42 protein-coding genes and 1 other RNA gene are annotated in these 48,224 nt (G+C 66.5%); 9 read left to right on the forward strand and 34 right to left on the reverse strand.

Translation table 11 applies throughout. The features are described 5' to 3' along the window. From AUL38_RS06350 to AUL38_RS06380, 7 genes are all read right to left on the reverse strand, one after another. Window positions 1–2,458, reverse strand: a 2,458-nt coding sequence (locus AUL38_RS06350; protein WP_235590630.1) for a DNA polymerase III subunit gamma and tau, incomplete at its 3' end; no start/stop codon positions are given. Window positions 2,459–2,539: 81 nt separating this feature from the next. Beyond that, window positions 2,540–5,005: an RCC1 domain-containing protein gene (locus tag AUL38_RS06355; RefSeq protein WP_059060238.1), complete on the reverse strand. Its 2,466-nt coding sequence runs from the start codon at window positions 5,003–5,005 to the stop codon at window positions 2,540–2,542. Between the two features lie 133 nt (window positions 5,006–5,138). Then, a complete protein-coding gene (locus AUL38_RS06360; RefSeq protein WP_059060240.1) occupies window positions 5,139–7,691 on the reverse strand; it encodes a LuxR C-terminal-related transcriptional regulator in 2,553 nt (850 codons plus the stop codon). A 103-nt stretch (window positions 7,692–7,794) separates the two neighbouring features. After that, entirely contained in the window at window positions 7,795–8,448 is a 654-nt protein-coding gene (locus tag AUL38_RS06365; RefSeq protein ID WP_059060242.1) for a hypothetical protein, read from the reverse strand. Further along, a complete protein-coding gene (locus tag AUL38_RS06370; RefSeq protein ID WP_161937412.1) occupies window positions 8,445–9,023 on the reverse strand; it encodes a S26 family signal peptidase in 579 nt (192 codons plus the stop codon). Before AUL38_RS06370 ends, AUL38_RS06365 begins: the two co-directional genes overlap by 4 nt. Before the next feature lie 103 nt (window positions 9,024–9,126). Continuing rightward, window positions 9,127–9,681, reverse strand: coding sequence for a hypothetical protein (locus AUL38_RS06375; RefSeq protein WP_059060246.1), 555 nt, complete (start codon window positions 9,679–9,681; stop codon window positions 9,127–9,129). A gap of 272 nt (window positions 9,682–9,953) precedes the next feature. Further along, window positions 9,954–10,781 (reverse strand): nitrilase-related carbon-nitrogen hydrolase, encoded by an 828-nt coding sequence (locus AUL38_RS06380; RefSeq protein ID WP_059060248.1) that lies wholly within the window; start codon window positions 10,779–10,781, stop codon window positions 9,954–9,956. An 89-nt stretch (window positions 10,782–10,870) separates the two neighbouring features. Here AUL38_RS06380 and AUL38_RS06385 point away from each other — a divergent pair, with 89 nt between their 5' ends. Then, complete coding sequence (locus AUL38_RS06385) at window positions 10,871–11,398, forward strand: Lrp/AsnC family transcriptional regulator (protein ID WP_059060250.1); 528 nt, start codon at window positions 10,871–10,873, stop codon at window positions 11,396–11,398. Window positions 11,399–11,404: 6 nt separating this feature from the next. Here the strand turns inward: AUL38_RS06385 and AUL38_RS06390 are convergent, their stop codons facing one another. From AUL38_RS06390 to AUL38_RS17535, 12 genes are all read right to left on the reverse strand, one after another. After that, complete coding sequence (locus AUL38_RS06390) at window positions 11,405–11,881, reverse strand: Lrp/AsnC family transcriptional regulator (protein ID WP_059060253.1); 477 nt, start codon at window positions 11,879–11,881, stop codon at window positions 11,405–11,407. 77 nt (window positions 11,882–11,958) lie between these two features. Continuing rightward, the gene (locus tag AUL38_RS06395; protein ID WP_059060255.1) at window positions 11,959–12,684 is read right to left on the reverse strand and encodes a 3-keto-5-aminohexanoate cleavage protein; all 726 of its coding nucleotides are present in this window, start codon (window positions 12,682–12,684) and stop codon (window positions 11,959–11,961) included. Window positions 12,685–12,788: 104 nt separating this feature from the next. Then, entirely contained in the window at window positions 12,789–13,475 is a 687-nt protein-coding gene (locus tag AUL38_RS06400) for an RraA family protein (protein WP_059060256.1), read from the reverse strand. Window positions 13,476–13,498: 23 nt separating this feature from the next. Next, window positions 13,499–14,299: a carbon-nitrogen hydrolase family protein gene (locus tag AUL38_RS06405; protein ID WP_059060258.1), complete on the reverse strand. Its 801-nt coding sequence runs from the start codon at window positions 14,297–14,299 to the stop codon at window positions 13,499–13,501. 45 nt (window positions 14,300–14,344) lie between these two features. Then, a complete protein-coding gene (locus AUL38_RS06410; RefSeq protein ID WP_059060261.1) occupies window positions 14,345–15,439 on the reverse strand; it encodes an ABC transporter ATP-binding protein in 1,095 nt (364 codons plus the stop codon). 45 nt (window positions 15,440–15,484) lie between these two features. Next, window positions 15,485–15,676, reverse strand: a complete 192-nt coding sequence (locus AUL38_RS17700; protein WP_235590631.1) for a hypothetical protein — start codon at window positions 15,674–15,676, stop codon at window positions 15,485–15,487. A 10-nt stretch (window positions 15,677–15,686) separates the two neighbouring features. After that, window positions 15,687–16,541: a PotD/PotF family extracellular solute-binding protein gene (locus tag AUL38_RS06415; protein WP_235590632.1), complete on the reverse strand. Its 855-nt coding sequence runs from the start codon at window positions 16,539–16,541 to the stop codon at window positions 15,687–15,689. Between the two features lie 49 nt (window positions 16,542–16,590). Continuing rightward, on the reverse strand, window positions 16,591–17,373 hold the full coding sequence (locus tag AUL38_RS06420; RefSeq protein WP_059060263.1) for an ABC transporter permease: 783 nt from the start codon (window positions 17,371–17,373) through the stop codon (window positions 16,591–16,593). A 3-nt stretch (window positions 17,374–17,376) separates the two neighbouring features. Next, window positions 17,377–18,264: an ABC transporter permease gene (locus AUL38_RS06425; protein ID WP_235590633.1), complete on the reverse strand. Its 888-nt coding sequence runs from the start codon at window positions 18,262–18,264 to the stop codon at window positions 17,377–17,379. A 274-nt stretch (window positions 18,265–18,538) separates the two neighbouring features. Beyond that, a complete protein-coding gene (locus AUL38_RS06435) occupies window positions 18,539–19,738 on the reverse strand; it encodes an acetate/propionate family kinase (protein WP_059060272.1) in 1,200 nt (399 codons plus the stop codon). Beyond that, entirely contained in the window at window positions 19,735–21,840 is a 2,106-nt protein-coding gene (gene pta / locus AUL38_RS06440; RefSeq protein WP_059060274.1) for a phosphate acetyltransferase, read from the reverse strand. The genes AUL38_RS06435 and pta overlap by 4 nt, the downstream gene beginning before the upstream one ends. Before the next feature lie 129 nt (window positions 21,841–21,969). Further along, a complete protein-coding gene (locus AUL38_RS17535; RefSeq protein WP_059060277.1) occupies window positions 21,970–22,797 on the reverse strand; it encodes a hypothetical protein in 828 nt (275 codons plus the stop codon). A 141-nt stretch (window positions 22,798–22,938) separates the two neighbouring features. Here AUL38_RS17535 and AUL38_RS16800 point away from each other — a divergent pair, with 141 nt between their 5' ends. Continuing rightward, entirely contained in the window at window positions 22,939–23,580 is a 642-nt protein-coding gene (locus tag AUL38_RS16800) for a MarR family winged helix-turn-helix transcriptional regulator (protein WP_083506655.1), read from the forward strand. Window positions 23,581–23,777: 197 nt separating this feature from the next. Here the strand turns inward: AUL38_RS16800 and ffs are convergent. From ffs to AUL38_RS06460, 3 genes are all read right to left on the reverse strand, one after another. Next, window positions 23,778–23,874, reverse strand: an RNA gene (gene ffs, locus AUL38_RS16805) — signal recognition particle sRNA small type. 13 nt (window positions 23,875–23,887) lie between these two features. Further along, entirely contained in the window at window positions 23,888–26,008 is a 2,121-nt protein-coding gene (locus AUL38_RS06455) for an ABC transporter ATP-binding protein (RefSeq protein WP_083506656.1), read from the reverse strand. After that, window positions 26,008–27,744 carry an ABC transporter ATP-binding protein gene (locus tag AUL38_RS06460; protein WP_059060279.1) on the reverse strand — a complete coding sequence of 579 codons (1,737 nt, stop codon included), beginning with the start codon at window positions 27,742–27,744 and terminating at the stop codon, window positions 26,008–26,010. Before AUL38_RS06460 ends, AUL38_RS06455 begins: the two co-directional genes overlap by 1 nt. Window positions 27,745–28,299: 555 nt before the next feature. On the opposite strand from AUL38_RS06460, the gene AUL38_RS06465 reads away from it, so the two are divergent. From AUL38_RS06465 to AUL38_RS06470, 3 genes are all read left to right on the forward strand, one after another. Further along, window positions 28,300–30,033 carry a sodium:solute symporter family protein gene (locus AUL38_RS06465; RefSeq protein ID WP_059060281.1) on the forward strand — a complete coding sequence of 578 codons (1,734 nt, stop codon included), beginning with the start codon at window positions 28,300–28,302 and terminating at the stop codon, window positions 30,031–30,033. Window positions 30,034–30,042: 9 nt separating this feature from the next. After that, window positions 30,043–30,180 carry a putative transporter small subunit gene (locus AUL38_RS17540; RefSeq protein ID WP_201023698.1) on the forward strand — a complete coding sequence of 46 codons (138 nt, stop codon included), beginning with the start codon at window positions 30,043–30,045 and terminating at the stop codon, window positions 30,178–30,180. 302 nt (window positions 30,181–30,482) lie between these two features. Beyond that, the gene (locus tag AUL38_RS06470; protein WP_059060283.1) at window positions 30,483–31,592 is read left to right on the forward strand and encodes a hypothetical protein; all 1,110 of its coding nucleotides are present in this window, start codon (window positions 30,483–30,485) and stop codon (window positions 31,590–31,592) included. 78 nt (window positions 31,593–31,670) lie between these two features. Here the strand turns inward: AUL38_RS06470 and AUL38_RS06475 are convergent, their stop codons facing one another. Next, window positions 31,671–32,846 carry a serine hydrolase gene (locus AUL38_RS06475; protein WP_059060286.1) on the reverse strand — a complete coding sequence of 392 codons (1,176 nt, stop codon included), beginning with the start codon at window positions 32,844–32,846 and terminating at the stop codon, window positions 31,671–31,673. A gap of 214 nt (window positions 32,847–33,060) precedes the next feature. Here AUL38_RS06475 and AUL38_RS06480 point away from each other — a divergent pair, with 214 nt between their 5' ends. After that, on the forward strand, window positions 33,061–34,035 hold the full coding sequence (locus tag AUL38_RS06480; protein ID WP_201023699.1) for an alpha/beta hydrolase: 975 nt from the start codon (window positions 33,061–33,063) through the stop codon (window positions 34,033–34,035). A 45-nt stretch (window positions 34,036–34,080) separates the two neighbouring features. Continuing rightward, window positions 34,081–35,118 carry a helix-turn-helix domain-containing protein gene (locus AUL38_RS06485; protein WP_059060287.1) on the forward strand — a complete coding sequence of 346 codons (1,038 nt, stop codon included), beginning with the start codon at window positions 34,081–34,083 and terminating at the stop codon, window positions 35,116–35,118. 68 nt (window positions 35,119–35,186) lie between these two features. Here the strand turns inward: AUL38_RS06485 and rplL are convergent, their stop codons facing one another. Further along, entirely contained in the window at window positions 35,187–35,564 is a 378-nt protein-coding gene (gene rplL / locus AUL38_RS06490) for a 50S ribosomal protein L7/L12 (RefSeq protein ID WP_059060289.1), read from the reverse strand. Between the two features lie 72 nt (window positions 35,565–35,636). Then, window positions 35,637–36,146: a 50S ribosomal protein L10 gene (rplJ, locus tag AUL38_RS06495; RefSeq protein WP_059060291.1), complete on the reverse strand. Its 510-nt coding sequence runs from the start codon at window positions 36,144–36,146 to the stop codon at window positions 35,637–35,639. 361 nt (window positions 36,147–36,507) lie between these two features. Between rplJ and AUL38_RS06500 the strand changes: the two genes are divergently transcribed. Further along, window positions 36,508–37,314: an enoyl-CoA hydratase-related protein gene (locus AUL38_RS06500; RefSeq protein ID WP_059060293.1), complete on the forward strand. Its 807-nt coding sequence runs from the start codon at window positions 36,508–36,510 to the stop codon at window positions 37,312–37,314. A gap of 20 nt (window positions 37,315–37,334) precedes the next feature. On the opposite strand, the gene AUL38_RS06505 is transcribed toward AUL38_RS06500, so the two are convergent. Next, window positions 37,335–38,057 carry a response regulator transcription factor gene (locus tag AUL38_RS06505; protein ID WP_059060295.1) on the reverse strand — a complete coding sequence of 241 codons (723 nt, stop codon included), beginning with the start codon at window positions 38,055–38,057 and terminating at the stop codon, window positions 37,335–37,337. Window positions 38,058–38,315: 258 nt separating this feature from the next. Here AUL38_RS06505 and AUL38_RS06510 point away from each other — a divergent pair, with 258 nt between their 5' ends. Next, a complete protein-coding gene (locus tag AUL38_RS06510) occupies window positions 38,316–38,837 on the forward strand; it encodes a YqaJ viral recombinase family protein (protein WP_201023701.1) in 522 nt (173 codons plus the stop codon). Window positions 38,838–38,842: 5 nt separating this feature from the next. On the opposite strand, the gene AUL38_RS06515 is transcribed toward AUL38_RS06510, so the two are convergent. The 8 genes from AUL38_RS06515 to AUL38_RS06550 all read right to left on the reverse strand — a co-directional run. Beyond that, entirely contained in the window at window positions 38,843–39,457 is a 615-nt protein-coding gene (locus tag AUL38_RS06515) for a PH domain-containing protein (protein ID WP_059060297.1), read from the reverse strand. A 51-nt stretch (window positions 39,458–39,508) separates the two neighbouring features. Next, complete coding sequence (locus AUL38_RS06520) at window positions 39,509–41,071, reverse strand: flotillin family protein (RefSeq protein ID WP_083506658.1); 1,563 nt, start codon at window positions 41,069–41,071, stop codon at window positions 39,509–39,511. A 52-nt stretch (window positions 41,072–41,123) separates the two neighbouring features. Then, window positions 41,124–41,672 carry a YqiJ family protein gene (locus tag AUL38_RS06525; protein ID WP_235590634.1) on the reverse strand — a complete coding sequence of 183 codons (549 nt, stop codon included), beginning with the start codon at window positions 41,670–41,672 and terminating at the stop codon, window positions 41,124–41,126. A 78-nt stretch (window positions 41,673–41,750) separates the two neighbouring features. Further along, complete coding sequence (locus AUL38_RS06530; RefSeq protein WP_083506659.1) at window positions 41,751–42,245, reverse strand: DUF779 domain-containing protein; 495 nt, start codon at window positions 42,243–42,245, stop codon at window positions 41,751–41,753. Window positions 42,246–42,309: 64 nt separating this feature from the next. Next, window positions 42,310–43,329 carry an alcohol dehydrogenase AdhP gene (gene adhP / locus AUL38_RS06535; RefSeq protein WP_059060318.1) on the reverse strand — a complete coding sequence of 340 codons (1,020 nt, stop codon included), beginning with the start codon at window positions 43,327–43,329 and terminating at the stop codon, window positions 42,310–42,312. Window positions 43,330–43,434: 105 nt separating this feature from the next. Beyond that, window positions 43,435–44,958, reverse strand: coding sequence for an aldehyde dehydrogenase (adh, locus tag AUL38_RS06540; RefSeq protein ID WP_059060302.1), 1,524 nt, complete (start codon window positions 44,956–44,958; stop codon window positions 43,435–43,437). Between the two features lie 125 nt (window positions 44,959–45,083). Beyond that, window positions 45,084–46,451 (reverse strand): hypothetical protein, encoded by a 1,368-nt coding sequence (locus AUL38_RS06545; RefSeq protein ID WP_059060305.1) that lies wholly within the window; start codon window positions 46,449–46,451, stop codon window positions 45,084–45,086. A gap of 44 nt (window positions 46,452–46,495) precedes the next feature. Next, window positions 46,496–48,224, reverse strand: a 1,729-nt coding sequence (locus AUL38_RS06550) for an ABC transporter ATP-binding protein (protein WP_201023700.1), incomplete at its 5' end; no start/stop codon positions are given.

The raw sequence follows: 48,224 nt of genomic DNA on the forward strand, positions 1-48,224 counted from the left end.
CCACCGCAACCGGCACGGGATCCGCGGGGGCAGGAGCGGGCTCCGCCACAACCGGAACCGGATCGGCGGGAGCGGGCTCCACCGTCACGGGCTTCGGCACCACTGCAACGGGCTCGGGCTCGGACTTCGCCGGTGCGGGGGGCACCGGATCTGCCCAGGCTGGCGCTGCGAGCTTCGGCCCGAGAGAACTCAGCCGGGCAGCAGCACGCTCAGCGAGGTCATCGACCGGGGCCTTGGGCTGCTGTTGCGGTGCTCGGTGGGGCTCCTCGGAGTCGGCCGGGGCCGCTCCCGGCTGTGGCGGGGCCTGGGTTTCGCGTGGCGCGGTCACTTGGCGAGGCGCGTAGCGCACACGGATTCCGGTTGCCTCGAGAATCGTCTCGCGCAGCGGCCCTGCACCAGCAGACTTAAACGCTTCGAGATCCGAGCGGTTCGACACGCCAACGAGCAGCAGGTCACCCTCGAGCCCCAACGGCTCAACGGGGCGAACCGCGTTCCATGCGTCACGGTTGGTTTCCAGCAGCTCTTCGAGCAGATCCGGCCACATCTCGCGCAGGTCTTCAAACCCGGGAAGCGCGTCAGGGCCGGCGTCGGCGTCGTCCTCCAGCAGAGCGGAGGTTTCCTCAGGGGCTCCGGGGATTGCGGGAGCGTTGGGAGCGGTCGGTGCCGCCATACCTGGTTCGGGGGTGCCGGGAGTACCGGGGCCCTGAGCAGCTGCCTGAGGCGCCACGGGGGGCGCAGCTGACGCAGGCGTTGGGGCTGGCGGTGCAGGTGTGGTTGGCTCGGTACCGATCGACGCGATCTGGGAAGCGCTCAGCACGTCGGAGATCGGTCGACCGAACCCGGCGGCACCCTCGTTGGGGTGCGTTGCACGAGCCGCTCCGCTGTTCGCAGCGTCTGCGGCCGGCTCCGCAGAAGGCGGCACCACGGGGGCTGAGGGCTGCGCCGCTGCAGGGGGCTGCGCTGGTGGCTGCTGCGGGGCCGCCGGTGCGGACGGTGCAGACGGAGCGGCCGGTGCGGGCGTCGCGGCAGGACTCGTGGGTGCGCTGGCACCCGAGTCCTCGTTGCGCAGGAACTCGCGAATCGATGCCGCGGTTTCCGCTGCATTTGCAACGCGCTCCGGCTGCGCGGGCGCAGGGGTCTCGGGCGCAGCAACCGGCGGCACAGTGCCGCCCTGCTGCGCACTGTGAGGCTGCGCACTGTGTGGCTGCGCGGGAGCCGGCGTCTGCGGGCGCGGCGGAGTCGACGGCGCAGGCATCGTCGCGGGCTGCGCCCCGGGAGCCTGCTGTCGCTGCGGCAGCGGAGGCAGCGAGGCGCCGGGCTGTGCCGGAGCGACCTCTTCATGCTTCGAGAGTTCAACGAGCGCCCGGGCGATCATGAGTTCGAGGTGAAGCCTCGGCGGAGTCGCGCCGGTCATCTGGTCGAGCGCTTCGCTCACCGTGTCTGCGGTGCGGGACAGCTCCTTCGCGCCGAAGCCACGCGCCTGCTCGAACATCCGGTCGAGCTGATCCTGTGGCACCCCGCGCAGCACTGCCGCAGCGCCATCGATCGACGTCGCATTCACGATGATGAGGTCGCGCAATCGCTCGAGCAGATCCTCGACGAAGCGCCGCGGGTCCTGCCCGGTCTGGATCACCCGGTCAGTCGCGGTGAACGCCGCAGCGGGATCTCCCGCTCCGAGCGCGACCACGACGTCGTCGAGCAGTTCGGTGTGGGTGAAGCCGAGCAGCCCGGCGGCGCGCTCCGCGGAGACGCTGTTGCCCTCGGAGCCTGCAATGAGCTGGTCGAGGATCGAGAGCGTGTCTCGTGCAGAGCCACCGCCAGAGCGCACAACGAGCGGCAGCACGCCAGGCTCGACGATGACGCCCTCGCTGTCACACAGCTGCTGCACGTAGTCGATGAGCGCCGCGGGCGGGATCAGCCGGAACGGGTAGTGGTGGGTACGCGAGCGGATCGTGCCGATGACTTTCTCGGGCTCCGTCGTCGCAAAGATGAACTTCACGTGGGGCGGCGGCTCCTCCACGATCTTCAGCAGGGCGTTGAAGCCGCCCGCGGTGACCATGTGGGCCTCATCGATGATGAAGATCTTGAAGCGGTCGCGGGCTGGCGCGAATACGGCTCGCTCACGCAGGTCGCGCGCGTCGTCGACGCCGCCGTGGCTCGCGGCGTCAATCTCGACGACGTCGAGTGAGCCGCCACCGGCGCGGCTGAGCTCAACGCAACTCGGGCAGGTGCCACACGGGGTATCCGTCGGGCCCTCCGCGCAGTTCAGGCAGCGCGCAAGGATACGCGCGCTCGTGGTCTTCCCGCAGCCCCTCGGACCGCTGAACAGGTACGCATGGCCGACCCGGCCGGTACGCAAGGCCGTCATGAGTGGATCGGTCACCTGAGACTGCCCAATCATCTCGGAGAATGACTCTGGCCGATACCGCCGATACAGTGCTGCTACCACGACACCCATGCTACCTGCGGGCACCGACATTTATGTGGGTGCGTCGCAGACTGGGGAGAACCCGGCGGCATTTCGCAGGACGCGCGTGAGTCACGCACCGGCGCTCGGTGCGTCTCTGGAGGCACTCGTGTCACCCGTATCGGACGGAGCATCCGCGGGATGGGCCGACGCGTCGAGGTGAGGATCCGACTCGACCGGGCTCTCGACGGCGTCGTCGTCCGAGACGAGGTCTTCGGCGTCTTCCGCGGATTCCGTTGGCTCCCCCTCCGCGGTCACGGTCTCGCCCTCGATGCGTTCCTCGGGCGCGGGCTCCTGCGCTTCAGCGGTGTTCACGTCGGCGCTCACCTCGGCGCTAACCTCGGCGCTTGCGCGCGGCGCCCGGAGTTTGATGACGATCGGTGAGAGCTGCTCGCGCTGGCTGTCATTTCCCAGCCTCCCGTCTCGCCCCGACCCCCAGCCGTACAGTGTGCCATCGGCCGCAAGCGCGAAGGCATGCAGGTCGCCGGCCGCGATGTCGGTGATGACTGCCTGAGCAGGCAGCGCCACCGGCACCGGAACCGCACTGGTCCCGGGCTTGCCCGTGCCCAGCGCCTTTGCACCCCAGGAGTACACCCGGCCGGTGTCGCTCAGGCCGAGCGAAAACTGATCGCCAGCCGCAACGTTTGCGAGTCGCAGCCCCTCGGGCAGCAGTACTTCAGTGGGGGTGAAGTACGCCCAGGAAGGTTCGCCAGTCAGTGGGAGCCCGATCTCGCCGAGGCCGTTGACGCCCCATCCCAGGAGGCCGCCGCTCTCGGTCACGGCAAGCACATGGACGTTGTTGGTCGTGCTCGCCGCTGACACCTGCACGATGCGGTCGGTCACTGGCATCGCGATGCGCTGCGGCCGTGAAATCTCGGTGACCTGCTCTCCGAGCCCGAGCATGCCGTAGTCGTTAGATCCCGTCGCCCACACCTCGCCGTCCTCGGTCACGGCAAAGGTCGAGTCGAAGCCCGCCTCAACCGCGACGAAGCGCTTGTTCGGCAGGCCCTGCATCGGCGTGGGCGTGGGAAGGGTCCCACTAGACGAGCCGTTCCCGAGCACACCCCGGTTCGCGTCGCCCCAGACGTACACCTTGCCGTCGGTGGAGAGGGCGACCGAATGCCGCCACCCGGCCGAGACCGACTGGAATCGGACAGCACCGTCTGCAGCGAGCACCGGTGCCGGTGCCGTGACCGGCTTCGAGATGCCCAGCCCGGTTCCGGTCTGGCTGAACTCGTTGTCGCCCCAGCCCCAGAGGGTGCCGTCGTCGGCGACTGCGAGTGAGTGCTCCCACCCGGCTACGACGTGCGTGAAGTGGCGGCCAGCGGGTGCCTGGGTGAGCACCGGCACGTCCGAGCTCTTCGCCTGGCCCGAACCGAGCTGCCCGCGGTTGCCGATGCCCCACGCGTACGGCGTTCCTGCACCGTTCACCGCGAGGGAGTGGCCTCGGCCGGCAGCGATGCGGGCGGGTGTGGGCGTGACGACGCCGCCGGAGACCTCGATGCCAGCCGCTGGCTGCGCGCTGACAAACCTGGCGGGAAGCGTGGCGAGGGCCCGCACCGCGAAGCCCTCGCGCCCAGCTTCGCCCGTCACGCGCACGGGGAAGCTGCCCCGCGCCGTCGGCGCGTGCGCGATGTCCGCGGTAATGCGCTCCGTGCGGGTGACGACCGTGTCTGCCCCGGCCTGCGCGACGCCCCATTCGATGGACCGGTCGGCCGTGGTCTCCGGGCCAGGCAGCGCACCCGCGGTGACACCGGCGGGCAGCGTGATTTCGGTCGTGAAGATGTCGCCGTCACGCAGGAAGAGCGTCTCGCCCTCCCCGTCTGGGTGGCTCGCGAAGGTGAGCGTGCCGTCGGACCGGGAGGATCCCCTGGCGAAGTCGAGGCCGTACACGCCAGATACCACGTTCCAGATCGCAGGCACCTCGGTGCTCCCCCCGGGGCTGGTGCTCGTGAGCCGCTCGGGCAGCTCGATCGCCGCTGTCACGGTGAGGTCCGCTGCGGGGCGGATCTCGGGGAAATCGGCGACCACGGCAAACTCGGCGTGCGGGAGGCGAACGCCTTCGTCAGTTCGCGCGAGCACCGTTGTCGTCACCCGCCACTGGCCTGCAAGCTCCTCCGCACTCCAGGTGCGCGCATACGTCGCGGCGGAGTCATCAGCCGGCAATTCCGCTGGCCGCATCCCGACTGGAAGCAGCACCGTCGCGGCCAGGGACTCGCCCGCGACGAGCGGCACCGACTGTTCGCCAGCGGGCTGCATCGCGAAGGAGACCGCGCCCGCGGTCTGCCCCGGCCCGAACCCGGCTCCGGTTTCAGGTGTCGCGGCCAGCTCGTAGATCCCCGCGTCCACGCGGAGCGCCTGCGAGAATTCGTTCCCGTGCACGGTCGATCGATCGGTGGCAATGGCGCCGACGAAGCCGGTGCTGACTCCGAGCATCACGGCGAGCACCGCGGCCCCCGCGGCCGTCCAGATCCCTGCGCGCGCGAGGGGTGATCGCTGCCCCCGCTGACCCGTGTGCTGCTGCGTGCTCCGCTTCATGGTGAAGCCCCTTCCAATTGCTTCCAGCACACCGCAGTGGCAGGGGCCCCGCAGTCTGAACCACTCGATCTACGGGGTACGCGCGGAACACCTACGCGTGCGCCGCAGCGCGTACGCGTAGGTGGCGGGCGCGCTAGCGCAGGGAGGAGTATTCGCCAATCTCGTCGCGGGCGAGCGCGCCGGACTTCCGGCGAATGTTCCGCAGGTGCGTCTCAACCGTGCGCACGGACAACGTCAGCGTTTCAGCGATCCCGGGGTTATTCATCCCCTTGGCGACGAGGTCGATGATCTCCCGTTCCCGCTGCGTGAACCCGAGCGTCGACTCAACCTGTGTCAGGGCGACCTCCGTGGCCGGATCCTCCGAGGACATGAGCGCCGCGATCTCCTCGCGGACCCGCGTCGCTTCGTCTTCGAGGCCGTCTTCCCGGAGCATCCGAGCCGCCGCGGTGAAATATTTGAGCGCGGAATCGTTCGCGTGTTCGCGGCGGAGCCACCTCGCCGCTTCGATGAGCGCCTCGGGGTCGCGCCGCTGGTGAGCGATCCGCGCATCGAGATAGGCGAGGAACACGGTCCCGCCCATCTTTTCGAGCCGCGCCCGCTGTTCGAGCGCGGCATCAAGGTCGAAGTCGATGAGCAGCGCAAGCATCGTGGATCCGGCTGCGGAGAACGCGTACCCCCGTGCCGCGAGGTCTGCGGCGAGCGCCCGGTATCTGCGCCCGGTTTCGGCGGGTTCCTCGTCGATCTCGGTGACGAGCGCCTCGGGAAAGTCGCGCGCGCCCATGGGGAGCGCATCGCTGCGGCCCGTGTAGCGGCTGCCGCGCTCGATCAGCGTGCCGACTGCGCCCGGCCTGCCACTGCGCCTGGCCGCGATGGCGAGTGCGTTCATCAGTGCCCGGTCGGGTCCGAAGAGCAGGTTCGCGGCCTGGAATTGGCCGCTCGCGACGATGCTGCCCGCGGCGGTCGCGTCCGCGTACCGGCTCATCGTCAGCAGCGCCATGACCGCAACGTATGCCTGTGCGACCATCGCGGATCGGTCGAAGCGTTCCCGCGCGACGGAGAGCTGGGAGGAGGCCCATTCGAGGGCTTCCTGGGGCCGGCCGGATGTGACGAGCGCGAGGCCCCGGAGCGGGGCCGCGAAGCGGGGCACCCATCCGGTGGCTGGCAACTGTGCAAACCGGGCGAGTGCCTCGCACGGGCGGCCTCCCAGCGCGTGCATGGCGACGTAGACGAGGCCCCCGACCTCACCGGCGAGGCCGGGGTGCTGCGCGATCTCCCCGATCCGTTCGAGAGCTGCTGGGGTGATTTCGGTTCGTTCGGCCCGGAATCCGATGAGCAGAGCCTCGATCGCGAGGGGTTCTCCGAGGTCGTGATCCCCGCGGAGTGTGTCCTCGATCGCCTCGAGCGGCAGCTCCTTGCTGGTTTCCCACCGTGCCCGCAGGTAGCGGAGATACAGCGCAATTGTCGGGTGTGCATCAGCGACGTCGGTGCGCGAGATGATCTCTTCAATTTGGCCGGCCGGGGCGTCCCCGGTCAGGCGGAGCTCGAGTGCGCGAGCTGCCTCGGCTGGCCCTTTCGCGCCTTGCCAGGCAGCCCAGGTCTGGTCGAGATCCTGCTCGAAGGCGTCGCGGAACGCTCGCGCGAGGAGCGGGATCTCGGGCTGTGGAATCACGTCGGCGAACTGACGTGGCACGGTGGGCTGCTCCGCCAGCACCACGCTGCTGTCCGTGCCGAGCGCTTCCTCGATCTGCTGTCGCAGGCGAATGCTGCGCACGGACTGCGGCAGGTGCCTGAAGTAGTCGCTGATCCCCGGTGGGTTCACCGTCACCCGCGGACCGCTGCCAGCCGTGAACAGCCGGACGAGGCCGCGCCCCTCAAGCGCTTCCAGGGTCTCCTGCCCGACGAGCGCCGTCGCCTGTTCAACGGGAAGCGGGCCCGTCGCGACGAGCATCTCCAGTGCTTCACGCGTGTCTTCCGGGTAGCGAAACAGGAGCGCCTCGAACGCGCCCTCGAGTTCGCTCGACCAGAGGTCAGGGCTGTCTTGCCAGACGAGCCCGTGCTTGCGCACCCGCCCGCGGCGTCGCGCGGCGTCGACGAACGCGACCGCGAATCCGGGAAGCCCGCCAGATTTCATGTGGATCCGACCGCTGAGCGTCGGAGACACCTGGTCTCCGAGCCGCTCCTCGAGAAGATCGTGGACCTCGTCGAGCCGGAGCTCATCGAGCGTGAGCTTCACGACCGGCTGCGCCACTTTGATGAGGAGCCGCTCGGCGGGGTCGCTCACGTTGCGCACCTCAGACGTGCCAACAATCGGAATCTGGAACGATTTGTGGAGCTGTTCGAGCAGCACCCACGAGGCTTCGTCGAGCAGGTCGATGTCGTCGATGAGCACCACAACCGGCCCCTCGGCTACCAGTTGTTTCACGAGCCGACTGAGCTCAGTGGCGAAGTCGGCGTCGGCGCCGCGCGCGGGTGCCACAGCGGGAAGCGCGGCGCGGAACGCCTCGAACGGGCGGGTGTTCTCGATCCCACGCAGCTGCAGCGTGGCGAGCCCGATCCCTCGCAGCGTCTCTGCGAGCTGCGTGAGCAGCTCGCTCCGCCCGGACCAGTGCTGACCGACGACCGATACCGATGCGCCGTCGATGACGTGCTGCACAATCCGTTGCACCTGCGCGCTCCGAGCGACCATTGTGTCCCCTCCCCCTGCCCGCGCATTCTCGCTGCGCACGGCCGGCCGCGTATCGCGGCCCCATTCAGTAGTCAGAATACGTGACTCCTTCCAAATGAAACAGTCACTCCGCGGCGCTGCGTGAGCGGCGACGCTGCGGGACAATCGTGACGCCAAGCATGATGAGCATCGCGGCGAGGAAGGTCAGGGCGCGGTGCGTGCCGTGCGACATCCCGGAGGTCTCCAGGGTCTCCGGTCCTGCGCCACCAGCCTCGGTGCCGGTGAATACCAGGTCCACCGTGGAAACTGCGGCTACCGGCGTCTCGCGATCGGCCGGGTACGTGACCAGGAGGCACAGGTCAGTAGCCTCGCCGGCGGGCAGCACCCCCAGGTCGATGCTCGAGGCTGCCGCCAGTGGCGTGCGTGGCAAGTTCGCCATCGCTGCCGCATCGCACGTGGCTCCGCGGCCGACGGCCAGCCACAGGGATTCGAGCGCGCGATCGTACCCGGCCCACGCCACCTGCTCCGGGGCAAGGCGGATCCGCAGCGCAGTGTTCGCGTCGTTGCGCAGCTGCGCTGCGGCGAGCGCCGTCTCACCGGGGTGCAGGGAGACGTCGAATAGCCGAGTGGCGGGTGTGACGGTGAGCGCTGCCTGATCTCGCTCCTCTGCGAGGATCGGCGAGGCTGGCGAGGCCGCCGCTGGATCGACCGGCCCCGCAGCCGAAGCGAGGAGGATCACGGCGGCACACGTCCAGGCGCGCAGGCGCATACCGGTCACCGCGCAAGGCTGGGCGCCGGGCGCCGCGATGCTTGCTCGGTCCCGTCGGTCCCATCGGTCCCGTCGGTCCCATCGATGGTGCTGGCCTCGGCCGTGCGCCGGGCTGCGCGGCCTCGGCTGGGCACAAACAGGGCGATGAGGAACACGGCTCCGACGATGAGCCGGACCGCCCACAGCCCCGAGAGGTGGAACAGGGTCGCCCAAGTGCCCTGGAGTGCGAGGCGGGGCGTGCCGAGGACCTGCTCCTGTGTCACGAGGAACGGGTCGTTGATCTCATTGCCGTCGCCCTTGAGGATCGCGCCCTCGTCGACGAGTTCCACGACACGGTGCACGTACTGGTCCGAGCGGTCGCCAGGCACCGGCGACACGATCACCGGTGCACCGGTGCTGCGAAGTTCGTCGCCCACGGGCCCCTGCACTACGAGGACATCGCCGACCTCGTAGGTGGGGCGCATCGATCCGCCGGTCACGGTCATGAAGTAGTCGCCCGTTACGGCCGACCAGAGAAAGGGGGCCGCGAGCGCGACGAGGAGCAGACTGGCTGCTGCCCGGATGGTGAGGATGGTGATGCGCATGCTGACCTCCATGTGGTCGTGTCGCTCGCGGCGGGTGTGATGAGAGGGGCGAGTCCGGCGGCCTGGGGATATGGGGAGGTGGCCGCCGGACTCGAAGAGGGAGTTACTTCGCGATGCTGTTGAAGAGGTAGTCAGCGGTGACCTCGGACTTATCGAGACCCGCTGCGAGGAACGCCGCGCTGTCCTTCACGTAGACGTCGATACGCACCTTCACCGAGTCACCCGGGGCGATGTCAAACGCCTCGTCCTCGGCAAGCTTCATGTTCGCCAGCTTGCCGGTGTCAATGAGCGATCCGCCGTCAATTGCGACGCGGGTGTCGAGCGCACCGGCGAGCTCGGCCGCCTGATCGCCGCCGGGCTGCAGCATCGAGCCGAGCCCAACGCTGAGCGTGGCGTTCTCCGAGGTGTTTGTCGCGGTGTAGTAGCCGGTGATTGCTTCGCCGTCCATGGCGCCCGTGAAGGTGTTCGTCATGGGTGCACCGGTGACGATGAGCTCGCCGTCAGCGCTGGTATCGGACACCTTGGTGTTAAACATGTTGTCGAAGATCGTGCTGTTCATCGTGACGAGCGCGCCACCGACGGTGACGCCGGCGATGAGGAGCAGCGAACCGCCAGCAATCGCGAGCTTCTTCTTGGTGGAGGTCTTCTGGGTAGTCATGCGGGCACGGCCTTTCTCGGTGGTGGGTGCGAGTGCGGCGCAGCTGCTGCGCCGTCCGAATCGCTGTTGTCTCAAGTACGAGTCAACTGGCGATCGCACCGCTCCCCACGGAGAGTCCCCGGATCTGCGGGGGCGAACGCCCCCATCTACGCGTGCTCCGTACGCGGCTACGTCTGAGCGCGCACGCTTCTGCTGGGTGACCACGCAGACGCGTGCAGCGCGCACCACATCCGCACCGAGCAGACCCGCTCAGCACATGCGCTGATCCCGAGTTAGTTGACGCGGTAGTCGAGCGTGATTCTGCGATTCGCGAGCGCTGGCAGCACGCCACGGGCGCGATCCACCGCGCCAGATGTGACGTCAGCGACCGCGATGCCCTCCTCGCGCGGGCCGAGACCCGCAACAACCTCACCGAGCGGATCGACGATGCGACTCAGGCCCACCGTCGCCGCGTTACGGGGCCCACCGCCGACGACCGCACTCGCGACGAGCCAGCTCACGTTCTCGAGTGCGCGGGTCTGCGTGAGCAGCGACCAGTGTGCTTCCTTCCCCGGGCCCGACGCCCAGGCGGCCACCACCACACACACGTTGGCGCCGCGGTCGACGAGGCTGCGAAACATCTCGGGAAAGCGAATGTCGTAGCAGTTCGCGAGCCCCAAGCGGAGGGTCTCCCCGTCATGTTTCACGTCAAACACTGGCGGGAGCTCCGTCCCCGCACGGGTGTGGGCCGACTCGCTCTGCGAGAAGGCCTCATAGAGGTGGAGCTTGCGGTAACGAGCGAGTTCCTCGCCCCCCGGGCCGACCGCGATCACCGTGTTAAACGGGAGCCCATCAGGCGACGGCTCGAAGCCCGCAGCGATGACAACGGCGTCGTGCTCGACCGCGAGTTCCGAAGTGAGCGCCGCGAACGCCTCCCACCATTCAGCCGCAACCTCGGAGAGCGCGTCGACCGTGACCGACTGCAGCAGCACCATCGTCTGCTCGGGGAACACCATCACCCGGGCGCCGGTGGCCGCTGCCTCCGCAGCGCGTACCCGCATCTGCGCGAGATTCTCGCGCGGGTCAGTCGTCGGCGTCAGCTGGATCGTTGCGATCTTCATAGCACCGATTCTGCCCGACCCCGCGCGCAACCGCGACCCCAGCGCCGAGCCGCGGAGGGTCGGGACGCCGCGCCGGTAGACTTGCCGGCATGGACGCATTCGCCCGCGCTGACGAGCACCTGCTCGACGACGTCGACCGAGACATCATTGACGAGCTCCGTGTCGACGGCAGGTTGTCATTCGGTGAGATCGGCCGCAGGATTGGGTTTTCAGAACCGACAGTCCGCCAACGTTACAACCGCCTGGTGTCGCTCGGGATTATTTACGTCGTCGGGATGTATGACGAAACAAAGATTGGCGGCATCGCTGCGCACGTCGGCATCAGGGTTGCCGGTGTTCCCGTCGCAAAAGTAGCCGCCGAAATAGCGGATCACCCGAACATTAAGTACGTCGCATGCGCCCTCGGGTACTACGACATCATCCTTGACGTCGTCGCCCAGGACGCGCAGGAGCTCGGGCAGATTGTGTTGCAGGATCTCCGCAGAATTCGGGGAATCTCAGATCTTGAAACGCTCACGGTACTCGAGGTTATGAAGGACACGTACCTCTGGAAGGGGTTTCGCGACCCAATTCCCGCGAACCGTGCAGGCAGACTCCTCAACCGCCCAGCTGACTGAGTCAGGCTACGTACCGGGGTCGCTGATGCTCTGCCCCGCAGTTCCGCGCAGCCCCTCCCAGGTGTAGTCCTTGGCAAGCGAGGTCACGATGATCGGCTGGATCGACGCGACACCAGGCTGGCGGCGGATCTCGTCCAGCAGGTCGATGAGCTGGTTCTGGTCCCGACAGGTCGCTTCGAGATACAGGTCGTGCGACCCCGTCACCAGGGCCACATGGTTAATCGGGTGGATGCCAAGCAGACTGTCTGCGACAGCACGCGGCGTGAGGTTGCGCACGCGCAACAGCAGCCGGACCACCTGATGTCCGAGCAACAGTCCATTGCACAGCGCGACGATCTGCAGCGTGTCGTCTTCGCGCAGCTTTGCGAGGCGCGTCCGAACGGTCGACTGGGAGACGCCCAGTTCTTCCGAGAGCGCAGCAAAGCTGCGTCGTCCGTCTCTGGCGAGCAGCTGAATGAGCTGCCGGTCTACGTCATCTAACACCCCGAATGCCCCTCTCCGCGCAAGGTACCAGGGTACCCTGCCCGCGGGGAGGGGCTGTTCGGATTCGGCGTGGTCGATCAGCGCGCCTCGAGCTCACGCACTGCGCGAATGAGGTCGGCGTTGTCGGCAGGAGCGCTGCCGTCGGGGAGGGTGATCCCGTCTTCGAAGCCGATGCGGGTCTCGCAGCCGTCTGCGATGGCAGCCTCGACTACGGGCCAGACCGTCGCGTCGTATCCGTGGTAGAGAATCGGGGCAGTCACGCCGGCCTCGCGGAGCACTGCTGCGATCTCCCGGCACTGCGCGACGGCTTCGTCGGGATCCTCTGTCTCGGGCTCGATGAGCACGCGCACGTTCTGGTGCAGCGTCGGTGATTCCAGCAGCGCAGGCACGTCAGCCATCGTCCACACGGCAGATTCGAGCACCATGCCGCGCTCAAGCACGAGCTGAGCCGCCTCTGCCGCCCCCTCCTCACAGAACGCAACCGACGCGAAGTCAGGCAACGCATCGTCGGGCCATGCGGCTACGTGCGACATCCGTTCGGTGTGATCGGTGACCGTCCACAGACCGGTTGTGGTTCCGATGACCACCGACGGATCCGCTGCACGCATCGCACGCACCCACGCACCAATGTCGTCGGGGTGGATTGTCTGCTCACCCGCTTCAGTGAGCACGTGTGCATGCACCACGTCAGCGCCGGCGGCGATTGCCGCGCGGCTCGCTGCAACGATCTCGTCGGTTGTGCGGGGCACCGCTGGGTGTTCGGCCGTGGAACGGCCTCCGTTAATCGCCGCTTTGAGAAGCATCTGCGCTGGGTCCTTTCACAGGTTTTTGGGCGCGACGGAACACCGGCAGGGTGCCGGTGTTCCGCCGCAGGGGTGGGGTTGGGGGGGTGGAGTGGTGCTCGGAGCTACTGCGGGGTATCGAGTGCGAGTAGCTCGGCGACGGTATCGCTGGCGCCAGTGAGCGTGCCGAGCGGCGCACCCGTGCGCAGTTCGGCGACGAGCTCAGGCTCCTCTGCATCATCAGCGAGGGCAATATCGACGATGCGAGCGAGCACCTCGGGCGCGACGAACAGCACGCCGTTCGCATCGGCAAGCACCACATCGCCCGGGTTCACTACTGCCCCACCGCAGGTAACAGGAACGTTCACGCCTCCGGCGTCAATCCCGTGCAGCTTCGTGGTGAGCATGCTGGTGCCGCGTGCGTGCACGCTCAATCCCAGCTCGGTGATTTCGTCGGTGTCGGTGACGACGCCGTCGACGATCGCGCCCGCTGCACCGCGGGCGACGAGCTGCGCGGCAACGACCTCGCCGAGCGGGGCGTGGCGACGATCCCCACCCGTGTCGATCACGAGAACGTCGCCGGCACCGATGAGCCCAGCGGCGTGGTGCAGCGCGGTCGAGTCAGTCGCGGTCGTGCGAACCGTGAAAGCCGAGCCAATGACACGACCACCCGCGGCGACAATGCGGCGGATCTCGGTGTCAGCGAACCCTTCTTCAAGGTAGTGTCCGAGCGTCGGGAAACTCAGCCGCTCAAGCTTCTCTCGCAGCTCTGCGGGGAGCGATGTTGGCGTGGTGCCAGTGTGGAAGAACATTGCGTTCCTTTCTGTGCGCGGGGCTAGGCCACGCGGTAGCTGAGTTCGATGCGTCGGTTGTCGAGCGCGGGGAGCATTGCGCGGGCGCTCTGGGTGCGTTCCGCATCGATTGAGGCAATCACGAGTGCTTCCGTGTGCGCGTTGGCGCTTGCGACAACGTTGCCGAGCGGGTCGATCACCCGACTGAGGCCAACCGAGTCTTCCCCGACAGTGCCGGAGGCGAGCAGCCACGCGACGTTCTCGATCGCGCGAGCCTGGGTGAGAACTTCCCAGTGCATTTCCTTGCCTTTTCCGGACACCCAAGCGGCGGAGAGCGAGATCACATCTGCTCCACGATCCGCAAGGCTTCGGAAGAGCTCGGGGAAGCGGACGTCGTAGCAGTTCGCGATGCCGACTTTGAGGCCTTCGATCTCGATCACCGGGGGCAGCTCCATGCCGCGCGTGACATACGCAGACTCCTGGTAGGCGAACGCGTCGTAGGTGTGCAGCTTGTGGTAGCGCGCGATCTCGTCACCATGTGCGTTGACTGCGAGAATCGTGTTGAAGGGCTGACCATCCTCACGCGGCTCGTAGCCCCCAGCGATGATCGAAATCGTGTGCTCGCGGGCAAGCCCGGCGAGCAGTTCTTCGAACGGTCCCCACATGCCCTGGAGAATCTCGGTGAAGTTGGGCTTGATCGATTCATCGGCCAGCAGGGCTGCTTCCTCTGGGAAGACCACAAGCTTCGCTCCCGCAGCCGCCGCCTGTGCGGTGAACTTACGGATTGTCTCGAAATTAGCCTCGACATCGATGCCGGGTGACGTTTGCGCAACTGCGACTTTCATAAAAAACCTTTCTGATGAGCGACGATGCTGGACAGCGAGTCGGTATTACCTGGTGACGATTCGAGCGTCCTCGGGACGCCAGCTCACGGTGAGTTCCTCCCCGACTGCGAGGCCAGGCAGTTCGAGTTCACGGACAAGACTCGACAGCGACACCTTCAGCATCGTTCCGCCAACGTTGAGGTGCACCTGCCATTCCTCGCCGAGGAAGGTGAGCGTCTCCACGTGGCCGACGAGGCCCTCGCCGCCGCGGCGCATCTCGATCCGCTCGGGGCGAATGAGCATCGTGCCGGCCTGCTCACGGCTGACGCTTTCTGCAAGAACACCGTTCAGCGATCCGATTCCGGTGGCAAGCGCAGCGACTCGTTCACCAGCAGCGCCCGCCGGCACTGTGACATCGATGAGGTTGCAGCTGCCGATGAATCCCGCAACGAACCTCGTCTCCGGGCGGTCGTAGATGTCTTCAGGGCTCGCGACCTGCTGGACGACCCCCTCCGACATCACCGCGATGCGGTCCGACATTGTCAGCGCTTCTTCTTGGTCGTGGGTGACGTAAATGAAGGTGATACCGACCTCGCGCTGCATCCGCTTGAGTTCGTACTGCATCTCTTTTCGCAGCTGCTGGTCGAGCGCGCCCAGTGGCTCGTCGAGGAGCACAACCTTCGGGCCGGACACGATAGCTCGTGCTAGCGCAACGCGCTGCCGCTGCCCGCCCGACAGCTGATCTGGCTTCCGCTCGCCGAGATGCGCAAGTTTGACGAGCTCCAGCGCCTCCTGCGCCCGCTGGCTCGCTTCTGCCTTCGGAACCCGCCGAACCCGAAGTTCGAATGCGACGTTTTCAAACACGGTGAGGTGCGGGAAGAGCGCGTAGCTCTGAAACAGCATGTTCAGGTCGCGGTGACGAGTCGGAACGTTGGTTACGTCCACGCCTCCGAGGTGCACGCGCCCCGAGCTTGGCGTTTCAAACCCGGTAATCATGCGCATCAGCGTTGTTTTGCCGCAGCCGGAGGGCCCGAGGATGGAGAAAAACTCGTTGTCGCCAATCTCAAGATCGAGCGGGTGAACGGCGAGGTGTTCGCCGAACTGTTTCGAGATACCAAGGATCTCGACGGCCGGGGTGGATGTGGTGGTCTGCGTGTTCATGAAACTCTTCGCTCTTCGCTCGAACTCGATATGGGGGTGAGCCGGTTAGGAGGCCTTCACCCGGGTCCAACCGTCCTGGTAGAACTTCATCGCAGGGCCGGGATCAACGATAAAGTCGGCATCGGCGACCTGCTCATCCGAAGCGTAGACGGCAGCGTTGCTGAGCAGCGCCTGGTCCTTGACGTGCTCCGCTGCGGCAGTGTTTGCGCTTGCAAGACCGGCGTCGTTTGTGGCCATCGCACTGATCTCAGGGCGCAGCAGGAAGTTGATGAACTCGTAGGCCCCAGCCTCGTTTGGAGCGCCCTTCCGCAATCGACAGACCATCAACCCAGAGGCTGCCGCCCTCTTCGGGGAGGACATAGTGCACGTGATCGTTGGCAGCGACAATCTTCGCGGTCTGCGTGCCACCCCATGCCTCAGACATGCAAACGTCGCCGTTCGCGACGAGATCCCCGTAGTTGCTCGAGTTGTAGCCCGAGAGAATCTCTTTCTGCTCGATGAGTGACTTGGTCGCTGCGGCGATTTCCTTCTCGTCCTTGCTGTTCGCGGGGAAGCCGTTCACCTGCAAGCCTGCAATGTAGGCAGCGAGCATGTTGTCGAGCATGTTCACCTTGCCCTGCCACTTCGGGTCGAACATGGATTTCCAGCTCGTGATTTCCTCGCCGCCAGTGCACTCAGCGTTGTAGAGCAAACCGGTCGTGCCCCAGACCCACGGCACCGAGTACCCAAGGTCAGGATCATACGACGGGTCACGGAACTTCTCTGCGATCTGGTCAAGACCCTCGATCTTGGACTTGTCGAGTGGCTCCAGGAGTTCTTGCCCGACGAGCTGCTGAACCGCGTACTGGCTCGGCTCGACAATGTCGTAGCCAGAGTTTCCCGCAGCGAGCTTCGAGATCATCGTCTCGTTGCTGTCGAAGTTGTCGACGTTGACCTTGATTCCGGTCTCTTCGGTGAATGCGTCGAACACCGACTGCGGAATCTCATCGGCCCATGCGTAGACGTTGAGCGTCTGCGCGCCGCCATCGCCACCTGCGCTGGAGCATCCGGTGAGGGCGAGAGCGGCGACGATGCCGACTGCTGCAACGGAAGTTTTCTTCATAATTCTGTTCCTTTCGAGAGGGTGGTAGTGCCAGGCCGCAGCAGTGCGGCTAGGACCGAGAGTCAACGAGAATGCGACGCATCTGTGACACGCCGACAGCGAGCACAATGACAAGGGTGAGCAGGATGAGCAGCGCTCCGAGCGCGTTAATGCTCGGCGTCAGGCCTGTCTTCAAGCTCGAGTAGATCTTCAGCGGAAGGGTCGTCGACCCGACGCCGCTCAAGAAGGTGGACATCACGATGTTGGAGAAGGACGTGGTGAAGCTCAGCAGCCAAGCCGCAACCACCGCCGGACGAAGCAGCGGGAAGTAGACCCGCGTGAATGTCTGCCACGGCGAGCACCCAAGGTCGGTTGCGGCCTCCGGCAGGCTGGGATCCAGCATGGCTGCGGAACTCATCAGTACGAGCGTCGCAAGCGGCAGCGAGACGATGAGGTGGCCGAGCACGAGGGTCGTGATGCCGAGCGGCACCTTCGTCGCGCTGAACACACTGAGAAGTGCCACGCCAAGCACGATCTCGGGGACGATGAGCGGCAGCGCAATGAGTGCCATGAAGCCGCCCTTGCCACGTCCGCGGTAGCGAGCTAGTCCGAGGGCGAACATGATCCCGATAGCGGTGGCCACTGTCGCAGCGAGCACCGCGACAATCGCACTCGTTCGCAATGTCTGCATGAGCGCGCCGTCCTGGAACAGCTCGACGTACCACTGCAGTGTGAGGCCTTCAAAGCGTGTGTTCGTTCCCGCAGCGTTAAAGGAGTAGACGATTACCGCGACGATCGGAATGTAGAGGAAGACGAACACGCCACGGGCGATACCGTTTACGATGCGATCCATGGCTTACGCCCCCTTCTTCTTGTTCGATACACGTCGCAGTAGGAGACCTACAAGTGCCATCGACACGACCATGAGCACGAGCAGCACCATCGAGACAGCGGCGCCCATCGGCTGGTTTCGGAACTCTGTGTACAGCGTCACGATGAGGTTTCCGACGAGCGGATCCTTGCCCCCGCCAAGCAACACGGGGATGACAAACACGCCCATCGTCGGGATGAAGGTGAGCAAAGCTGCGCCGAGAATGCCGGGGCTACTCAGCGGCAGAATGACGCGGCGGTGGACGCCCCACCAGCTGCACCCGAGATCCGTTGCTGCTTCCTTGAGGGAACCATCGATCGATCGCATGGAGGCGTAGATCGGGAAGATCGCCGTGGGGAGGAACGAATACAGCAGCCCCAAGATCACCGCGGTGTTGCTCGGAATCATCGAGAAACCCGACAGCCCAAATATCCCGAGCACGCCGGCAATCGGCCCTCCCGAGCCGAGGATCGTGATCCACGCGAACGTGCGGACGAGGAAGTCGGTCCAGAACGGAATGATCACGAGCAGCAGCAAGAACCCTTGCTTTCCTTCTGGCCGAGACACGATGTAGTACGAGGTGAGGTAGCCGATGACCACGCACACGAGGGTGTTCAGCAGCCCGAGCCCGAGCGAGAAGAACAGCGTCTTCGAATAGACGGGGTCGAGGAGCTTTGCGTAGTGCTCGAGCGTGAACCCGCCGACGATGCCGCCGTAGTCGTCGGCAACAGCAAAACTGTTTCGCGCCACAATAAAGAGCGGCAGAATGCCCAGCAGCACCACTGAGGCGACTCCTGGAATGAGAAGTAACAGCGACCCACGTTTCGGGCGCTCCTTACGACCAAGATGTATCATCCGTGTCGTCGTTGCCACGTCGCTCCTTTGCTTTTGCCAGTCATCGTTGGTGTCCTTTAAGTGTGGCCCTCCAGCGCGGCTGGTGGGGTCGATTGTGCTGCTGATTCCGTGGAAGATCGCAGCGAAGTTGGCGCAGATCGCGGATCACCTGAGCTCCGTGACCGCTCGACGGCCAGAATCGCCCGCCAGCGCTTGGCAAGGCGTGCGTGCAGGCGGCCGCGAGCGTCTGGAGCGGGTCCGAACTGGCTCGCTCGGCACCTGGCGATGGCGCCAGGGGTGAGCCGTGAGAAAACTACTCGGCTAGGGACGCTACCAGCGCAGTACTCTGCTTGGCGATCTCTGCTTCCTCGTCGGTCGGGACCACGAGGACGGTGATCTGTGAGCCCTCGGCGCTGATCACGCGCGTGCCAGAGTCGCGCGCGTCGTTCCGTGCAGGGTCGAGGCGCAGCCCGCACCACTCGAAGCCGGCGCAGATGAGCGCCCGGAGATCCGGGCCGTTCTCGCCGAGGCCCGCAGTGAAGACGATCGTATCGGCGCCCTCCAGCACCGCGAGGTACGCACCGAGGTAGTGCCTGGCGCGGTGCACGTAGACCTCGATCGCGAGCTGTGCGGCGGCATCGCCCGCTGCTGCGGCCGCGCGGACATCGCGGAAGTCGATCGTGCCCGTCATCCCGAGGAAGCCAGAGCGCTTGTTCAGCTCACGATCCACCTCGTCGACGCTCACGCCGCGTCGCAGCAGGTGGAAGATCGCGCCCGCGTCGATGTTGCCGGAACGCGTCCCCATGACGAGCCCCTCAAGCGGGGTGAGCCCCATCGAGGTGTCGACCGAGCGTCCGCCGTCGATGGCGCACATCGACGCCCCGTTGCCGAGGTGCAGCACAATTTGTTTGAGCGAGTCGAGCGGCCGCCCGAGGTGCTGCGCCGCACGGCGCGACACGATCGAGTGCGAGATTCCGTGGAAGCCATACCGGCGGATTCCGTGCTCCGCGGCGAGCTCGCGATCGATCGCGTAGGTGTATGCCTTTTCTGGCATGGTCTGGTGGAAGGCGGTATCGAACACCGCGACGTGCGGGAGTTCCGGGAAGACCGCGCGGGCCGCGATGATCGCAGCGTGGTGACCGGGGTTGTGCAGCGGAGCGAGCTCGGCGAGTTCGAGGATGCGTTCGGCGACCTCATCATCGATGAGCGTTGGCGCGATGAACTCGCTGCCCCCGTGCACCACACGGTGTCCAACGGCAACAATGCCGAGGGACTCGATCGGGGTTCCAGTCTCGGCGAAGCGTTCGACGATCGCCGCGAATCCCGCCGCGTGATCGGGGATGTCGCCGTCCACGATGGTCTCGCCGTGCGAGCCCGTGTGGACGACTCGGCCGGCGCCGCGCTCTGCGATCCGCTCGACGAGGCCCTGGGCGAGCCGGGCTCCGCTCCCCTCCTCGATCACCTGGTACTTAATCGACGACGACCCGGAGTTGACGACCAAGACGGCGTTCATCGCTCACCCGCCTGCACTGCGGTGATTGCGACGGTGTTGAGGATGTCTTGCACGGTAGCTCCTCGCGAGAGGTCGTTCACTGGTTTGTTCAGGCCCTGCAGCACCGGGCCGACCGCGATCGCACCGGCGGAGCGCTGCACGGCCTTGTAGGTGTTGTTTCCCGTATTCAGGTCTGGGAATATGAACACGGTCGCGTGGCCAGCAACCTGCGAGCCGGGGAGCTTCGAGGCGCCCGTCTCCGGGTCGATGGCCGCGTCATACTGCAACGGCCCCTCGACGAGCAGCTCGGGGTGGGCCTCGCGCACGAGCGCGGTCGCCTCGCGCACCTTGTCGACCTCGGCGCCCGAGCCTGACTCGCCGGTCGAGTACGAGAGCATCGCGATCCGCGGGTCCACGCCGAACTGCTCGGCCGTCTCGGCCGACGACGCTGCGATATCCGCGAGCTCCGCTGCATTCGGGTCAGGGTTCACAGCGCAGTCGCCGTAGACGAGCACGCGGTCAGCAAGCGCCATGAAGAACACGCTCGAGACAACCGAGACACCCGGCTTGGTCTTGATGAATTCGAGGCTCGGGCGGATCGTGTGGGCGGTCGTGTTCGCCGCACCCGACACCATGCCGTCTGCGAGCCCGAGGTGCACGAGCATGGTGCCGAAGTAGCTCACATCGGTCATTCGATCGCGCGCGTCCTCGAGGGTGATGCCCTTGTGTGCGCGTAGCTTCGCGTACTCGGCGGCGAACTGGCCCAGGAGCGGCGAGGTCTCGGGGTCAATGACCGCCGCACCCTCAATCGCGAGGCCGAGTTCGGCACCGCGCTTACGGATCGCGCTCTCCTCTCCGAGCAGCGTGAGCCTGGCCACGCCACGCGCGAGCAGCGTGCTGGTCGCGCGGAGGATCCTGTCATCGTGGCCCTCGGGCAGCACGATGTGTGCGTCTGCCTTCGCCGCGCGCGCAAACAGGTCGTACGCGAACATCGCTGGCGTGCGCACGCTCCCGCGATGCAGCCGAAGCCGTTCACGCAGATCACGCGTGTCAACGTGCTCCTCAAAGAGCGCGAGCGCCGTATCGAACTTCACCGGAGACTCCGCGGTGAGTAGCCCGCGAGCGTGCACCACGCGCTGCGCGGTCTCGAAGGTGCCATGCGGGGTGCGGATCACGGGGAGCACCGCCCCTACACCGTCGAGCAGCCGCTCCACGTCTTCGGACATCTCAAAGTCGCCGTTGAGGACGACAGCACCAAGCGTCGGGAAGCCCTCCGCCTCGTGCGCAATGGACACTGCGAGCAGTGTCTCGGCCCGATCCGCCGCGATCACCACTACTGCACCCTCGAGCAGCCGCGGCAGCACGTTCGTCATTGACATGCCAGCGATCACGATCTGCGTGACCTCGCGGCTCAGCAGCTCGGCGCTGCCGCGCACAAGGTGGCCGTCCACTGCCCGCATCACCTCGGCGACGGGCGGGGCGACGAGCTTGGGCTCCTCCGGGAGGGCCCAGACAGCGGTCCCCTCGGGAACCACGTCACTGACGGCGGCCACGATCTCATCGAGGGCTTCAGAATCAGCCCGGTTAATGAGCGTCGCCAACACGCTCGCGTGCTCCTCGTGCAGCTCAGCAACGCTCAGTTCAGCGATCTTCGCAAGCGTCGATGCATCACGTGCACTCGACTGTCCGAGTACCTCCTGCTCGGACAGATCGCGCCCGCCGACGACCAGCAGCACCGGCGAATCAAGGTTCGCTGCGATCCGCGCGTTCGTCGCAAGCTCAGTCGGCGCAGCAACGTCCGTATAGTCAGACCCCACGACCACGATCGCGTCGCACTGCTCGCGCAGCGCACGATAGCAGCTTACGATCGTTGCCATCGCCTCATCCGCATCGCGCGCGAGCTCCTCGTAGGTGACGCCAACGCACTCCTCGTAGGAGGCGGTCGCCGTTGCGCGGCCCCGCAGCAGTTCGAGCACGCGGTCGCGTTCGTCACGGGATCGAATCACCGGGCGGAAGATGCCCACGCGCGGCACGCCGGCCTTTAACGCATCGAGCACGCCGAGCGCGACGGCGCTCTTTCCCGTGCGACCCTCGGCGGATGTGAGATAGATACTGACTGCCACATCCACAGTGTATTCGGCGCGCTCACCCTGCTGCCTAGAAACTGTGGAAGTCGTAGCCCAGCGGCACGCCGAAGGGCCGGCACCCACCGGGTGCCGGCCCTTCGAACGGTGCCAGAAACTACGTATGCGTTATGCGCTGTCGCGAGATGCCGCGAAGCCGGCAACGAAGCCACGCTCGAACGCCTCACCCCGGCCGGCGTTCGGACGGTGGCCGTCCCAGGGGTTGCCACCGTGACCACGGCCGTGGCCGAAGCCGTGACCCTGCCCGTGGCCGTGACCGTAACCGTTTCCGTGCTCCTGTCGCTGGCCGTGGCCGTGGCCACGGCCGTGGCCGTCAGCCTGCCCGAAGGCCTGACCACGGTGGTGGCACTGCCCCGGGTGATGGCGCTGACCCCGGTCGTGGCCTCGCCCGCCGCCGCGGTGGCCGCGCGGCAGGCGCATGCCCTCCGTCCATCCGAATTCGGTCGCGATTGCTTCCAGCGATGCCAGGGTCGTGGCGAGATCCGCCGGCGAAACCGCCCCCTCGACCCGATCGCGCACCGACTCAGTGATGGCGGTCAAGCGCTCGCGCGCCGCCACCCCCGCGTCGGTGAGCTGCCAGGCGAGGCCTGTGGCACGCATCGCTTCTGCGTCTGCGCGTGTGATCCAGCCGCGGTCAGCGAGCGACCAGAGCCGGCCGCCGCGCCGCTCGAGTCGCGCCCGCATGTGCTCGGAAAGCTCGCGCTCCCCCGACAGCATATTGAGAACGCGCAGATCTCGGCGAGATGCACCGGCTGCGGCGAACTGCGCGTCAACCTCCCGGGCGACGAGCGCGTCAACGGTGCGCGTCCAGCGGCGGATCGAGCGAGTTGCTGCCGCCTCGATCGGCGTTGCCGGGATCTCGTGAGCGTCGTGCGCGGTTGCTGCGGCGCTCTCGTTGGCATGTTCGTTGGTGGTGAAGTCTTGAGTGTTACTCATGTGAAGTCCTTTCAGTCGGGGCGTCTCCCCCGATGTACATGCGCCCATGTGCGGGCCGGACACTTTTCCATGTCACTGTGCATGTATATGTATAGTGACATGGAAATGGATACATGTCAAGAGACATGTAAACTTTGCTGCATGACCGCATCATCTGAGGCGCACGATCCTTCATCGGCGCCCCCCTCCGCGACGCAAGCAGACGAGCTTCTCGAGGCACTCGGCAGGCTCCGCGGTCGCCGCGGTCATCGCGGGGGGCCTGGCGCTGGGCACGGCGGAGCGCACGGAGGGTTCCCTGGCGTCTCCCCTGATTCACACCACCGGCACGATCAGCGCGGTACCTTTCCCACGCATCCGGGTGCTGCCAGCGACCCCGAAGACGGCCACGACTGGGCGGCTCACGGGCAGCGGGGCCTCCGCGAGCGCTCTGGCGGACCGGCGCTGCTCAGGCTCCTCGCCACGCTCCTCAGGGAAGACACTCCCCTGTCCGTGAGTGAACTCGCGGCGCTCATCGGCGTCGATCAGCCTCGCGCCTCGCGCCTCGTGCAGCAGGCGGTGGAGCGCGGACACGCGGAACGCGAGGCCGATCCGCACGACGCACGACGCACCCGAGTGCGCATCACCGATTCAGGCAAGCAGATGGTGCACGGAATTCGCGGCCGACAGCGCGACGACGCAACCACGGCACTCCGCGCACTGGCTGAGCCCGAGCGCGAGGAACTGCTCCGACTCCTCGACAAGCTTGCGGACGCATGGCCGCAGCCCCGAGCTCCCCGCCCATAAGCAACGCACTCGCGCCCGACCCAGCGCGCACGTGCCAAGTCCGCACCCGGCCCAGCGCTCAACAGACATGCCTTCAGCGAGGTCACCCGTTTTGTACAGCTGAAACCATGGCATCTCGCTGAGGCAATGTCTTTTCAGCGCACCGGGGGGGCAGGCGCACGGGAGCGCCAGCGGCCAGGCGCCAGGGCGCCCGAAAAAGAAAGCGCCCCCCACGCACCCGATAGAGCCCGGCTACCCTTGCTTCGTTTCCGACCTGGGGGAGTTAACCAAGATATCGCCACGTGAGGGGCGGATCTAGTCTAGCGGATCACACGGGCCCGTTTTCACCACCAGCAGTTTTCGTCTCCTCGGAGCCACCGGGCGTCACGCCCTCACCTGGCAGCGGAATCGCTCCAGTCGCGGCCGCTGGCGTGCCAGACAGCAGCTCCTCGGTGTGTGCTTCGTCGGTCTCCCCGGCGAACTGCGCCTGATAGAGCGTGTAGTACGCTCCGCGACGCGCGAGGAGTTCCTCGTGCGAGCCCTGTTCGACGATGCTGCCTGATTCCATCATCAGGATGGTGTCGGCGTCACGAATCGTGGAGAGCCGGTGTGCGATCACAAACGAGGTGCGGTCGCTTCGCAGCGCCCGCATCGCCTGCTGTACGAGCACCTCGGTGCGCGTATCAACCGACGAGGTCGCCTCGTCAAGGATGAGCAGTGACGGGTTCGCGATGAATGCGCGTGCGATCGTGAGCAACTGCCGTTCGCCGGCGGACAGCGAGGAGGCGTTCTCGGAGATCACCGTGTCGTAGCCGCCAGGCAGCTGGCGCACGAAGCGATCCACCATCGTCGCCTCGGCCGCTGCGACGACCTCCTCGTCGGTTGCATCGAGTCGGCCGTAGCGAATGTTCTCGCGGATCGTGCCGTCGAAGAGCCATGCATCCTGGAGCACCATGCCGACGTGGGAACGCAGCGCGGAGCGCGAGATGTGGGTGGAGTCGACCCCGTCGAGCAGGATCCGTCCGCCATCAAGCTCGTAGAAACGCATGATGAGGTTCACCAGCGTTGTCTTGCCTGCGCCGGTCGGCCCGACGATCGCGATCGTATGGCCAGGGCGCGCCTCGAGCGAGAGATCCTCAATGAGCGGCTTCGCGGGATCATAGCTGAATGCCACGTTCTCGAAGCGCACGTGCCCTTCGGCCCGCTCGGGGAACTCGGCTTTGTCAGCGTCTGGCTCTTCCTCGTCAGCGTCAAGCAGCTCAAAGGTGCGCTCGGCCGAGGCCACACCCGACTGCAGCATGTTCGCCATGCCAGCCATCTCGCCGATGGGCTGCGCGAACTCGCGCGAGTACTGGATGAAAGCGGTCACATCGCCGAGCGTCATCGTGCCGCTTGTGACGCGCAGTGCGCCGGCGACCGCGATGAGCACGTAGATGAGCGACTGCACGCAGTTCATCGACGGCATGATCGCACCGGAGAGGGCCTGCGCCTTGAAGGAAGCGTTGAAGAGCCCCTCGTTGCGGCGGTCGAATTCCTCGGTCATCTCGGCGTCACGGTTGAAGATGCGCACGAGCTCATGGCCCGTGAACGACTCCTCGATGTGGCCGTTCAGTTCGCCGGTGTTCTTCCACTGTGCAGCGAACAGCTTCTGCGCGCGCACACCGACGAAGCCGGCGATGACGCCCGACAGCGGCAGCGCGATGAGCGCGATGAGCGCCAGCTGCCACGAGACGACGAACATCATCGCCATGATGCCGACGATCATGAGGAACGACTGTACGAGCTGCGAGAACGCCTGCTGCAGCGCCTGCTGGATGTTGTCGACGTCGTTGGTCACACGCGAGAGCACGTCGCCGCGCTGGCGGCTGTCGAAGTACGACAGCGGGAGCCGGTTGATCTTCGCTTCAAGGTCGACACGGAGCTTGTAGACGATGCGCATGACGAGCCGGTTGAGGATGAACCCCTGTAGCCACATGAGCAACGATGACACCAGATACAGTCCAATGACCACCAGAATGAGGACACCGAGCAGCCCGAAGTCGATTCCCGCGCCGGGAATGACATCCGCGTTCTGGAGCATGTCCGCGAAGCGATCATTGCCCTCATCGCGCAGCTTCTGCACGATGCTGGCGAGCGGGACACCCGCCGGGAGATCTTTACTGAGGATGCCGTTGAAGATGACGTCGGTCGCCCGGCCGAGGACCTTGGGTGCGATCACCGAGAGGACAACCGAGAGCACGACGAGCACCACTACGAGGGAGAACTTGCCTTTCTCCGGTGCGAGCAAACCGACGAGCCGCTTTGCGGATGGCCAGAAGTGTTTGGCCTTCTTGGGCGGGGCGCCCTCGCTGAACATGTCGCCGCCGCCTGGCTCGAAGGTCTCCCAGTCTTCCTCGACCTCCTCGACGGGGGCGTTCTTGGCTGCCATAGCCTTATCTCGCTTCGCCATTAGGCTGCCTCTGCTTCCTCGAGCTGAGACCTGACGATCTCCTGGTACACCTCGTTGCCGACGAGCAACTCGTCGTGGGTACCGCGCCCGATAATTTCACCGTTCTCCATGACGAGGATCTGATCTGCCTCGGTGATGGTTGAGACGCGCTGCGCGACGATGATCGTTGTCGCGCCGGCGGTCGCCTCAGGGAGCGCTGCACGCAGCCGCGCATCGGTCGCGACGTCAAGCGCCGAGAACGAATCGTCAAACAGGTAGATCCTGGGCTTCGCGACGAGCGCGCGAGCGAGCGACAGCCGCTGCCGTTGCCCGCCGGACACACTCGTCCCACCCTGGGAGATGGGCTCGTCAAGGCCGTGCTCTTTCGCGCGCACGAAATCCTCCCCCTGCGCGATCCGGAGCGCTTCCCAGAGTTCGTCATCGCTCGCATCGGCACGCCCGAAGCGCAGGTTCGAGGCTACTGTTCCGGCGAACAGGTACGGGCGTTGCGGCACCAGGCTGATGGTGTCGGCAAGCTGTGCGCGCGTGAGTTTGGAGACGGGTGCGCCGTCGATCGTGATCGATCCCGATTGCGGATCGTACAACCGCAACATGAGGTTCAGGAGCACGGTTTTGCCGGCTCCGGTCGAGCCGATGATCGCGGTCGTCTTGCCGGGCTCGGCGACGAAGCTCGCGTCCTTCACGACGGGGGCCTCGGCCCCGGGGAACCCGAAGCTGACGCCGTTGAACTCGATCCGGCCGGCCGCGGGTGTCTCGACGGATGCGCTCGTTTCAAACTTCAGTGTTGACTCGGTGTCGAGCAGCTCCTTGATGCGCTCGGCGCAGACGACAGCGCGCGGGATCATCATTGTCATGAAGACGCCCATCATGACGGCCATGAGGATCTGCATGAGGTACTGCAGGAACGCGGTGAGCGAGCCGATCTGGATCTCACCGGCGTCGACACGATGACCACCAAACCAGAGCACGGCGCCGGTTGCGAGGTGCAGCACCATCATGATGATTGGGAACATGAGCACGAAGATGTTGCCCACCTTGACCGACACGTCGGTGATGTCGCGGTTCGCGACGTCGTACCGCTTCGTCTCGAATGGTTCACGCACGAATGCGCGAACCACACGAATGCCCATGATCTGCTCGCGCAGGACACCGTTGATGGCATCGACCTTTTCCTGCATCACCCGGAAGAGCGGAAGGAGGCGCCACACGAGCAGGCTCACGATCACCGCGAGCAGCGCGACCGAAACCCACACGAGCCAGGAAAGCCCGGCGTCTTCACGGAGCGCCATGATGACGCCGCCGATCGCCATGATGGGGGCCGACACCATAAAGGTGAAGGTCATGAGCACGAGCATCTGGATCTGCTGGACGTCGTTGGTTCCGCGCGTGATGAGCGTCGCCGCACCAAACTTCGTGGCTTCGAGCGTCGACAGCGAATCCACCTTGCGGTAGACGTCGCGGCGCAGGTCGCGGCCGATGCCCATTGCCGCGCGCGCACCGAAGTACACGGCGGCTACGGCAACGATGAGTTGGCCGAGCGCAGCGAACAGCATGATGCCGCCGGTACTCCAAATAAAGTCAGTGTCGCCAACGGCGATACCCTGATCGATAATCTGCGCATTGAGGCTGGGAAGCCAGAGCGTAGCCATGGTTGACAGCAACTGGAACACCAGCACGGCTACGATGAAAATCCAGTATTTCTTCGCATGCTTGAGGGCCAGGTTTATAAGGGCCACAGGCTTCCTTTCGTCGCAGATATGCGACCGGTGTGACGGCTAGTGATCCGCGCCGAATAAGCCGAATCAGAGGGGTAAATGTAGCACCCTTCATCGCTCAACACCAGATTTATCTATCAAATTCCCCCAAGCTTCAGTATGTGGGGCCTCAGTTCTCGGTACGAGATCTGCTGCAGTTACGTGAGAACCGCTGCCGGACCACGCTAGAAGTTCGAGCCGAACTGCTGTACTACTTGAAAGGTCAGGTGTTTCGCACGCGCCGTTCTGAACGAACAGATCCGAGTGCTGCCTCCCACCAGACGTTCGCCGTGACTCATCGTTTTCCAAAGCGATGGTTCACCCGCGGTAGCGCACCCTGAATGCGCCGCGGTGACCCGAAAGGACCAGCCCTATCTCCCCCGCCCGAGTTATCAGCCCGGCGCCGAGCCGCCAGCATTCCGCCGACATCTGCCAACCACTGTCTCCGCCTCACACGGGCAGCTTCCCCACTTAGCTTCGTTTCCTTCACTTCGGTCCTTCGGCATCTGCCGATCCGCAATCTGAAAGGAAACACCCATGCAAGAGCAGCTTCAGCAGCTCTCGGGCCCCATCGTCGTCGCCCTCTTCCTTGCATTCTTCGGGACAAGTCTCGTCATCTCACTCCGCATCAGCCAGAAGCGTGAGAACGCCGACGGCTACATGACCGGCGGCGGTCGTGTCGGTTTCGGCATCTCTGCCGCGTCCATGACCGCAACATGGATCTGGGCCGCGTCGATGTACGCCTCCGCCACCTCCGGCTACACCTACGGTCTATCCGGCCCCATCCATTACGGACTCTGGGGCGCACTGATGATCCTGCTCATCTATCCCTTCGGGCGCAGGATCCGCCAGGTCGCGCCACGCGCGCACACCATCGCCGAGGTGATGTTCGCCAGGCACGGCCGCTCGAGCCAGCTCATGCTGGCGGGTTCCAACGTGCTCGGGTCGATCATCAGCCTCACGTCGAACCTCATCGCAGGCGGCGCGCTCATCTCGATGCTCTCGCCGTTCACCTTCGGTCAGGGCGTGATCGCGATCGGTGCGGGCGTGCTGCTCTACACGCTGTGGTCGGGCTTCCGCGCATCGGTCCTCACCGATTTCATGCAGGTCCTGTTCATGCTCGGCGCCGTCATCATCATCATCCCGGTCGTGTTCTTCGCGGCCGGCGGCCCCGATCTCTTCGTGACGGGCGCGAACAACCTCACCCCGCAGCAGTCGAACTTCTTCTCGTCCGACGCGTTCTTCAACCAGGGCGCACCGTATATCGCTGCGGTGCTCGCCTACGCGATCGGCAACCAGACGATCGCACAGCGGCTCTTCGCCGTCCGTGAAGACCTCATCAAGAAGACGTTTGTCACCGCCACCTTCGGGTACGGCGCGACGATCATCGGCATCGGCATGCTCGGCGTTATCGCGCTGTACGCGGGCATCGAGCCCACCGGCGGCGACGTGAACAACCTCATCCCGCAGATGGCCGCAACATATCTGCCGCCCGCGCTACTCGCCCTGTTCTTCATTATGATCATCGGCTCGCTGTCTTCGACGGCAGACGCGGATCTCACCGCCCTGTCGTCGATCGTGATGGCAGATATTTATGGCCAGAACATCGCGAAGGGCAAGCCGAACCCGCGCACCATGGTGCTCATCGGCCGCATCACGATGGTCATTGCGATGACGGCCGGGATGTACTTCGCTGGCTCCCAGTTGAACATTCTCGACCTGCTGGTGTTCGTCGGCGCGCTCTGGGGCGCGCTCGTCTTCCCGGTGATCGCGAGCTTCTACTGGAACCGCGTGACGAACGCCGCGTTCAGTATCTCCGTGGTCGTCGCCCTCGCCACCTTCATCCCGGTGCGCTTCGAGTGGATCGAGATGACGGGCTGGGTGGCAATCGCCTTCGATGTGCTCGCCACGATCGGCATCGGCGTCGTCCTCGGGCTCATGGCCTTCGGGTTCTTTGGGAAGCGTGTTGCGTTCTGGGTCGCAGGAATCTCGATCGTCGCCTCCGCGCCGTTCGCCATCGGGTTCCTGCACACCTACCCGGTGCTCTCGGGCTCACTCGTTGCCTACTCGGTGAGCACGATCCTGTGCACGCTCATCACGCTCGCGTCCAAGAAGCCGCCGTTCGATTTCGATCTCATCAAACAGCGCACGGGTGACTTTGACCCGGTCGAAGAGATCGTCGCGCGAGCCGCCACTGGGCCGCTCGAAACGGTGCCTGCCAGTGCAGTAGAGACCCCGCAGTCGGACGCTGTTCCGACCGGACAGAAGTAAGGAGTTTTCATGAACTGGGAAGTCATTCTGCTCACCGCCTACGTGCTGGTGTGGCCGGTCATCGTTATTGGTGCACTCTTCGTGATCGTGCGTGCGTTCGTCAAGGACTGGCGCGAAGCAAAGCGCGAGGGTCGCCAGATTATTTAGGTGGGATTCGCGGCGGGAAGCAGGCCGTGCACGTGTTTGTTTCCCGCCGTACCCCGGCGGTCCATGCCAGCCACAGTCGCTCCAACAGTTGCGCTGCGCAACAGGCGTCTCAGACTACTCACAAAGCTGTGTGATACAATAGAGATACCAACATACCCGCAGGGAACAGGCTTTAACCATTCCTTTTTTCACCTAGATCGGGCATTGTAGGGATATGGCCCCTCCGGGAGACCCCGTCAGGGCGTCATACGAGATGGGTCGCGAGCCCGCGACCCCACGGTATTTCTCAAGGGGGATCGCCCATGCATACTGATATTCCGCTCCGCTCAGAGATCGAGCAGCTCGCGCAGACCGAGCGCCCGAACCTCATCACCATCGTGCTCCGCACATCTCCGGTCACGGCTGAAGCCGAGGCAAACCGGATTAGCTTCGGCAACCTCGTGAGCGAGGCCGTCGCCGAGCACACCGCGCACGGTGGCGACGCCGCGGAGATCGCCGAGACCGAGGCAGGCCTTCGCGCACTCCTCGACGACACCCAGCTGTGGCGCTATCTGTCGCACAGCCTCGTCGTGTTCGCGAGCCCGGAGCGCACCATCGCTTACCGCCTCCCGAATGAGCTCGAGTCGGAGTATTTCTCGGGCAACCACTTCCGCGTTGTTCCGCTGCTGCGCACGATCACCTTCGCGCACGATGCAACGGTGCTCGCGCTCAGCCAGAACGCAGTCCGACTCATCGCGATCGGGCCCGACCACCGTGGCAACGAGCTGCCGGTGCCCGAGCTGCCGAGCGACCTGCTTGACGCGTTTAACGTCGAGGATCCCGGCGTGGAGTCGCACCGCCGCCGCCTGCACGGCCCCGAGGGCCAGGACGCGCGCCTGCTCGGCTTCGTCCGCGCCGTCGACCGGGCGATCGCACCGGTGCTCCGCGGCACGCGCGGCCCGCTGATCCTCGCGGCAGCCCAGCCGATCGAGAGCCTCTTCCGCTCGGTGACGCGCAACGCGAAGCTCCTGGCGGATGGCATCTCCGGTAACCCGGATAACCGCAGCGCGGGCGAACTCGACGCTGCGGCACGCGAGATCCTCGACGCCTACTATGCGGCAGAGCTTGCCGAGCGCCAGGAGCAGTTCGGCAACCTGCGCGCGGCAGGCCGCGCGGTGACTGACCTCACGGACATCGCCCGAGCAGCCGTCGCAGGCGCGATCTCAACACTGTACGTCGACATGGACGCGCACCCCGAGGGCACGCTCGACGACCAGGCGGGCGGGCTCGTCGCGGAGAGCACCCCGGGCTACAGCCTCGTCGACCAGCTCGCCTCGAAGGTCCTCGCCAGCGGGGGCCGCGTGCTCGCGCTCCGCGGCGAGGAGGTCCCCGGCGGGGAGCAGCTCGGCGCCGAGGTTCGCTTCAGCGTCTAACTCGCTCCGGTCACTGCATGACACAGCCCCGGTGGCGAACGGACATCGTTCACCACCGGGGCTGTGTCATGCGAAGCCTTACCGGACGCCGTAGATCGCTCGTTCGAAGTCCTGGAACATCGCCCAGGCCCCCTCACTCTCCACGAACGGCAGGGTGTTCGAGTAGATCGAGGCGCAGAGCCCCGACGCCCGGTCAATGAAGAAGTGCGTGTTACACAACCCCGCCCACGCCCCTGACCCGGCGCGGCGCCCGACGGGCGAGTCCTCCGTGTTGATGAGCAGTCCGAAGCCCCACGTGTTGTTCGGCCCGACGCGCAGCGTGTCGCTCGCCGACGGGTCGGCCGTCGGCAGCTCCGCGGGAAACTCGAGGGATCCGGCCTGCGGCTGGAACGCTTCGTTCACCGTCGCCTCGGCGAGGATCCGCACCCCGTCGAGTTCGCCACCGCGGAGCAGTGCGCGCTCGAACCGGGTGTAGTCCCTCGGCGTGGAGAACATGCCGTGCCCTCCGGCAATCCACTCCGGATCTGGCCCGACGATGTCGCCAACATTCACCCAGGCGCCGTCCTCACCGCGGACGTGGATCGTCGCCGCGTCGCTGCGGTTCGCGGCGGTCATTTCGAACCCGGTGTGCTCCATGCCGAGCGGCCCGGTGATGCGGGTGCGCACGATCTCGTCGAGCGGCTGCCCCGCCGCCTGCTCCATCACGCGGCCGAGCCAGTCCGTGTTGATCCCGTATTCGATGGCCTCTCCGGGGTGGTGAACAAGGGGCGCGGCAAGGGCCTCGCTCTTCCCGGTGACCACGTTCGGCGTGCCGGTGAGCTGCTCGTAGCGAGCGAGGTTCGCGTTCCAGAACCAGTACGAGAATCCTGCGGTGTGCGTGACGAGGTGGTGCACGGTTGCCTGGGTCTCGGGTGCGACGAGCACGGGCTCGTCGCCGGCAAAGCCGGTGAGCACGCGCTGCTCGGCAAACTCTGGGAGGTACGCGCTCACCGGGGCGGTGAAGTCGAGTATGCCCTCGTCGCGCATCTGCAGCGCTGCCGCGGTCACGATCATTTTCGTCATCGACATGAGTCGAAAGGTCGTGTTCGCAGACACGGGCCCTTCGTCTCCGCCGACGGTGCGCACACCGAAGCCCCCCTCGTAGAGCACGCCGTCGGCGTCAGCGACGACGGCCGCGACGTGGGGAACAGCGCCGCGCGCCACTGCGGCGGACAGGACGGCGTCGATGGCTGCGCGATCGAGCTGGTGGGTCATGGAAACTCCTCGTTGAGTTGCGGCTCCGCCCCGTGCGGAACAGGTGCCCCCAGTCTGCCGAGCCCCGGCGCTGGTCGCAGCCGTCAGGGCGACGCAGTTTCCGCTCACCGCTCCGCCGTCTGGCGGAGCGCATTCATCTGCCCGCGTGAAGAGCCCGGCCCCACTACACTGGGGTATCGCATCGCACGCGTCGCACTTCGAGGAGGAAGCCGACATGACCGCACCCCGGACGGGAACCCCTCGGCCTGAATTCGATCCTGAGCTGCGCGCGAGCCTCGCCGTCGTCGGCGGCATGTTCCCGCCAACGATCACCCCGGATCTGCTCGGGTTCATGCGAGAGTCGTACGCGTCTCCCCCGATCGCAGACACGCTCGCCGCGCGCGGCATCGAGCGCCGCGACGTCACGGTGCCCGGTCACGAGGGCGACCCGATCGTACTGAGCGTGCTCACGACCGGGGATCGCGCTGAGCCGCGGGTTGCGGTGCTCTTCGCCCACTCGGGCGGCCTCATGTTCGGCGACCGTTTCAGCGGCATCGATCTCGCGCTCGACTGGGTAACCGAGTTCGGGGCGGCGCTCATCACCGTCGAATACCGGCTCGCGCCCGAGTACCCCGATCCGGTCCCCCGTGAAGACGTCTACGCAGCGCTGTGCTGGGTGCACGATCACGCGGCAGAGCTCGGCGTGCGCGATGACGGGATCCTGCTGGCTGGCGCGAGCGCTGGTGGGAGTCTCGTCGCAGGGGCCGCTCTGGCGGCCCGCGACCGCGGCGGCCCGCCCCTGCTCGGGCAGGTGCTCGACTACCCGATGCTCGACGACCGCGACACCGGGCACTCCCTCACGCAGTTCGACGGCGTGGGCGTGTGGGATCGGGTGAGCAACGACACCGGCTGGCATGCGCTACTCGGCGCGGCCCGCGGCGGCAGCGATGTCTCACCGTACGCCGCCCCGGCTCGCGCGGCGGATCTCGGTGGGCTCCCGCCCACCTTCCTCACCGTGGGATCCGCGGAGATCTTCCGCACCGAGACCACCGCATTCGCGGAGCGGATCTGGCAAGCGGGCGGCAATGCTGAACTGCATGTCTGGCCGGGCGCTTTCCACGCCGCCGACATCTTCGCACCACACACCCGCGTCGGCCGCGCCATGATCCAGACCCGCAACGCCTGGGTCGAACACCTGCTCGTCGGCTGACAACCGCTCCCCGACTTCAATTCGCCACCCGAGAGGAACACCGCGATGCAAGAACTCCTCGGAAGCATCTCCCGCCTGGATCCCGGCGCGACGCTCGGCCTGCGGGTCATCGCATGTTTTGACGAGCTCATCCTCGGCAACGTGAACACCCGCGCGCTGCTCGCCGCGGCCGCGGCCCTTGCCGGCTGCCCCGCCGGCGTAGTTCGCTCGGGCGGGGGCGAGCCGATTGTCGTTTCACCGCGAGGCGAGATCCTCCCGCCCCCGCCCGACGGCTGCCCGGAGCCCGATCCCGAGCTCGGCCACGCGGTGTGGCTGCAGCGCGCCGGCGCCGCTGGCCCCAACGATGGCCTCATCCTTGAACGGCTCTCAATCGCCCTGTGTGCGCGCCACGGCGTCGCCCGCGAACAGGGGCGGCGGGGGCTCGGCCTCCTCCTCGACGCCTCGGTCCCGCTCACCGAGCGCACCGCTACCGCCGACGCGCTCGGCCTGCGGGGCGGCGACCACTACCGGGTGGTGCTCGCGCCGCTGTTCGCGGTGTGGGATCGCCACCCCGCGGGCCCGGAAGATGTCATCAGCACCCGCTTCGGCCCCTTGCACGCCGTCCTCACTCCTGAGCGCTACGAGCCGTTTCAGGCGAACCCCTGCGGTATCGGCTCCGCACACCAGATCGCGGGCTTGCCACGCTCACTGCGCAGCGCACTCACCGCGCTCCGGTTGAGCGAGCCGGGCTCCCCGCCGGTGTGCGCCGACGCATACGGCGGACTCCTCGACGCGATCCCCGCAGAGGAAGACGATGCGCCACACGCAGACGTGGCAGCCGTTGCACGCATCGCCGGTCGGCCGTGGGGCCTGGACACCGTCGCCGCACTCGTCGAGTTCCAGACGGTCAGGGAGACCGCGCGCGCCCTCGGCGTGCACCACAGCACGCTGCAACACCGACTCACCGCGATCATCGACGAGCTCGGCTTCGCCGCAACCGAGGGGCTCGGCCGGGCCCGACTTGCGACCGCGTACCTCACGCACCGCGTCCGCACCTCCCGTGTCATGGAGGCGCCCCCGCCCGAACACCAACGCCGGACCTAACTCCTCCAACGCAAAAGGTGGGCCGCCCCGTACGGGACGACCCACCTTCAGTTCGCTAGAGCGAGAACTTACGCAAGCTTTACGCCAGCGCCAGCTTCCTCGAGCTTAGCCTTTGCCTCTTCAGCTGCGTCCTTCTTTGCAGCCTCGAGAACGGTCTTCGGTGCCTCTTCGACGAGTGCCTTAGCCTCGCCGAGGCCCAGGCCGGTGAGCTCGCGCACAACCTTGATGACCTGGATCTTCTTGTCGCCAGCCGACTCGAGAACGACGTCAAACTCGTCCTTCTCTTCGACAGCCTCAGCAGCAGGAGCTGCAGCAGCAGCAACTGCGACGGGAGCAGCAGCCGAAACGTCGAACTCCTCCTCGAACGCCTTAACGAAGTCCGAGAGCTCGATGAGGGTCAGGCCCTTGAACTGCTCAAGCAGTTCTTCAGTCGAAAGCTTAGCCATGGTGATTCTCCTTGATGTTTGCCCTGCACATCGCGCAGGAACAGTGTGTTTCAGGTCGGCGGATGCCGATCCTTAAGCGTCCTGCTTCTCCTGCAGCGCGCCGAAGCCGCGAGCGGCCTTAGCGGGCAGAGCGTTGAACAGCTGTGCAGCGCCGATCAGCGAAGCCTTCATGGCGCCAGCGGCCTTAGCCAACAGCACCTCACGGCTCTCGAGATCGGCAAGCTTGCCTACCTCAGCGGCGGTCAAGGGCTTGCCATCGAAGTAGCCAGCCTTGATCACCAAAAGAGGGTTTGCCTTGGCGAAGTCACGCAGTGCCTTCGCGACGGTGACAGTGTCACCGTGCACGAACGCGAGTGCCGACGGGCCAGCGAGCTCGTCGTCAAACGCGGTGATTCCAGCCTTGTTGGCTGCAATCTTGGTCAGCGTGTTCTTCGCCACAGCGTATGTCGCGTGCTCGCGGATGCTGTTGCGGAGATCCCGCAACTGAGCAACCGTGAGACCGCGGTACTCAGTCAGCAGAACGGCGCCCGACTCTTCAAACTGCTTCTGAAGATCGGCGACCGTAGCGTCCTTCGTTGCCATGGCGCTCCCTTAGTTGTCGTATCCGGGGCGGCGAATGCCTCCCGGCGGCCGTGCCGCACGAAGCAACTCCTGGAAAAGGAAAAAGCTCCGGCGCGCACGCACGGAGCTTCGAGATTCACGGAATTTGCATTCACGCTTCAAGGAGTTCGTACCTGCGCTGGTCCCCACGTCTCCATCACTGGATCGGCGAGCGTTCCGAAGTTCTTGCGAACTTTACCGGCGGTCTTGGGCCACAGAGAACACTACCACACCGGCGCTAGCAGAGAAAACCGGCCGGCGCCGCCGTGCACATTCTCAGGTTCCGCGGGCACGCTGGGGGTGGGCCGCCGGGCCACCCCATCTGACGCAAAGGAGCTTCACCATGGAAGAGCAGACCATCCACGCCGTCACCCTCGAGGTCGACGGCGCCGTCGCAACCCTCACGTTCAATCGCCCCGAGCAGCGCAACTCGCTGAGCGACGCGCTCGTCGCCCAGTCGCTCGAAGCGATCGAGCAGCTCATCGACACACCTGAGGTGCGCGTACTCGTGCTCACCGGCGCCGGCACACACTTCAGCGTTGGCGGCGACCTCGACAAGTTCTCGGCGGGTGAATTCACGAGCGAGGGCATGCCACTCGAGGCGAGTGTGCGTGAACTCGTCGGCGCAACTCAACTCTCGGTGCAGCTGCGCGAAAGCAGACTGCTCACGATTGCGGCCGTGCGCGGCGCATGCGCTGGCGCCGGCCTCTCGATCGCCGCGGCGTGCGACCTTCGGGTCGCCTCGGACACGTCCGTATTCCGTACGGCGTTCCTCGACGCGGGCCTCTCAGGCGACTTCGGCGGAACCTGGCTGCTCACGCGACTGCTCGGAGAGGCCAAGGCAAAGGAGCTCTTCTTACTGAACGAGAAGTTCGATGCTGCCGAGGCGCTTCGGATCGGGCTCGTGACCCGGGTATTCACCGACGACGAGCTCATGGCAGGGGCGCTCATCCTCGCCGAGCAGCTCGCGGCGAAACCACCGATTGCGCTGCGCCACGTGAAGCAGAACCTCACCGACACGACACCAGACTTTTCGCTCGCCATCGGCCGCGAGGCCTACCGCAACATCGTCAGCGGGCGAACAGCGGACGCCGTTGAAGCCGCGACCGCGTTCCTCGAGAAGCGTGCGCCGGTGTTCACCGGGAAGTAGCGAGCAGCTGCGACCCGCCGCTAGTCGGCGGGCTTCAGCATGTAGCCCGCGCCACGCACCGTGTGGATCATCGCGGGTCGGCCCGCGTCGATCTTGCGGCGGAGGTACGAGATGTACAGCTCAACCACGGTCGGCTTGCCGTCAAAGTCGTAGCTCCAGACCCGGTCGAGGATCTGCGCCTTGGACAGCACGCGGCCGGAGTTGCGCATGAGGTAGCGCAACAGCTCGAACTCGGTGTTGGTCAGCTGGATAATCTCGCCGGAGCGTGACACCTCGTAGCTGTCCTCGTTGAGCTCGAGGTCGCCGACGCGAAGAATGGGGTTGGGCTGCGATGCGAGGCGAAGCTGCGAGCGGCGCACGAGCCCGCGCAGCCGAGCAAGCAGCTCCTCAAGGCTGAACGGCTTAACGACGTAGTCGTCGCCGCCGGCGGTGAGGCCAGCAACGCGCTCCTCGACAGAGTCGAGAGCGGTCAAGAACAGCACGGGGAATACTTCTCCCTTCGCGCGCACTTTCGACAACAGCTGCATCCCGTCGAAGTCGGGGAGCATGATGTCGAATACCGCAACATCGGGCTGGAACTCAGCAATCGCCTCGAGCGCCTCAGCACCCGTTGCGGCAGACCGCACGTCCCAACCCTCGTAGCGAAGGGCCATGGCAATGAGTTGCGTGATCGACTCCTCGTCATCTACGACGAGTGCGCGCACCATTGAACCATCTTGTCTCGTGAGCGTCTCGGCAACCATGCGTCCATAGTGCCTGTTTCGGCTGGGGACGGGCTGGGCACACACTTTGGCTGACAGGTGTATACTCTAGAAGTTTCGGCCGTTATTACGTTACGCTCCATTCGATAACTCATCTCCTAGACCGTTTTCCCGCCACGCGGGCACCTGACAGCGAGTCGTCCGGCGCCGTGGGACAATGGGCCAGTGCTGAACCCCGATGTGTTTTCTGGAGCGCTCCGCTCGCGCATCGTCACTGACGGATCCGACCATAGCGCATGGATGCGGGCCCGAGCGCGCGGCATCACCGCGACCGACGTCGCGAAACTGTCGACCCCGCGCTCGATCGAGACGGCCGCCCGCGAGAAAATGTACGGCAGCAGGTTCATCGGCAATGCGTACACCGACCACGGCAAGGCACGCGAACCGGTGATCGCTGCCTGGGTCGAACGCGAGCACGGGATCCTCCCGAGTGCCGCACTCTTCCACGCGGAGTCTGACCTGCGCCACCTCGCCACGCCCGACGGTGTCGTCGAGCGTGCCGGCGGCGCGCTCGAGCTCGCTGAGATTAAGACGACGAACAAGGAGTGGCGGGTGATCCCCCGCAACTACCTCAGGCAGATCTGGTGGCAACAGTACGTGCTCGGCGCGGAACGCACGCTCATGGTGTGGGAGCGGCACGAGAACTTCGTTCCCGTCGGCGAGCCAGAATTCCGGTGGATCGACCGCGATGAGTCCGAGATCGAGCGCCTCGTGAATCTCGCGGGCGAACTCATCGACGTGCTTATCGCCCGCACGACCTGAGCCCGCTACAGCGAAAACCCGCTCGCGCGCACCTGTTCGTCATAGCTGCGTTCCGACAGCTCCTGCAGTGCTGCGTGTAGCGTCTTCACACCTGGCGCATCCGGGATCCGCACCGCCTCCGCACCGATAAACAGCTCGATATCGCCTGATCCCCACATCCGCTGGATCGGGTTCTGTTTCGACCGAACCTCGCGCACGCGCGCGAGCGAGACCTCGGTGCGGTGCCGCACGAAGAACCCGTGGTGCATGATGACTCGGCGGGTCGTGACCACGGCGCGGCGGGCGAGCCAGCCCAGCAGCGGGCCGATCACGCCAAACGCGAGGACCAGGATCGCGCCCGCTGCCGCGGCCACATTCATCCACAGCTCAGGCAGCGTGCCGATGAAGAAGCCACCGAGGCCGGCAGTGAGGAAGAGAATCACGATCACCGGGCCCAGGTGCCTGCCGTGCCGACGCACCCGGATGACGACCTCCTCGGGCTGCAGCTGCACGCTGCTCGCGCCTCGCAGATCGGCGGCCGCCGGCGACGCCCAGGCCGGGGCATACCCGGCCGCGTCGAGCGACGGTGCCCCCTCGGCGGGGAGCACCGTCGTCTCCTGAGTGTTCCGGGTACGCCGCATACCTCTATTCTGCCCTGTCTCCCTCCGGGCGGGTGCCCGGCGTTCCGAGAACTAGGCCTGATCCCCGTCGTCCACGAGCCCCTGGCGGGGCCGATCGTCAGCAGCGGGGGCTGCCGCCGCGTCCTCCTGATCGGCGACGGGCTGCGTCTCGACCTCAACGATGGTGACCGGAGCGTCGTCGCGCTGGGCGGGCGCAGGGTTCGCGTTCGAGCTCGCTGCGCGCCCGGCGGCAGCGCCAGCCGCGCTGCCGGTCACGACGCCGTTGAGCATCCCGACGAGGTCAACTCCGACGGTCTCGCGCGCCATCTCGAGCAGCCCCTTGAGGTTGCCCATCGCGTCACCAGCCACCTTCGCGGTGCCGTCGGCCGAGACGACGGTCATGCTGTCGATACCCGCAATCGCCTGCGCGTACTCGCCGGCGATCTCGGGGAGGCGGTGGATGAGCTCCTGCGCGAGCACCGCCTGCGATTGGGTCTCGAGTGCGCGTGCGCGCGCCTCGACGGCGACCGCCTCGGCAGTTCCCTTCGCCTGGATCGCCTCAGCTTCGGCACGGCCCTCGGCCGCAACCGCCTCTGACGCTGCGATACGGGCGGCGCGTGCCGCGAGGCCCTCGCGCTCGACGGCCTGCGCGCGACCGTCAGCGGCAGACACCGCAGCCGTCGCCTCGGCCTTGGCGAGCGCTTCGAGCCGGTACGCCTCAGCCTCGGCAACCGCGCGCACATCGGCGTTGAGCTTCTCGGTGCGCAGGGCAACCTCGCGCTGCGCGGTGATCTGCTGCTGCTCGACGATGGCCTGCTGCTGGATCGCCTGCTCGAGCGGGTCGGCCGCCTGTGCCTGGGCGTTCGCCTTGTCGGTCTCGGCCTGGATCTCGGCCTGGCGCAGCTTCAACTCACGGTTGCGGTCAAGCAGAACCTTCTCGGCGGCAATCTTCGCCTCCTCAGACGCCTGGTAGGCGTTCGTCTCGGCGATGTCCGCCTGCTGCCGCACCTTCGCGGCTTCCGGGCGACCGATGTTCGCGATGTAGTCGGCGCCGTCGCGGATCTCCTGGAGCTGCAGCGTATCGACGACGAGGCCCTGCTTCGTGAGCGCCTCCTCAGCAGCTTCGAGCACGCTCTGCGCGACGACTGCGCGGTCGCGGATGATCTGCAGCACGGTGAGGCCACCGATGATTGAACGCAGCGAGCCCGACAGCACCTCCTGCGTCGACTCGTCGATCTCGTCCGAGTTCGAGAGGAAGCGCTGCGCGGCCGCGCGGATCATTTCCTGCGTGCCGCCGACCTTCACGACGGCGACGGCCTGCGCCTGCATCGTGATGCCGTCGGTGGTCTGCGCCTCGGTCGTGATGGAGAGCCGGCGCGAACGCAGCGAGATCGTGAATGACTTCTGCACGAACGGCAGCACGAAGACGCCGCCGCCGGTGACAACCTTCTGGCCTGACAGGTCGCGGATCGTGCCGCCCTGCGCCGCGGCGACCTCCTTACCCTTGCCGCCGGTGACAATGATTGCCTCGTCAGGCTTCGCGATCCGGTACCGCTTGATGATGACGAGCGCGATGAGCACGAGCGCGACGACCGCGCCAAACACACCGACGATGGCTGGAGTGATGAAGAACATGTTCCCTCCCAGGGACGTTCAGTTGGCAGATTCCCGGCGTCGCCGCTGGGTGTTACAGGCTGGGGTCGACCGGCGCCGAGACAGGCTCGACGCGCACCGAGGTCGCGGTGATGGTCTGCGCGATGCGCACCTGCGCGCCACGCGGAATGGCAGTCTCGGAGGTGGCCGATAGCGAGACACGCTCGCCGTGCCGCACGAGCGCGACCTCGCCGAGCCCGCCGGCGGGGATCGCGAGCACGACGCCCGCCTCCGAGCCGACAAGTTCATCGCCGCTGACCGCGGTCGTCGATTCGGCACTGCGGATGACACGGCTCAGCCACCAGGCCGCCGCTCCCCCGAGCACACCGGCAACCGCGCCGAGCAGCCCAGCGAGCGGGGTGGGCACGCCTGCGCCGACCAGTCCGAACGCGGTAAACCCGAAGATCGCGGTGAACGCGGCAATCGTCGTCAGGCTTAGCGGGCCGTCACCGAAGTCGAACGCGTCGAAGATGCCGTCGAGCACGAGCGAGAGCAGCAGCAGGACACCGCCGACCACGCCGATGATGAGGAACACGCCGCCAGCAAGCAGCGACCCATCGAGCAGGCCCTCAAGCCAGTTCATGATCGCTCCCATAGCGCACCTCGTCGGTCAGTAACCCGGTCACCCCCAGCGTAGCAAGCAACCGGGTCACTGCGCCGGTCACATCAGACGGGAACGGATGAGGAAGCGTTTGCCCTCCGGTGCTTCGAGCGAGAACCCTGAGCCGCGCCCAGGCACCGCGTCGATCGTGAGGTGGGTGTGCGACCACACGCCAAACTGTTCGCGCGACATCCAAAAGCCGATCTCGCGCTGCGCACCCTCGGCGGTGAGGGGCGGAAGCTCGAGGGTGCCGAGCAGCAGGTCCTGCCCACCGGTCTTGAACTCGCCCTCCTGGTAACACATGGGGGCGCTACCATCGCAGCAGCCGCCCGACTGGTGAAACATGAGCGGGCCGTGCATCGCCCACAGCTGATCGATGAGCGCGACCGCGTCGGGGGTGAAGGCGAGCCGGCTGTCGGTCTCGCCGTCGAGCTCGGGCCTGGCGTGGATCGAGCCGGGGATCTCGGCGGTGCCTGCCGCGGCCGGCTCCGTCGGCGGCGCGTCAGCGAGATCGCATGCGGGCGCGGCCTCGCTCTGGAGATGTTCCTGTGTCATGGTCAACCCCTCCTTCGTCAATCATGGGGAAAGGCCCCGGGGATTTTCCCCGGGGCCTCGTAGCTTAGGCGTCTGCGAGCCTGAGCACTATGCGGCCATCAATCTTGCCGGCCCGCATCTCGTCGAGCACGTCATTCACGTCCTCCAGTGGCCGTTCGGCGACCGTCGGGTGGATGAGCCCGCGCGCGTAGAAGTCGAGCGCCTCGATCATGTCCTGGCGTGTGCCGACGATCGAGCCGCGGATCGTGAGACCCTTGAGCACGATGTCGAAGATCGGTGCCGGGAAGTCCCCCGGTGGCAGGCCGTTGAACACAATGGTGCCGCCGCGACGGGTCATTCCGATCGCCTGACCGAACGCCGACGGGTGCACCGCGGTGACGAGCACGCCGTGGGTGCCTCCGGTCTCGCGCTGGATCGCCTCGACCGGATCCTCGTTCATCGCGTTCACGGTGATCTCGGCACCGTGCTTCTTCGCGAGCGCGAGCTTGTCGTCGGCGATATCCACGGCGGCGACGCGCATGCCCATCGCGACCGCGTACTGCACCGCAATGTGGCCGAGGCCGCCGATGCCCGAGATGACGACCCACTGGCCAGGCAGCACGCCCGACATCTTCAGGCCCTTGTAGACGGTGACGCCGGCGCAGAGCACGGGTGCGACCTCGACGGGATCCGATCCGGCCGGTACGACCGCCGCGTAGGTGGCGTCGACGAGCATGTACTCGGCGAACGAACCGTCAACCGAGTAGCCGCCGTTCTGCTGCTGCTCGCAGAGCGTCTCCCAGCCGGTGCGGCAGTGCTCGCAATGCCCACACGCCGACCCCAGCCGCGCGTTGCCAACGAGGTCACCGACCGCGACGTTCGTGACGCCCTCGCCGATGGCTTCGACATACCCGACACCCTCGTGCCCGGGGATGAACGGCGGAACGGGCTTCACGGGCCAATCGCCCTCGACCGCGTGAAGGTCGGTGTGGCACACGCCGGTGGTGAGGACGCGCACGAGCGCCTGCCCGGGGCCGGGAGCGGGAACCGGGTGATCGCCCACTGCGAGCTGTTCGCCGAACGCCGGCACACTGGCCGCACGCATGGTGGTTGTGGTCATGAGGGTATTCCTTTCTCGGTGCTGCGACGGTGCAGCGGGGTGAGCCGGGTTGGGGCCGCACGAGGCGACCCCAACCGACTCGTGGGTGGTTTAGAAGAAGCCCTGCGCGTTCTGGCTGTAGCTCCAGAGCAGGTTCTTCGTCTGCTGGTAGTGGTCGAGCATCATCAGGTGGTTCTCACGCCCGATGCCGCTCGACTTGTAGCCGCCGAACGCCGCGTGCGCGGGGTAGGCATGGTAGTTGTTCACCCAGACGCGGCCGGCCTGGATCGCGCGTCCGGCACGGTAGGCGGTGCTGCCGTCACGGCTCCAGACGCCGGCGCCGAGCCCGTAGAGGGTGTCGTTGGCGAGCCGCATCGCGTCGTCGAAGTCGGTGAACGTCGTCGCCGAGACGACCGGCCCGAAGATCTCCTCCTGGAAGATCCGCATGGAGTTGTCACCGCGGAAGATCGTCGGCTGGATATAGAAGCCGCCGGCGAACTCGCCGCCGAGGTCGTCGACGCCGCCGCCCGTGAGCACCTTCGCGCCCTCCTGCCGGCCGATGTCGAGGTACGACTTGATCTTCTCGAACTGGTCGTTCGACGCCTGCGCGCCGATCATCGTGTCGGTGTCGAGCGGGTTGCCGCGCTTGATGAGCTCGGTGCGGGCGACGACCTTCTCGAGGAACTCGTCGGCGAACGACTCCTGGATGAGCGCGCGCGACGGGCAGGTGCAGACCTCGCCCTGGTTCAGCGCGAACATCGTGAAGCCCTCCTGGGCCTTGTCCCAGAACGCGTCGTCCTTCGCCGCAACGTCGTCGAAGAAGATGTTCGGGCTCTTGCCACCGAGCTCGAGCGTGACCGGGATGATGTTCTCGGACGCGTACTGCATGATGAGGCGGCCGGTCGTGGTCTCGCCGGTGAACGCGATCTTGCGGATGCGCGGGTTCGAGGCGAGCGGCTTGCCAGCCTCGGCGCCGAAGCCGTTCACAATGTTCACCACACCTGGCGGGAGCAGGTCGCCGATGAGCTCGAACAGCACCATGATCGATGCGGGTGTCTGCTCGGCCGGCTTCAATACGATCGCGTTGCCTGCGGCGAGCGCGGGGGCGAGCTTCCAGACGGCCATGAGGATGGGGAAGTTCCACGGGATGATCTGCCCGACGACGCCAAGCGGCTCGGGGAAGTGGTAGGCGACCGTGTCCTCGTCGATCTGCGACAGGTTGCCCTCTTGGGCGCGGATCGCGCCGGCGAAGTAGCGGAAGTGGTCGATCGCGAGCGGGATGTCGGCGTTGAGCGTCTCACGGACGGCCTTGCCGTTGTCCCAGGTCTCGGCGACGGCGATCATCTCAAGGTTCGCTTCCATGCGGTCGGCGATCTTGTTGAGGATCAGCGAGCGCTCGGCCGGGCTGGTCTTGCCCCAGGCGGGAGCCGCCTTGTGCGCCGCGTCGAGGGCTGCCTCGATGTCTTCTGCGGTGCCGCGCGCGACCTCGCAGAAGGGCTTGCCCGTGATCGGGGTGATGTTCTCGAAGTACTGGCCCTTCACTGGCGGGACCCACTCGCCGCCAATGTAGTGCTCGTATCGGCTCTTGAAGCTCACGAGCGAATCGGGCTGTCCGGGGAATGCGTAGACAGTCATGGTGCTACCTCTCTCTGACATCGTTGTCGAAGTGCCGAGGCTAGTGAAGCTCGGCCCTGGTGTGCCAACAGTAGGTCGAGAAAGGTTGCATCTAGGTTGCGGACGGGGCTGGGCTCCCGCACCGGTTAGTGATCGGCGGCGATGGCTTCGAGGCGCGCGACGACGCGGGTGCGTTTCGGGGAGAGCGGGGGCAGCTCGTGCAGCAGCGCTTCCCACACCTGCGCGTCGTCAACGGCCCAGTTCTGCGCGTATTCGAAGAGCAGTTCGACGGCGGCGGCCTGCAGCATGGATTCGCGCAGCGTCGCGTCGACTTCGAGCCGCAGCTGTTCGACGGCCGGGGCTTCAGAGGAGGGCAGTACTGGCCCCTCGTAGGCGGCGAGCGCGAGCCGGTGCGCGCCTCGTTCGAGGGCCTCGAGGGTTTCGAGCGCGTCGAGCCGAAGCTGGCTGCTCAGGCGGTAGGGGCGCGATAGGAGCTCGATGCCGATGCTCTGTTGAGCGAGCCATTTCCGCAGTCGCACGACCTCGGGCCTCAGGCTGTGCTCGGCATTGCCTTCCCCGTACACCTGCTCGGCGAGCGCGACAGCGTTCAGGCCGTGCGGGGCTTGGGCGAGGGCGACGAGGATCTCCGCGTGACGGCGGGCGACGGTCACAAAGCGCCCGCCGTGTTCGAGGAGCGCTGGGTCTCGGCCGAGCAGCATTAGTCTGGGGGCTGCCTGTCGCGAGACGCGCTGAGGCGCACTGCCGGTGATCTGCCGGGGCGCGTCGCGCGCGTGCTCGCGCTCAAGGGCGGCACGCATGGCGTTGAGTTTGAGCTCCGCTTCGACCGCGGCGCGCGTGGCCTCGATGAGGGGCAGAATGTGTGGGGTCGCGGCGCCGTCGTCGCCGGTGACGTCGATCACGCCGATGACCGCGCCGGTCTCTGGCTCGTGCACGGGAACCGCGGTGCAGCTCCACTGGTGCACGGCCCGGTTGTAGTGTTCCGCGCCGAGCACCTGGATGGATTCGTCGAGCAGCAGGGCCGCCCCGGGCGCCGACGTGCCGACCGCGTCCTCGGACCAGTCGGTGCCGACCGCGAAGCCCATGTCTTCGGCGTCGCTGCGGAGCGAGCGGTCGCCGTCGATCCAGAGGATCCGGCCTGCGGCGTCTCCGACGGCGACGACGAAGCCCGCTTGGGTGGCTTCGTCAAGCAGCAGCCGGTTGATGACGGGGAGCACCCGTGCGATGGGGTGAAGGCGCTGGAGTTCCTCAAGCTCTTCGATCGACAGCATCCCTTGCCCGGGGGTGCGGTTCGGGTCGACGGCGCGGCGTCTCGCACGGAGCCAGGAGTCGAGCACGACGGGCCGTAGTTCGCTCTGCGTGGCGAAGGTGTGGCGGGATGCTTCGTCGGCGATGAGGGAGTCGTCAGCGACGAAACGTTCGTGCGCGCGGGCGAGCAGCAGGCGGCGTTCTCGAACCGATTCGCCTCGTTGCAGGGCCTGTCGTGTGTTCCGCACGGCCCCTCCTTCGCGCTCAGGTGTTTTGAGGGTACAGGATCCGGCTACGCACGGCCACGGGGTGAACTCCCAGGGAGCCGGACAACGGCGGAGAGCAGCTCGCGCGTGTATTCTGCGGCGGGCGCGTCGAGTACCCGCGGCCCCTGCTCGACCACGCGGCCGGCGCGCAGCACGACGATCTCGTCACAGAGCGCATGGATGACGGCGAGGTCATGGGAGATCACGAGTAGGGCGAGGCCGCGTTCGTCGCGCAACCGCGCAAGCAGGGCGAGGATCTCGGCCTGCACTGACACGTCGAGCGCGCTCGTCGCCTCGTCGGCGATGAGCACCCGCGGGCTCGTCGCGAGCGCTCGCGCGATGGCGACGCGCTGCCGTTGCCCGCCGGAGAGCTCGTGCGGGTAGGCGTCTGCGTGCGTTGCACCCAGGCCGACCTCGGTGAGGAGCTCGGTGACGCGCACGTCAACGGCTCCCCGATGGGTGAGGCCGGAGCCGGCGTGCACCCGGAGCACCTCGGCGAGCGCGGCGCCGACGCGGCGGCGCGGGTTGAGCGATGACCCGGGATCCTGCGGGATGAGCTGGATCGCCCCGCGCTGCGCTGTCGTGCGGCGTGGCCTGCGCGATCCGCGTCCCGCCGGAAGCACGGTTCCGTCGAACGCGATCTGGCCGGAGGCCGCCGCAAGCTCCCCCGCGATCGCGCGCGCGATCGTCGTCTTGCCCGATCCGGATTCCCCGACGAGGCCGAGCGCCCCCCGCAGCTCGAACGAGACGTGCGCGACCGCGTCCCGGCTCCCGTAGCGAATGCCGAGGTCGCGCACCGCGAGCACCGGCGGGCCGGCGGGCCGGGTCGGAGGCGGCGCATCTTCGCTGTCGGCCGCGAACGTTGGGGCCGGCGGCAACTCGGGCACCGCCGCAATCAGTTGGCGGGTGTAGGGGTGCGCCGGGGCGGCGAGCACCGACGCGGTCTCCCCCGCTTCCACGATGTGACCGTCACGCATCACGGCGACCCGCTCGCACATGGCGGCGATGACGGCGAGGTCGTGACTCACGAGCACGAGGGTGAGCCCGCGCTCGCGACGCAGCCCCGCGAGCAGGGTGAGCACCTCGCGCTGCACGGTCACGTCCAGGGCCGTCGTCGGCTCGTCGGCGAGCAACACGGCCGGGTTGCCCGCGAGCGCCATCGCGATGACGATGCGCTGCCGCTGACCTCCCGAGAGCTCGTGCGGGTACGAGCGGGCGATGCGTTCTGGGTCTGGCAGGCGCACGTCTGCGAGCAGTTCGCGTACGCGGGCCGCGGGGTCGGCCGCGCCGCCCGCAACGCAGGCCTCCCGCAGCTGGATGCCGACGCGCGTGAGTGGGTCGAGTGCGCTCATCGGATCCTGGAACACCATGCCGAAGCGGCCGCCGATCGCGATCTCGCCTGCTGTCTGCCGAGTGCCGGGCGGCAGGAGACCTGCGACCGCGCGCAGGGTGAGGCTCTTGCCCGAGCCCGACTCGCCGACGATGCCGAGCGCCTCCCCGGGCGCGACCTCGAAGCTGACGCCGTCCCCGGCCGCCACGGCGGCCCCGGTCCCGCCGCCCACCAGCGCCCGGTGTGCCTCGAATGAACGGTTGCGGCCGCGCGAAGCGTTCATTCGAGGCACACCGACAGCGAGGTCGCGCACGATAAGGGCGCCAGGTCGTGTTCCGGGGGTTGCGGGGCGGGGCGCGCGGGCGGCAGCGGCGGATCGGGCAGCGAGCCTGCCGGGCCGGGGCGCTCGGCGAGCTGGCCGGTCC

Origin of the sequence: Leucobacter sp. G161 (genome assembly GCF_001482305.1) — a bacterium.
Taxonomy (GTDB): Bacteria; Actinomycetota; Actinomycetes; order Actinomycetales; family Microbacteriaceae; genus Leucobacter.

Coding starts and splice junctions, on each gene's coding strand:
- AUL38_RS06355 (WP_059060238.1), bottom strand. CDS start 5,005: ATGAAGCGGAGCACGCAGCAGCACACGGGTCAGCGGGGGCAGCGATCA.
- AUL38_RS06360 (WP_059060240.1), bottom strand. CDS start 7,691: ATGGTCGCTCGGAGCGCGCAGGTGCAACGGATTGTGCAGCACGTCATC.
- AUL38_RS06370 (WP_161937412.1), bottom strand. CDS start 9,023: ATGCGCATCACCATCCTCACCATCCGGGCAGCAGCCAGTCTGCTCCTC.
- AUL38_RS06375 (WP_059060246.1), bottom strand. CDS start 9,681: ATGACTACCCAGAAGACCTCCACCAAGAAGAAGCTCGCGATTGCTGGC.
- AUL38_RS06380 (WP_059060248.1), bottom strand. CDS start 10,781: ATGAAGATCGCAACGATCCAGCTGACGCCGACGACTGACCCGCGCGAG.
- AUL38_RS06385 (WP_059060250.1), top strand. CDS start 10,871: ATGGACGCATTCGCCCGCGCTGACGAGCACCTGCTCGACGACGTCGAC.
- AUL38_RS06395 (WP_059060255.1), bottom strand. CDS start 12,684: ATGCTTCTCAAAGCGGCGATTAACGGAGGCCGTTCCACGGCCGAACAC.
- AUL38_RS06400 (WP_059060256.1), bottom strand. CDS start 13,475: ATGTTCTTCCACACTGGCACCACGCCAACATCGCTCCCCGCAGAGCTG.
- AUL38_RS06405 (WP_059060258.1), bottom strand. CDS start 14,299: ATGAAAGTCGCAGTTGCGCAAACGTCACCCGGCATCGATGTCGAGGCT.
- AUL38_RS06410 (WP_059060261.1), bottom strand. CDS start 15,439: ATGAACACGCAGACCACCACATCCACCCCGGCCGTCGAGATCCTTGGT.
- AUL38_RS17700 (WP_235590631.1), bottom strand. CDS start 15,676: ATGGCCACAAACGACGCCGGTCTTGCAAGCGCAAACACTGCCGCAGCG.
- AUL38_RS06415 (WP_235590632.1), bottom strand. CDS start 16,541: ATGAAGAAAACTTCCGTTGCAGCAGTCGGCATCGTCGCCGCTCTCGCC.
- AUL38_RS06420 (WP_059060263.1), bottom strand. CDS start 17,373: ATGGATCGCATCGTAAACGGTATCGCCCGTGGCGTGTTCGTCTTCCTC.
- AUL38_RS06435 (WP_059060272.1), bottom strand. CDS start 19,738: ATGAACGCCGTCTTGGTCGTCAACTCCGGGTCGTCGTCGATTAAGTAC.
- AUL38_RS17535 (WP_059060277.1), bottom strand. CDS start 22,797: ATGAGTAACACTCAAGACTTCACCACCAACGAACATGCCAACGAGAGC.
- AUL38_RS16800 (WP_083506655.1), top strand. CDS start 22,939: ATGACCGCATCATCTGAGGCGCACGATCCTTCATCGGCGCCCCCCTCC.
- AUL38_RS06455 (WP_083506656.1), bottom strand. CDS start 26,008: ATGGCGAAGCGAGATAAGGCTATGGCAGCCAAGAACGCCCCCGTCGAG.
- AUL38_RS06465 (WP_059060281.1), top strand. CDS start 28,300: ATGCAAGAGCAGCTTCAGCAGCTCTCGGGCCCCATCGTCGTCGCCCTC.
- AUL38_RS17540 (WP_201023698.1), top strand. CDS start 30,043: ATGAACTGGGAAGTCATTCTGCTCACCGCCTACGTGCTGGTGTGGCCG.
- AUL38_RS06470 (WP_059060283.1), top strand. CDS start 30,483: ATGCATACTGATATTCCGCTCCGCTCAGAGATCGAGCAGCTCGCGCAG.
- AUL38_RS06475 (WP_059060286.1), bottom strand. CDS start 32,846: ATGACCCACCAGCTCGATCGCGCAGCCATCGACGCCGTCCTGTCCGCC.
- AUL38_RS06480 (WP_201023699.1), top strand. CDS start 33,061: ATGACCGCACCCCGGACGGGAACCCCTCGGCCTGAATTCGATCCTGAG.
- AUL38_RS06485 (WP_059060287.1), top strand. CDS start 34,081: ATGCAAGAACTCCTCGGAAGCATCTCCCGCCTGGATCCCGGCGCGACG.
- rplL (WP_059060289.1), bottom strand. CDS start 35,564: ATGGCTAAGCTTTCGACTGAAGAACTGCTTGAGCAGTTCAAGGGCCTG.
- rplJ (WP_059060291.1), bottom strand. CDS start 36,146: ATGGCAACGAAGGACGCTACGGTCGCCGATCTTCAGAAGCAGTTTGAA.
- AUL38_RS06500 (WP_059060293.1), top strand. CDS start 36,508: ATGGAAGAGCAGACCATCCACGCCGTCACCCTCGAGGTCGACGGCGCC.
- AUL38_RS06505 (WP_059060295.1), bottom strand. CDS start 38,057: ATGGTTGCCGAGACGCTCACGAGACAAGATGGTTCAATGGTGCGCGCA.
- AUL38_RS06510 (WP_201023701.1), top strand. CDS start 38,316: ATGCGGGCCCGAGCGCGCGGCATCACCGCGACCGACGTCGCGAAACTG.
- AUL38_RS06515 (WP_059060297.1), bottom strand. CDS start 39,457: ATGCGGCGTACCCGGAACACTCAGGAGACGACGGTGCTCCCCGCCGAG.
- AUL38_RS06520 (WP_083506658.1), bottom strand. CDS start 41,071: ATGTTCTTCATCACTCCAGCCATCGTCGGTGTGTTTGGCGCGGTCGTC.
- AUL38_RS06525 (WP_235590634.1), bottom strand. CDS start 41,672: ATGAACTGGCTTGAGGGCCTGCTCGATGGGTCGCTGCTTGCTGGCGGC.
- AUL38_RS06530 (WP_083506659.1), bottom strand. CDS start 42,245: ATGACACAGGAACATCTCCAGAGCGAGGCCGCGCCCGCATGCGATCTC.
- adhP (WP_059060318.1), bottom strand. CDS start 43,329: ATGCGTGCGGCCAGTGTGCCGGCGTTCGGCGAACAGCTCGCAGTGGGC.
- adh (WP_059060302.1), bottom strand. CDS start 44,958: ATGACTGTCTACGCATTCCCCGGACAGCCCGATTCGCTCGTGAGCTTC.